This is a genomic window from Paraburkholderia sp. BR13444 (genome assembly GCF_040948755.1).
Classification (GTDB): Bacteria; Pseudomonadota; Gammaproteobacteria; order Burkholderiales; family Burkholderiaceae; genus Paraburkholderia; species Paraburkholderia youngii.
Genome location: NZ_JBFPKM010000002.1, coordinates 794,943 through 850,927, shown reverse-complemented (window position 1 = coordinate 850,927; position 55,985 = coordinate 794,943). Strand labels below are relative to the sequence as shown.

Here is a 55,985-nt window from a genome sequence, read left to right as displayed (position 1 = left end):
CTACTTCGAGCAGGCCGCCCTCGTGCTCGATCGCGACAAGACCGAGATCCGCTACAACAGCGAATGGTCGATGCCGCTCGGCGCCGACGGCATGATCAAGCTCGCGTCGCGCTACACGGTCGCGCGCATTCTCGAGCGCGAGGACTTCACGAAGCGCTTCCAGGGCGGCGTGCCGATCTCGATCCACGAATTCCTGTACCCGCTGATGCAGGGCTACGACTCGGTCGCGCTGAACGCGGACCTCGAACTCGGCGGCACGGACCAGAAGTTCAACCTGCTGGTCGGTCGCGAGCTGCAGAAGCAGTACGGCCAGGAGCAGCAGTGCATCCTGACGATGCCGCTGCTCGAAGGGCTCGACGGCGTCGAGAAGATGTCGAAGTCGAAGAACAACTACATCGGCATCAGCGAAAAGCCGACCGACATGTTCGGCAAGCTGATGAGCATCTCCGACACGCTGATGTGGCGTTACTTCGAGTTGCTGTCGTTCCGTCCGATGGACGAAATCGCCGGCTTCAAGCGCGAAGCCGAGGCGGGCCGTAATCCGCGCGACTTCAAGGTGATGCTCGGCCAGGAAATCGTCGCGCGTTTCCACTCGCAGGCGGATGCCGAGCGCGCGCTAGAGGACTTCAATCATCGCGCGAAGGGCGGCGTGCCCGACGATATTCCGGCCGTGACGCTCGCAGGCGCACCGCTTGCGATCGGCCAACTGCTGAAGCAGGCGAACCTCGTGCCGTCGACGAGCGAGGCACTGCGCAACATCGAGCAGGGCGGCGTGAAGATCGATGGCACCGCGGTGTCCGACAAAGGCCTGAAGGTCGAAGCGGGCGAGTACGTCGTGCAGGTCGGCAAGCGCCGCTTCGCACGCGTGACGCTGACGGCGTGATCGCGCTGATCCAACGTGTGCGGCGCGCCGAAGTGCGCGTCGCCGATCGGGTAACCGGCGCGATCGACGCCGGCCTGCTCGCGCTCGTCTGCGCGGAGCGTGGCGACACCGAGGCCGTGGCCGACAAGCTGCTCGCCAAGGTGCTCGGCTACCGCGTGTTCAGCGACGCGGCCGGCAAGATGAACCTCTCGGTGCAAAATCTCGACGGCGCAGGGCGCGCGGGCGGCCTGCTGCTGGTGTCGCAGTTCACGCTCGCGGCAGATACCAACAGCGGCCTGCGCCCGAGCTTCACGCCGGCCGCGCCACCCGACGAGGGCAAGCGCCTGTTCGACTACTTCGTCACGGCGGCGCGCGCGAAGCATCCGATCGTCGAGACCGGTGAGTTCGGCGCGGAGATGCAGGTGTCGCTCGTCAACGACGGGCCGGTCACGTTCTGGTTGCAGACCAACGCGTAAAAGAGCGCAAACGGTACCAGCGCGCGGCTGCGGCATGCGAGCCGCGCCGCCGCTTTTTGCGACAATAGCCGCTGGACACAACCGCGAACGGCACCTCTCTCTCATGACGACGCAGATCCTGTTTATCCGGCACGGCGAGACCGACTGGAACCGCATCAAGCGGATTCAAGGCCACATCGACATTCCGCTCGCGACGACCGGCATCGCGCAGGCGCAACGTCTCGCGCAGCGCCTCGCCGCCGAGGCGAAGCAGGGCGCCCGGCTCGACGCGATCTATTCGAGCGACCTGCAGCGCGCGCAGCAGACCGCGCAGCCGATCGGCGAGGCGCTCGACCTGCCGCTGCAATCGCGCGAGAACTTGCGCGAGCGCTCGTACGGCGCGTTCCAGGGCCATGACAGCGACGAGATCGCGCTACGTTTCCCCGACGAATACGCGCAGTGGCAAACCCGTGATCCCGGCTTCGCGCCGCCCGGGGGCGAGTCGCACCGCGTGTTCTATCACCGCATCATGCACGCGATCGAGCCGCTCGTCGCCGCGCATCCGGGTGGGCGCATCGTGTGTGTCACGCATGGCGGCGTGCTCGACTGCGTGCACCGCTTTGCAACCAGTATGCCGCTCGACGCACCGCGCAATTACCCGTTGCTGAACACCAGCCTGAACGTCGTGGATTACGGGAACGATCGCGCGACGATCGTGACGTGGGCGGACGTATCGCATCTCGAAGCCGGCAGCGCCGACGATGACGGTTTCAGGAAGGGACCGGAGTCGAAGCGGTAAGCCGAAGCCGACAATGGCCCGGCTCGCGCGGCGCGATCAATCCTGCCGCCGCACCGCCGCCGCGCGCCGCCGGGCCCGCTTCGATACGCCATTGATCAACGCCCAGCGGATTACCGGCGCGACGACCCGCACGCCAGGCCGTGCGAGAGTTCGACGCAGCACCGCGTAGCGATTCAAATCGAGCATCGACTGCGCCCAGTCGGGCAACAGATCGACGCCCGCGTTGAGCATCAGCGTGCCGGCGGGCCGCATCGCGAAGCTCGGTGCCGGCGCGTTCATCAAAATCCTGACGACTTCGCGCGTGCGCTCGCTGGCGACGAGGGCGGGCCGCATCGCGAGCAGGTAGGCCTCGATCTCGGCGCGCGAGCGCGGAATATCGACGGCGCCGAGCATTTCCGCGATGCGCGCGGTTTCCGCGAAGTATTGATCCTGCGCGGTGACGGACAGCACCGGATTCACATAGCGCAGATGAGCGGTCATGAAGCTCGACACCTCCGCGACGTGCACCCACGTCAGCAGCGCGGGCTCACTAGCGCGATACGACTGGCCGTCCGGTGCGACGCCGGTCACGTCGAGATGAATGCGCTTCACACGCTCGATCAACGCGAGCGCATCGCTCTTGCTGCCGTACGTCGTGCCGGCGATGAACGTCGCCGTGCGACGCAGCCGGCCTAGGATGTCGGTGCGAAAACTCGAGTGGTCCCAGACGCCCGCGAGCGCGAGCGGATGCAGCGCTTGCAGCAGCAGCGCGCTGATGCCGCCCGCCATCATCGACGTGAAGTCGGCGTGGACTTTCCAGCAGACGGAGTTCGGCCCGAACAGGCCGGGGTCGCCCGGCGGCGACGAGTAATCGAGCACCGGTCCGCTACCGGTCGTCAGATGGGTGACGCTCGCGGCGAGTTTCGAGCGCAGGCGGTGGGTGAGGCGCGCCGCGAAATTGCCGGACGGGTCGCCGGCGGGATTGACGGGTGAACGGTTGGAAGGGCCGGGTTGCTCGGTCTGATCGGACATCCTGGTCGGCCTCGTCGTGTGACTCAGTTCGTGGAATTCCACAGACCCGGCAGCGCGCTCGACGAATCCGGCGCGGCCAGCCCGAAGTGCCTATACGTGAGCAGCGTGGCGACGCGGCCGCGCGGCGTGCGCTGCAGGAAGCCCTGCTGGATCAGATACGGCTCGAGCACGTCTTCGATCGTGTCGCGTTCCTCGCCGATCGCCGCCGCGAGATTGTCGACACCGACCGGGCCGCCGTCGAACTTGTACAGGATCGCTTCGAGCAGCTTGCGGTCCATCAGGTCGAAGCCGACCGCGTCGACGTCGAGCATGCTGAGCGCGGCGTCGGCCACCTGCGCGGTGATGTTGCCGTCGGCCTTTACTTCTGCGAAGTCGCGCACGCGCCGCAGCAGGCGGTTCGCGATACGCGGCGTGCCGCGCGCGCGACGGGCGATTTCGAAGGCACCGTCCGGATGGATCTGCGCGCCGAGCAGCGCGGCCGAACGCGTGACGATGCGCGCGAGCTCCTCGGCGTTGTAGAACTCGAGTCGCGCGACGATGCCGAAGCGGTCGCGCAGCGGATTGGTCAGCATGCCCGCGCGCGTGGTCGCGCCGACCAGCGTGAACGGCTGCAGATCGAGTTTCACGCTGCGCGCGGCGGGCCCTTCGCCGATCATGATGTCGATCTGATAATCCTCGAGCGCCGGATAGAGGATTTCCTCGACGACCGGTGAGAGCCGGTGAATTTCGTCGATGAACAACACGTCGTTGGCTTCGAGATTGGTGAGCAGCGCGGCGAGGTCGCCGGCGCGTTCGAGCACGGGCCCCGACGTTTGCCGCAGATTGACGCCCATCTCGCGCGCGATGATGTGCGCGAGCGTGGTCTTGCCGAGGCCTGGCGGGCCGAACAGCAGCACGTGGTCGAGCGATTCAGAACGGCGCTTGGCGGCCTCGATGAAGATTTCGAGCTGGCCGCGGACTTTCTCCTGCCCGACATATTCGTCGAGCTGACGCGGGCGCAGCGCGCGTTCGAACGCTTCTTCGTTCGGCGACACGGGCGTGGCCGCGATGATGCGCTCGGCGGCGAGTTTGTCGGTTTCGATCATCTGCTCATTGTACCGCGCACGGATCGCGCATCAGCCCTTCGAGAGCGCCTTCAGCGCGAGCTTGATGCCCTCGGACACGCCCGTGCCGGCCGGCACGTTCTTGATCGCCGCGAGCGCTTCTTTTTCCGAGTAGCCGAGCGCGAGCAGCGCATTGAGGATGTCCGAAGCATGGTCGGATGGTGACGCGGCGCCCGCCATCGCACCGAGGTCCGCGCCGAGCTTGCCCTTCAGTTCGAGCAGCAGCCGCTCGGCGGTCTTCTTGCCGATGCCCGGCACACGCGTGAGGCGCGCGGCGTCCTGCATCGTGACGGTCTGCGCGAGCTCCGCGACGCTCATGCCCGACAGCACCGCGAGCGCCATGCGCGCGCCGATGCCGGAAATCTTCAGAAGCTCGCGGAAGGTCGCGCGTTCCTGCGCGGTGCCGAAGCCGTACAGCAGATGCGCGTCTTCGCGCACGATCATCTGGGTGAGCAGCACGATGCGCTCGCCGGTCGACGGCAGGTTGTAGAACGTGCTCATCGGCACGTCCACTTCATAGCCGACGCCGTTGCAGTCGACGAGCAGATGCGGCGGGTTTTTTTCCAGCAGAACGCCGGCGATGCGACCGATCATGGCGGATTAGTTTTCAGAGTCGGATGGGAATGCGCGAGTGTAGCGCAGCGGATCGGCGGCGCGAACGGCATCGCGTGTCTACGTTGCGCTAGCCGACGAGACGCCCGCGCCGCACCCGCAGACCCTTCTTCGCGAGCGCCGGTGCGATGCCGCCGAGCGTGCTCAGCGTTGAGCCGCCGTGCGCATGGCAGATGGCCATGCCGAGCGCGTCGGCGGCGTCGGTGCCCGGCACGCCCGACAGGCTCAAGAGCCGCACGACCATCTGCTGCATCTGCTCCTTGGTCGCGCGGCCATAGCCGACCACTGACTGCTTCAGCTGCAGCGCGGTGTATTCGGCGACCGGTACGCCACCCGCGACGAGCCCGCAGATCGCGGCGCCGCGCGCCTGGCCGAGCAGCAGCGTCGACTGCGGATTGACGTTGACGAAGACTTTTTCGATCGCCGCCTGATCCGGCGCGTGCTCGCGGATCAGCGTCGAGATGCCTGCGAAGATGGTGCCGAGCCGCGACGGCAGATCGGCGTCGGCGGTGCGGATCACGCCGCTCGCGACGTAGCGCAGTGTGTGGCCGTGTTGTTCGATCACGCCGAAGCCGGTCACGCGCAGGCCGGGGTCGATGCCGAGAATTCTCATGAAGTGCCGCACAAGCGATAAAAACCAGGTGCCTGCGATACTACAACGAACGCGGCGTGCGGCGGACCGCTGACAGCATGCCTGGCGGAATAAAAGCTGCTGAAGGCTTTGCACGAGGAGGGCGATCGGGAATGGAGCGCTACCGCAATCTCAGCCGCGACTCGGGCGTCGACGCCTATGAAATCGGCGACGATTTCATCAAGGTGCGCTTTCGGCCGGGTGTCGTGTATTGGTACACAGAGGCAAGTGTTGGCGCCGAGCATCTCGCGGTACTGAAGCGTCTCGCGCGGCGCGGCCAGGGTTTGGGCACGTACATCAGCCAGCATGCGCAAGTGCGGGACGGTTACGCGCGCAAAGATCCGGACGATTGAACGCGTCGCTGCAAGACAAAAGGCCCGGCGGGACAACCCGCCGGGCCTTTTGTCAGCTACCGAACTTCAGCCGATCAATGACGGAAGTGACGCACGCCCGTCAGCACCATCGCGATGTTGTGCTCGTCGGCGGCCATGACCACTTCGTCATCGCGCACCGAGCCACCCGGCTGGATCACGCAGGTCGCGCCTGCCGCGACCACGACGTCGAGACCGTCGCGGAACGGGAAGAACGCGTCCGATGCGACCGCCGAACCGGTCAGCGTCAGGCCGGCGTTCTGCGCCTTGATGCTCGCGATACGCGCCGAGTCCACGCGGCTCATCTGACCCGCGCCGACGCCGAGCGTCATGCCGTTCGCGCAGAACACGATCGCGTTCGACTTCACGTACTTCGCGACACGCCATGCGAACAGCAGATCGTCCATTTCCTTCGGCGTCGGATGACGCTTCGTGACGACGCGCAACTCGCGCGGCTGCACGTTCCTGGAGTCGAGCGACTGCACCAGCAGGCCGCCACCGACGCGCTTCAGATCGAAAGTGTTATGGCCTTCGCCCAGCGCGATTTCGAGCAGACGCACGTTCTGCTTCGCCGCGAATACCTGACGCGCTTCGGCGCTGAACGACGGCGCGATCAGCACTTCGACGAACTGCTTCGCAACGGCAAGCGCCGCCGCTTCGTCGACTTCACGGTTGAACGCGATGATGCCGCCGAACGCCGAGGTCGGGTCGGTCTGGAACGCCTTCGAGTACGCTTCGTGCGCGTTCGCGCCCACCGCGACGCCGCACGGATTCGCGTGCTTGACGATCACGCAGGCCGGCACGTCGAAGGTCTTCACGCATTCCCACGCCGCGTCGGAGTCGGCGATGTTGTTGTACGACAGTTCCTTGCCCTGCAACTGGTTGTAGTTCGCGAGCGCGCCGTCCGGCACGGTCAGGTCGCGGTAGAACGCCGCGTTCTGGTGCGGGTTTTCGCCGTAGCGCAGGTCCTGCACCTTGTTGAACGCCAGGTTTAAGGTGGCCGGGTACTCGTTGCGCGACGAGTGCTGCAACTCGTCGGTCAGGCTCGTCAGGTAGTTCGTGATCGCGCCGTCGTACTGCGCGGTGTGTGCGTACACCTTGGTCGCGAGACGGAAGTTCGTCTTGTATGACACCGTGTTGCCGTTCGCGCGCATTTCGTCGAGCACGACCGCGTAGTCGGCCGGATCGACCACCACCGTCACGTCACGATGATTCTTCGCGGCCGAGCGCAGCATCGTCGGGCCGCCGATGTCGATGTTCTCGATCGCGTCTTCGAGCGAGCACTCTTCCTTCGACACGGTCTGCACGAACGGGTACAGGTTCACGACCAGCAGGTCGATGGTCGGAATGTCGTGCTTCTCGAGCGCGGCCATGTGTTCGGGCAGATCGCGGCGCGCGAGGATGCCGCCGTGCACCTTCGGATGCAGCGTTTTCACGCGCCCGTCGAGCATTTCCGGGAAGCCCGTGTAGTCGGCGACTTCGGTGACGGACAGGCCCGCGTCCGCGAGCAGTTTCGCGGTGCCGCCGGTCGACAGGATCTTGATGCCGAGGTCCGACAGCGATTTGGCGAAGTCGACGATGCCGGACTTGTCGGAAACGGAGATGAGCGCTTGCTTGATCATGATGAAGACGAAAAGCCGAAGGGGAAACGTGGCAGGGCGCGAGAAACTACAACGCGCTACAGCAAACCGTGTTGTTGCAGCTTCTTGCGCAGCGTATTGCGGTTGATGCCGAGATACTCGGCGGCCAGCGACTGGTTACCGTTGGCCTGCTCGAGCACCACTTCGAGCAAGGGTTTTTCCACGCATGAAATGACCATGTCGTAGACGTCGTGCGGATTGGAGCCGTCGAGATCCTGGAAATACACATCCAGGCTGTCGCGGACAGATTGTTCGATGTTGTTCTTGCTCATGCTGCTAGTCGGTCGGTGTTGTTGTCCTCGCCCTGGCTGTCGAGCCCGGGGTTGCCGGGCGCTTCGTCGACGTAGACGAGGCGGTCTGAGATCGCCTTTTGCGCGTCAAAGAACTCGTTGACGGCGAGGAGTTGTTCGCGCGTGGTGTCCAGCGTATTCATGCGATGCCGGAACAGGTTGGCGCCGGAAAGGCCGCGAGTGTACCAGCCGATGTGCTTGCGCGCAGTGCGGACACCGGTAAATTCCCCGTAAAAAGCGTAGTGATCTTCGAGATGTTCGTTCATCACCTGCTGGATTTCGTCGATGCGCGGCGGCGGCAGCAGCTCGCCCGTTTGCAGGAAATGTTCGATCTCGCGAAACAGCCACGGACGACCCTGCGCGGCCCGCCCGATCATGATCGCGTCCGCGCCGGTCGCGGCCAACACCTCGCGCGCCTTTTCCGGCGACGTGATGTCGCCGTTCGCGACGACCGGAATGTTGACCGCCGCTTTCACGGCAGCGATGGTTTCGTACTCGGCGTCGCCGTGGTACAGGTCGGCGCGCGTGCGGCCGTGCACGGTCAGCATCGAAATGCCCGCGGCTTGTGCGAGACGCGCGACGTTCAGCGCGTTTTTGTTCTCGCGATTCCAGCCGGTGCGGATTTTCAGCGTGACGGGTACCGCGTCGGGCCCGACGCCAACTGCGTTCACGACAGCCTCGACGATTCGCTGCACGAGCGGTTCGTTCTGCAGCAGCGCCGAGCCGGCCGCTACGTTGCAAACCTTCTTGGCCGGGCAGCCCATGTTGATGTCGATGATCTGCGCACCGTTCGCGACGTTGTAGCGGGCGGCCTCGGCCATCATGTGCGGGTCGGCGCCAGCGATCTGCACCGCGATCGGCTCGACCTCGCCTTCGTGATTCGCGCGGCGCATGGTCTTTTCGCTTTTCCACAGCTGCGCGTTCGACGCAACCATTTCCGACACCGCGTAGCCCGCGCCGAGCCGTTTGCACAGCTGGCGAAACGGCCGGTCGGTCACGCCGGCCATCGGGGCGACGAACAGGTTATTGCGCAGAATGTGGGGGCCGAGAGTGGGCATGACGTGAGCGTGCGCCGACGTCGGGTCAGATTTGACAATCGTGACGGCCGGCGCAGCGCGAAATGCGAGGGAAAACCACCATTTTAGCGTTAACGGGTTGCCGGGACTCGCGAACCGGGTCTCGTAACCTGTTAAATCTTCTATGAAAGTCGCGCGGCTCATAGAGCCTCGCGGCGTTTTGCGTCCTTAGCGGCGCTGGCCGAACATCATCTGGCGGGCGAGCGCGGTTTTCACCGGCGGGACGAATTCGAGTGCGGTCAGCGCGAGGCCGCGCAGTACCGCGAGCGGCGCGAAGTCGATGGTAAACAGGCGCGCGAGCGTGTCGGTCGAACCGATCGTCAGGCGCCGGTCGAGCGCGCGGCGCTGCGCGAAAGTGGCGAGCGCGAGCGGCGTCGGGCCCTCGGCCGACAGCGCATCGGCGAGAGCGTGCGCGTCTCGCAGGCCCAGGTTGAGGCCTTGGCCCGCCACCGGATGCAAGGTCTGCGCCGCATTGCCGATCGCGACGATGTGGCCGTTCACGAGCGTGTCGACCGTGTTGAGACCGAGCGGGAACGACGCACGGCCCTTGATGTGCGTAAAGCGGCCCATGCGGTCGCCGAACGCGGCATCGAGCTCGCGCAGGAACGCTTCGTCGGAGAGCTGAGCGCGGCGCGCGGCTTCGTCGGGCGCGCAGCACCAGACGAGCGCGTAGTCGGCGCCGCGTACGCCGCCCATCGGCAACAGCGCGATCGGGCCTTGCGACGTGAAGCGCTCCCATGCAACGTGCGGCTGCGGTGCGGACGCAGTGACCGTGCCGACCAACGCGGTCTGGCCGTAGTCGCGCGAGCCGGCGTGATTTTCACCAATGCTGCGTGCGCCGGCGTCTTCGTCCGTGGCGCGGCTCGGGTTTTTCGCGTGCTTCTGGTCGCCGAACAGGCCGCCCTCGGCGTTCACCAGAATCCGCGTGCGCAACTGGCGCGCGACGCCCGCGGTTTCGATCGGCAGCGTGACGCCGTCGAGCTCCTGAACCGGCGCACCGGCCGACGTCGAGCGGAACCAGTGGACCGGCGTCGCGTGCACGGCGTCGGCGAGGCCATGCACGATCGAGCCGTAACGCAGCACGTAGCCGAGCGCGGGCAGGCCGTGCTCGCGATGATCGATCAGCGTGCGGCCGAAATGACCGCGCTGCGACACGTGGATGCGCTCGATCGCGGTGGCGTCGGCCGGCCAGCGCAGCGGCTCGAGGATCATCCGGCTGCCGTGCGAGACCGCGATCGCGCGCGGATCGGCGATCGAGTCTTCCGGCTCGCGCGCGTCGACGAGCGCGATCTTCAGCTCGCGCGTCACGCTGCGGCGCGCGAGCCAGCCGGCGAGCGCGAGGCCGACCGGACCGGCGCCGACGATCGTCACATCGAAATCGAACCCTTGCTGGTGGGAGGCGGGCCTCAAGATCACCGCCGCTGGAGACGCTTGATTCATCGCCGATCAGCTCCTCTGTTGATGAGCCGCTCGTGCTTCCTGCATCAGCGCCTCGATCTCGTCGGCGGCGACCGGCACGTCGCGCGTGATCAGCTCGCAGCCGGTCGGCGTGACGATCGCGTCGTCCTCGATGCGGATGCCGATGTTCCAGTAGCGCTCGGGCACACCCTCGGCCGGGCGCACGTACAGGCCCGGCTCGATCGTCAGCGTCATCGACGCGCGCAGCGTGCGCCACGGCAGCGCGCCCGCTTCGTCGCGCGGCGCGCCGCGCTCGCGGTAGTCGCCGCAGTCGTGCACGTCCATGCCGAGCCAGTGGCCAGTGCGGTGCATGTAGAACGGCGCGTAGGCGCGCTCGGCGATCACGTCGTCGACCGATGCGAACTTCGCGCGCGGCACGATGCCGGTGTCGAGCAGCCCCTGCGACAGCACGCGCAGCGCGGCCTGATGCGGATCGTCGAAGCTCGCGCCGGCGCGCGTCGCATCGACGGCGGCCTGCTGCGCGGCCAGCACGATGTCGTACAGCTCGCGCTGCGCCGGCGTGAAGCGGCCGCTCGCCGGGAACGTGCGCGTGATGTCGGACGCGTAGCCGTCGAGTTCGCAGGCCGCGTCGATCAGGATCAGGTCGCCGTCGCGCGCGATCGCATTGCCGGCGGGGTAGTGCAGCACGCACGCGTTCGCGCCGGCCGCGACGATCGACGTATAGGCCGGCGCCTGCGCGCCGAACTTGCGGAACGTATAGAGCAGTTCGGCCTCGAGCTCGTACTCGCGGATACCGGGCCGGCACACCGCCATCGCGCGACCATGCGCGGCCGCCGAAATCTGCCCGGCGCGGCGCATGATCGCGAGCTCGTGGTCGTCCTTGACGAGCCGCATCTCGTCGAGCAATGGCAGCAGATCGCGCGCGGCCGTGGGTGTGACGGTGCCGCTGCGGCTTTGCGCACGCACCGCGTCGAGCCAGCCGCGCACCTGCCCGTCCAGATGCGCCGAGGTGCCGAGCGCATAGTGCAGCGCCGGCTTGTCGGCGATGATGCGCGGCAACTGCGTGTCGAGTTCGCCGATCGGGAACGCGGCATCGAGCCCGAATGCTTCGCGCGCGCCGTCGGGGCCGAAGCGGAAGCCTTCCCACGTTTCACGCTCGACGCTCTTTTCGCGGCAGAACAGCACCGACGCGGGCGCGCCGGGCGCAGCGCTGGCATCGAGCACCAGCAGCGCTTCGGGCTCGGTGAAGCCGGTCAGATAATAGAAGTAGCTGTCGTGGCGGTACGGATAGTCGGTATCGCGGTTGCGCAGCGCTTCCGGCGCGGTCGGGACGATGGCGACGCCGCCGCCCGCGGCGCGCAGCGCGGCGAGAACGCGCTCGCGGCGCGTGCGGTAGACGTCGATGGCGATGGTAGGTTCGGTCGGCTGGTTCATCGTGAGATTGTAGCGCCGCGTGTCTCCTGGCCCCATTCTCCGCGCACGACATCGACTCCCTTTGTGCGGATTCCGACGGCGCGGCGGCCGCCGTCATGTTGCAATCCGTCCACAGCGGCTCGGCGGGCAGTTCGCGAAGACGCCGCCAGCACGTTCGCGAAAGCCTTAGACCACTTATACTTTCGCCGGATTCAGAAAAAGGCAGAAGGTCATGATGAAACTCATCGGTTCGTTCGGCAGCCCGTATGTGCGTAAAGCGCGCATCGTGCTCGCCGACAAGAAGATTGACTACGAACTGGTGCCCGAGAACGTCTGGGCGCCGGATACCCGGATTCACACCTTCAACCCCCTCGGCAAGGTGCCGTGCCTCGTGATGGAAGACGGCGAAGCCGTGTTCGATTCACGCGTGATCTGCGAATACGTCGATACACTGTCGCCGGTGGGCAAGCTGATTCCGCCGTCCGGGCGCGAGCGCATCGAAGTGCGCTGCTGGGAGGCGCTAGCCGACGGCGTGCTCGACGCGGCCGTGCTGATCCGGCTCGAAAGCACGCAGCGGGCGCCCGAGCAGCGCGTGGACGCATGGGTCGCGCGGCAGCAGCGCAAGATCGACGAAGCGCTGATCGCGATGTCGCAGGGGCTTGGCAGCAAGCCGTGGTGCGCGAGCAATCACTACACGCTGGCCGACATCGCGATGGGCTGTGCGCTCGGCTATCTGGACTTCCGTATGCCGGAACTGAACTGGCGCGAAGCGCATCCGAACCTCGACAAGCACTTCCAGAAGCTGTCGCAGCGGCAGTCGTTCATCGATACGGCGCCGAAGGATTGACGAAGCTCGAATGAGCATAAAAAAATGCGCCTGCATGTCAGGCGCATTTTTTTTGCGGGCGGTGTTCGTTTGACGCGGGCGCCGGCGTTACCGCTTGCCGTTGCGCCGCCGCGCGATCCCCGGTCCGAACGCGAAACCGATCGCGAGCAGCAGCACCGACACCGCGAGCACCGTATTGTTGCCGCTCGTCACGTAAGGCGTGTTGCCGGCGGTGCCTTGCACGTTGACGTCGAGCGAGCCGACCGTGTATGGCGTCAGGCGCCCGATCACGCGGCCGTTCGCGTCGATCGCGGCGGTCATGCCGGTGTTGGTTGCGCGCAGCATCGGCCTGCCGGTTTCGAGCGAGCGCATGCGCGCGATCTGCAGATGCTGGTCGAGCGCGATCGTGTCGCCGAACCACGCGAGATTGGTCGAGTTGATCAGCACGCCGGCGGGCGTCGCGTTCTCGCGCAGCGTGCGCGCGATTTCCTCGCCGAAGATGTCCTCGTAGCAGATGTTCACAGCGACCGGCTGGTTATGCACCATGAACGGCTTTTGCACCGGCGGGCCGCGGAAGAAGTCGCCGAGCGGTATGTTCATCAGGTTCACGAACCAGCGGAAGCCCCACGGCACGAATTCGCCGAACGGCACCAGATGGTGCTTGTCGTAGCGATAGATTTCGTGCGAGCCGGGCGTGACGCCGAACAGGCTGTTGGTGTAGTCGACCACCCGGCCGTCCGGCGTGATCGTGCCGCCGATCGCGCCGAACAGCAGCGAACTGCCGGTCGAATCGGTGAATTGGCGGATCGCGGCCGCGAAGTTCGGCGGCAGCTGCTGCGCGAGCACGGGGATCGCGGTTTCCGGCGTGACGATCAGATCGGCCGGCTTCGACGTGATCATTTTCTGATACTCGTCGACCGCCACGCGCAAGCCGGCTTCCTCGAATTTCATCTCCTGCTTCACGTTGCCTTGCAGCAGGCGCACCGTCAGCGGCGCATTGGCGGGTGTCGTCCACTGCACGAGCGGCAGCAGCAGGCCGATCACGAGCAGCGCGAGCGCGACGCAGGCTGGCACGGCGATGGCGGCAACGCGCGTGCCGCGGCCGCGCGCGGCGCGGCTGTCGACGTCACCAGCGGCGCCGGCGTTCGGCTCGCGCGATTCATTGGCACGCCCGGGGCGCCACGACGGCAGCAGTGCCAGCAATGCCTGCACGATCAACGCGGCCGTCAGCGCGACCATCCAGCCGACGCCATATACGCCGACCACGGGCGCAAACCCCGCCAACGGGCCGTCGACTTGCGCGTAACCGGTGGCGAGCCAGGGAAAGCCGGTGAACACCGTGCCGCGCAGCCATTCGCCGATCGCCCACGCGCTGGCAAAAGCCAGCGCGCCGTGCCAGGTCGGCGAGAATGGCGCGCGGTCGTCGGCCGCGCCGTTGCGCGCATGGCCCGCGCAGAACGACCATATCCCCGCGGCGAGCGCCGGGTAGAGCGCGAGATACAGCGAGAACAGCACGAGCGCCGTGCCGGCGAGTGGCGCCGGCATGCCGCCGTAGTAGTGCATGCTCACATACAGCCACCAGACCCCGCTCACGAAGTTGCCGAAGCCGAACGCGCCGCCCGTCAACGCGGCGCTTTTCCAGCCGGTGCTGCGCGTGAGCCACGCGAAGAAGAACACGAAGATCGCGAGTTGCAGCCAGCCGCCATGCGGCGTCGGCGCGAACGACAGCGTATTGGCCGCGCCCGCGGCCAATGCGACGAGGTAGTGCCAGCGCGGCAGCGCGCGGCTGCGCGTGACGTCGTCGGTGGCAGCGGGGGCGGGAGCGCTCACGCCGCGGTGCGAACGGGAAGTGATCGGGTCGGCCATTGTTGCGCGGTCGGCGTCGGAAGTTGAAAGGGTAAATCAGCGGGCCAACGAGTCGGCCACATGCGCCCGCAATAACAACGCGCGGGCGCTCGGGCCGTGCATCGGCCCGAGCCGCCGGTTCAGGTCTGCACGTGCTGCGACTCGCGTTCGCGCTGGCCCGCGAGCGGGTCGCGGCGCACCAGCAGCATGTGGATCTGACGCGCGTCGCCGCGCAGGATCTCGAAGATCAGATCGTCGAGGCGCACTTTCTCGCCCCGATGCGGCACCCGGCCGAAGTGATGCGTGACCAGCCCGCCGATCGTGTCGACTTCTTCGTCTGAATAATGCGTGCCGAAGGTGTCGTTGAACTGCTCGATCTCGGTTAGCGCGCGCACCCGGAAGCGTCCGTCCGGCGACGCGATGATGTTGCCGCTTTCCTCGTCGAAATCGTATTCGTCCTCGATGTCGCCGACGATCTGCTCCAGCACGTCTTCGATCGTGATCAGGCCCGCGACGCCGCCGTATTCGTCGACGACCACCGCGAGGTGGTTGCGGTTCACGCGAAAGTCGTGCAGCAGCACGTTCAGCCGCTTCGACTCGGGGATGAACACGGCCGGGCGCAGCATGCCGCGCACGTCGAATTCTTCTTCGGCGTAGTAGCGCAGCAGATCTTTCGCGAGCAGCACGCCGATGATGTTGTCGCGATTGCCCTCGTAGACTGGATAGCGCGAATGCGCTTTCTCCAGCACGTAGGGGATGAATTCGGCGGGATTGTCGGCGATGTTGATCGCGTCCATTTGCGCGCGCGGCACCATGATGTCGCGCGCGCTCAGTTCCGACACCTGGAACACGCCTTCGATCATCGACAGCGAGTCGGCGTCGATCAGGTTGCGCTCATGCGCGTCCTGCAGAATTTCCAGAAGTTCGGCCCGCGAGTCGGGTTCGGGCGAGATGAAGTCGGTCAGGCGTTCGAGCAGCGAGCGCTTTTCCTGCGGTTTGTCGAGATGGCGTCCGGTATGGCGTCGACTGGGATACGTGTCGTTCATGGTAGTGCGCCCGGCGAGACTGGGCGCGCTGTTACAGAGCGTTAAGGATACACCAGGCACATGGCGGAACCGTGTCCGGCCGGGCCTGGCGATGAGTGAAGCCAAGGTGAAACGGCCGCGCCGCGAAGGCGGAGCGTGGAATCATCCTAACCGATTACGCGGGCAAAAGCGCTCGCCGGCAAAAAAGTCGCGGGTGGGGTTTTCGCCGAGATGACGAAATTACACGGCCGGCTTGCAGCGCGCGAGCAGCGCTTCGAGCGCGCGGTCCGGCATGCCGCTTTCGCGCAGCGCATGCACGGTGCGGCTTACGTAATCGAAAGTCGTGCCGTAGCGGCCGCTCGCGCAGCCCAGCACGGTCTGAATGATGTCGTCGCGCAGCTTGCCGGTGTAGCTCGGCACGTCGCGGCGCATCACGAAGGCGAGCGCGTCGACGCGCCGGCCGTCCGCGAGTACGCACGGCAGCCACGCGGGACGGTACGAGCCCATCGGCATTTCGCGGCGCCACAGTGCTTCGAGATGCGGCATCGAGCCATCGGCCGCGAGCCGGAACGCCATGCCGGTGCACGAGCCGCCGCGATCGAGCGCGAGCACGAGGCCGGGCTGCTCGGGCGTGCCGCGATTCACACGCGACCACAGATAGAGGCCGCGGTGATAGCCATGCACCTTCGAGCGCATCGCTTCGACGGTGGGCAGTCCCGGGTTCCAGATCAGCGAGCCATAGCCGAACAGCCACAGATCGCTCTGGCGGTCCCAGCCGCGCAACGTGCATTCAAGCGACGCGCGCAGTTCGTCGTCAGTCAGAAGCCGCGAGTCGCCGAGCACCGGCGGGTAGTCCGGACAGGGCACAGGAATCTCGGTTTCGGGGGACGGAGTGCTCACGGTGGGTTCGGTTGGACGAGGGGCCGGGACGTCTATTGATAAGGGTCCGGAAAGCCGAGCCTGGCGAGGATTTCGGTTTCGATCGCCTCCATTTCCTCGGCTTCTTCTTCAACCTCGTGGTCGTAGCCTTGTGCATGCAGCGTGCCGTGCACGAGCAGGTGCGCGTAATGCGCGGCAAGCGGTTTGCCCTGCTCGGCGGCTTCCTTCTCGATCACCGGGCAGCACAGAATCAGATCGCCCGTCACCGGGTCGTCTTCCGATTCGGCATAGGCGAAGGTCAGCACGTTGGTCGCGTAATCCTTGCCGCGATAGGTGCGGTTCAGCGTGCGGCCTTCTTCGGCGTCGACGAAGCGAACCGTCAGTTCGCCGTCTGCGAACAGCGCCGCCTTGATCCAGCCGGCCACCGTCGCGCGCGGCAGTAGCGCCTTGTGTTCCGGCCAGGCTTTGGCAGCGGGGAATTGCAGGCTCAGCGTTAGTTTTGGGGTGCGGCTCATGCGGTTTCTGTGCGTGGCGTTCGTGGCTCAGTCGTTTTTTGCGGCATGGTGGCGAGGCCACGTGGGCCTCGCGCTGCGAAGCGCATCGCTTTAGCGCGAATCGGCCGCGGCGGTCGACTTCTGCGCATGCGCATCGTACGCCTCCACAATTCGCGCGACCAGCGGATGGCGCACCACGTCCGCGCTCGTGAAGCGCGTGAGCGCGATGCCGCGCACGTTCGCGAGCACCTGCTGCGCTTCGATCAGCCCGCTCTTCTGGCCGCGCGGCAGGTCGACCTGGGTCGTGTCGCCGGTGACGACCGCCTTCGAGCCGAAACCGATCCGCGTGAGGAACATCTTCATCTGCTCGGGCGTGGTGTTCTGCGCCTCGTCGAGGATGATGAACGCGTGATTCAGCGTGCGGCCGCGCATGTACGCGAGCGGCGCGATTTCGATCATCTGCCGCTCGAACATCTTCGCGGTTTTGTCAAAGCCGAGCAGGTCATACAGCGCGTCGTACAGCGGACGCAGATACGGATCGACCTTCTGCGCCAGATCGCCCGGCAAAAAGCCGAGCCGCTCGCCTGCTTCGACGGCCGGGCGCGTCAGCACGATGCGTTTGACCTGGTCGCGCTCGAGCGCGTCGACCGCGCAGGCCACCGCGAGGTAGGTCTTGCCGGTGCCGGCCGGGCCGACGCCGAAGGTGACGTCGTGCGACACGATCTGCTTCAGGTACTCGCGCTGCGCCGGCGTGCGGCCGCGCAGATCCGCGCGCCGCGTGTACAGTTTCGGGCCGTATTCCTCGAAGTCGTCTTCGCTCGCATTGTCATCGGCGGGCTGGTCGAACGGATGATCGGGGTTGCCGGTGAAGCGCGTGTCGACGGCGTCGCCGCCATTGCCATTGCCGTTGCCGTTCGAACGATGGCGCGCCGGATGGCGCACTTCGACGAGCGCGAGCTGGATGTCGTCGACCGACAAGGGCTCGCGTGCGCTGTTGTAGAAGTTTTCGAGCGCGGTGAGCGCGAGTTTCGCGCCGCGCCCGCGGATCGTGATGCGGTGGCCACGGCGCTGCAGGGTCACGTCAAGCGCCTGCTCGATCTGCCGCAGATTTTCGTCGAGCGGTCCGCAGAGGTTGGCGAGCCGCGCGTTGTCATCGCGCGGTGCGGTGAATTCCAGATGCTGCTGAGTGGTCTTCAAGGCGGTGAGTCGATCCTGTCGGTTGCGATACTCAGAATGTCGGTCAGTGCGCTTAGCGTGCTCAGTGCGTCACGGCGGCGCTGTCGTCGTGAACCATCACCAGTTCGCCGCGCAGCGAGTGCGGGTACGCGTGCACGATCTTCACGTCGACCATCTGACCGATCAGCCGTGCATGCGACGCCACCGGCGCCGGGAAATTGACGACGCGGTTGTTCTCGGTGCGGCCCGCGAGCTCGTTCGGGTCCTTGCGCGCCGGGCGCTCGACCAGAATGCGCTCGACCTTGCCGACCATCGCGTCGCTGATGCGCTGCACGTTCTCTTCGATCGTGGCCTGCAGATGCTGCAGACGTTTCAGCTTCACCTCGCGCGGCGTGTCGTCGTGCAGGTTCGCGGCCGGCGTGCCGGGGCGCGGGCTGTAGATGAACGAGAAGCTCGTGTCATACTTCATCTCTTCGACGAGCGCCATCATCTTCGCGAAGTCTTCCTCGGTCTCGCCGGGGAAGCCGACGATCATGTCCGTCGACAGCGACAGATCCGGGCGGATCGCGCGCAGCTTGCGGATCACGGACTTGTACTCGAGCACGGTGTAGCCGCGCTTCATTGCCATCAGGATGCGATCGGAGCCGTGCTGCACGGGCAGATGCAGGTGACTGACGAGCTTCGGCACCTTCGCATAAGTGTCGATCAGGCGCTGCGTGAATTCCTTCGGATGCGACGTCGTGTAGCGAATCCGTTCGATGCCGGGGATGTCCGCGACGTATTCGATCAGCGTCGCGAAGTCGGCGATCTCGGTCGAGCCCAAGGTGAGTGCGCCACCGAATTTTCCACGATAAGCGTTCACGTTCTGGCCAAGCAGCGTGACTTCGCGCACGCCCTGGTCGGCGAGGCCGGCGATTTCGGTCAGCACGTCGTCGAGCGGACGCGACACTTCCTCGCCGCGCGTGTACGGCACGACGCAGTAGCTGCAGTACTTGCTGCAGCCTTCCATGATCGACACGAACGCGCTCGGACCTTCGACGCGCGCCGGCGGCAGGTGATCGAACTTCTCGATTTCAGGAAACGAAATATCGACCTGCGCGCGGCCGCTCGCGCGACGCTCGTCGATCATCTGCGGCAGGCGGTGCAGCGTTTGCGGACCGAACACGATATCGACGTACGGCGCGCGCGCGACGATCGATGCGCCTTCCTGGCTAGCGACGCAGCCACCCACGCCAATGATCAGATTCGGATTCGCGTCCTTCAGCTCGCGCACGCGGCCGAGGTCGGAGAAGACTTTTTCCTGCGCTTTTTCGCGCACCGAGCAGGTATTGAACAGGATCACGTCGGCGTCTTCCGGCGTGTCGGTCTTGACGAGGCCTTCAGCGGCACCGAGCACGTCGACCATCTTGTCGGAGTCGTACTCGTTCATCTGGCAGCCAAAGGTTTTTACATAAACTTTCTTGGTCATCGAATTTCGCCGGTCGCAGTGGTTAACCTGGGGGCGTCGTAAAAAGGTGAAGGAGGCCGCGGCGCGGGGCAGCGCGGCGCTTGATGGCCGGCTTGCGCGTGTCTTTGCAGCGTAACTGCATATTATAGCCCTTCACGCTGCGGGGGTTTTAGCGCTCATCAGGCGCTCATTGGCTGCTCCAGCGGCAGTCCCAGCGGGCTTGCCGGTTGATCCGACACCTGCGCGAAGCGCTCGGCGAGGAAATCGAGCAGCGCGCGCACGCTCGCCCAAGGCGCGTGAGTCGTCAGTTGCTTGCCTCCGCCATGCTGATAACAGTGTGACGATAACTTCGTTGGGCGCGGCGAGAGCCGATGCTATCTTGCCTCCACTTACTGCTCTTGCGCCGCTGGGCGGCGCTCTGGAGGCCAATATGCATTCCCCGCTCGCGCTGGTCCGCGATCCTTCGACCGATGGCGATACCAACGCCGCGCCGCGCTCTGCCGAACCGTTCGATGCGCTCGAACAGCTGGTCGGCGTGAATCTGGCGCGCCTGCGCGCCGAACGCCAGCTTTCGCTCGATGCGCTGGCGCGCGCGTCCGGCGTGTCGCGCGCGATGCTCGCGCAAATCGAGTCGGCGCGCAGCGTGCCGTCGATCAAAGTGCTGTGCAAGGTGGCGGCGGCGCTGAAGGTGTCGGTGGCGGCGTTCCTGCGGCGTCACGCGACCAACGGCTTCGAGCATCTGCCGGCCGAGCGTTCGGCCCGCGTGGTCAGCGCGAACGGGCGCTACTCGGTGCGCCCGCTGTATCCCGACGACGAGTCGATTGCCGCCGAGTTTCACGAGCTGCGGATCGCGCCGCTGCATACGGAGGCGGGCATTCGCCGCGCGCCGGGCACGACGGTGAATCTGGTGGTCAGCGACGGCACGCTCGAAGTCAGCGTGCACGACCAGCGCCAGCTGCTCGCGACCGGCGACGCGATCGTGTTCGACGCCGACCAGCCGCACAGCCTGCGCAATCCCGGCGACACCGAGGCGCGCGCGTTTCGCGTGACGCTGCGAGCTGAGACGCCGCCGCGCTGGGAAGTGCAGGCTGCGAGCGCCGCGCGCGATGAAGCTGCGCGCGAAGGCGTGCCGGGTTGAGAATCGACGGCATTCGAGGTTCTGGCGCAGCTCGGGGCGTCGATGCAGGGCCAACGCCGACAGTAGGGTCTTTGTTCGTCGCGCTGCAGCGCTTGCGCGACTGTTGTATGCTTCGCCGGCCGGTCAAACCGGCAATCAGTGCGTCTTCAGGGCGGGGTGCAATTCCCCACCGGCGGTAGGCCGACAGCGCGACAGCGTGAGCCGGCAAGCCCGCGAGCGCCCGCATCGAGTGGTCTTCGCAGTAGCGGAGATTGCGGCGGGGTCAGCAGATCTGGTCAGAAGCCAGAGCCGACGGTGATAGTCCGGATGGAAGAAGATGTGCAGATAGTCATGTGCGTTCCGCGATGCCGCCCGTAGCTTGGGCGGCTGATGATCGTCCGCTTTCGTGCGGCGTGCCAGGCGGCAGCGCGTCAGTCTGTTTGCAATGCCCTGAAACGTTTTTCGCCCAACTTTTGCGATGAGCGTTTCAATATGTCCTTTGCTACTTTTCCCGCTCCGTCGACGATTGCAGACGATGCCTTCGCCGATCTCCCTCTGCTTGCCACCGAAGCCGTTCCGCCGCGTATCGCCGCCGCCTTGCAGGCACTGCGCGAGGGTCGCGCCGTGGTGCTGCAGGACGACCACGACCGCGAGAACGAAGCCGATCTGATCGTCGCGGCCGAGCGCTTGTCGGTCGAAACGATGGCGCTTCTGATCCGCGAATGCAGCGGCATCGTGTGTCTGTGCCTGCCCGACGACAAGATCCGCGCGCTCGAACTGCCGCCGATGGCCGTCAACAACGAAAGCCGTCACGGCACCGCGTTCACGGTGTCGATCGAAGCGCGCGAAGGCGTCAGCACCGGCGTGTCCGCGCAGGATCGCGTGACCACGATCCGCGCTGCGATCGCCGATACGGCCACGCCCGCCGACATCGTGCGCCCTGGCCACGTGTTCCCGCTGCGCGCGATGCCCGGCGGCGTGCTGGCACGGCGCGGCCACACCGAAGGCACCGTCGATCTCGCGATCCTCGCGGGCCTGAAGCCGGCCGGCGTGCTGTGCGAACTGATGAACGCCGATGGCACGATGACGCGCGGTGCGGACGTCGAACGCTTTGCCGCGCAACATGATCTGCCGATGCTGACGATCGCCGAGCTGGTCGAGTTTCGCGAGACGCTCGCGCGGGTGCGCGAGGGCGCGATGGCCGAGGCTTGACGGGCCATCATGCTTCGAGCGGCACGCAGTGCCATGACGCAAAAAGCCGGTTCTTCGCAAGAAGAACCGGCTTTTTTTATCGGCGTTGCGCGAAACCGCTACGACTGCACGTCGCCGAACTCGCCGCGCACGCCCGCGTCGATCAGCGCCGGCAGTTCATCCATATGCTTGATGATTCGCGTGATGCCCATTGCGCGCAGCGCATCCGCATAGCCGTCCGGAATATGGCTCGCGCCGACGAAGGCGATCGTCTTCATGCCGGCCGCGCGCGCCGCGTTCAGGCCCGAGACGCTGTCTTCGACGACGAGGCAGCGCGCGGGCTCGACGCCGAGCGACGTGGCCGCGAACAGATAGACATCGGGATAGGGCTTTGGCCGCGCGACCTGCTCGGCGCTGAACACCCGCTCGCCGAAAATCTGCTGCAGACCGGCCCGCCGCACCGATGCGCTCACACGCGTCATGCGGCTGTTCGACACGACTGCGGCCGGCAGCGTCACGCGCTGCAGCGCGTCGCGCACACCGTGGATCGGACCGAGCGACGCGGCGAGCGCGAGCTCGACGTTGTGCTCGATCGCATCGAGGAAGTTCGCGGGCAGTGTGATGTCGAACAGCTTTTCGAGGCCGGCGAGAAAGCGCGAGGTTTGCTGGCCGAACGCGGTTTTGATGACGGGGGCGAAATCGATGCCGGGGAAGGTGGCCGTCAGCGTGTCGAACATCACGCGATCGGCGATGACTTCACTGTCGACGAGCACGCCGTCGCAGTCACAGATGAGGTGGTCGATCATGCCTGAAAAACGATAAGCGCAATGCGCGCGGGCGGCGAGTTGCGGGGCCCGCTCGCCGGGGTGAAAAGCGACATCATACGTGCTTTCGGACCACGTCCTTTCGATGTTCTGCGTGCCCGCGGCCTTACGACCTTACGGTGTATCGGCCCAGGCCTTCGCCGCGCGGATCGCGCGCTGCCAGCCATCGAGGCAGGTCCTGATCTCCGCGTGCGGCCGCGCCGGTGTGAAGCGATGTTCGAGCTTCCACTGGCTCTTCAACTCGTCGATATCCTTCCAGTAGCCGACCGCGAGACCGGCCAGATAGGCGGCGCCTAGCGCGGTCGTCTCCGACACCTGGGGGCGCACCGTGTCGACGCCGAGGATGTCGGCCTGGAACTGCATCAGCAGATTGTTCGCGCAGGCGCCGCCATCCACGCGCAGCTCGCCGATACGAATGCCCGAGTCGGCTTCCATCGCCTTCAGCACATCGAGCGATTGATACGCGATCGAATCGAGCGCCGCACGCGCGATATGCGCGGAGGTCGTGCCGCGCGTGAGCCCGAACAGCGTGCCACGCGCATGCGCGTTCCAGTGCGGAGCGCCGAGGCCGGCGAACGCAGGCACGAGATACACGCCGTCGCAATGCGGCACGCTGCGCGCGAGCGTTTCGATTTCGGCCGCGCTCCTGATGATGCCGAGGCCGTCGCGCAGCCACTGCACCACCGCGCCGGCGATGAAGATGCTGCCTTCGAGCGCGTAGTCGATACGCTCGCCGATCTGCCAGGCGATCGTCGTGACGAGATTGTTCTTCGATTCGATCGGTTTGGCGCCCGTGTTCATCACGAGGAAGCAGCCGGTGCCGTAGGTATTCTTGACCATGCCGGACTCGGTGCACATCTGGCCGAACAATGCGGCGTGCTGATCGCCGGCGATGCCCGCGAGCGGAATCTTCGATGCGAACACGGTGGTCACCGTCGGTCCGTACACCTCCGACGACGGCCGCACTTCCGGCAGCATGTTGCGCGGAATGTCGAGTGCGGAGAGCAGTTCGTCGTCCCACTTCAGCGTGTGGATGTTGAACAGCATCGTGCGCGACGCGTTGGTTACGTCGGTGATGTGCAGCGCGCCCTTCGTAAAATTCCACATGAGCCAGCTGTCGACGGTGCCGAACGCGAGCCGGCCCTGACGCGCTTTTTCGCGCGCGCCTTCGACGTTGTCGAGAATCCAGCGGATTTTGGTCGCCGAGAAGTACGAGTCGATCGGCAGACCGGTCTTCGCGCGCACGCTCGCTTCCAGACCTTGCGCTTTCAGTTCGTCGCAGAAGTCGGCGGTGCGGCGGTCCTGCCAGACGATCGCGTTGTAGATCGGCTGGCCGGTTTCGCGATCCCACACGATCGTGGTTTCGCGCTGGTTCGTGATGCCGATCGCCGCGATCGACGTGCCGTTCATGCCGGCTCGCGTGACCGCCTCGGCGGCGACGCCGGCCTGGGTCGACCAGATTTCCCGCGGATCGTGCTCGACCCAGCCAGGCTGCGGGTAGATCTGCTGGAATTCCTTTTGCGCGCTCGACACGACGTTGCCGCGCCGGTCGAACAGCATTGCGCGTGAGCTGGTGGTGCCTTGGTCAAGCGCGAGGACGTACTGATCCTGCATTGTCTCTTCTCCATGCATGTTATGGATCGCCGGATCGTTTGGCCGGCGATGCGAGCGGCGTGTTGTTGTGAGCGAGCCGCCATAGTTTGAGGGTGCGTGCCGGCGTCGTCCAGCCGAAGCTGCGGTGGGTGGCCGGCTCCGCTCGCCGGGTGTCGTCTGCCGCGTCGCCTAGGCGCTCTGCCGGACCGGTTCGCGCGCGAACCACGCGTCGATGTCGCGCGTGATTTGCTCGAGCGTGCCCGGCTCGACATGCAGGCCGAGCTTCGAGCGCCGCCACAGCACGTCCTGCGCGGTACGCGCCCATTCGGTATCGCGCAGATAAATCAGCTCGGCTTCGTGCAGACCCGGCGCGAACTCGCGACCGAGTTCGGCGCGCGAGTGCGCCGAGCCGATCACGCGATTCGCGCGCGTGCCATACGCGCGCGCGAGCCGATGCGCGAGCGATGCCGGCAGCCACGCATGTTCGCGCGAGAACTCGCCGAGGAAGCGATTGAAGTTCGCCTGCGCGATGTCGCCGCCCGGCAGCGGCGCGTCGGCGGTCCACGCGGGCGCGCCGTGGTGCAGCGCGTCGGTGAGCGTATCGACGGCCTGCTCGGCGAGCTTGCGAAACGTCGTGATCTTGCCGCCAAACACCGACAGCAGCGGCGCCTCGTTCGCGGGCGCATCGAGTTCGAGCGAGTAGTCGCGCGTGACCGCCGACGGATTGTCCGCGTTCTCGTCCTCCAGCAGCGGGCGTACGCCCGAATAGCTCCAGCGCACGTCGGCGGGCGAGATCTTCTGCCTGAAGTAGCGGTTGATCGAATCGCATAGGTACTGCGTTTCGTTGGCGTCGATCGCGACTTGCGACGGGTCGCCGCGATATTCGAGGTCGGTCGTGCCGATCAGCGTGTAGTCGTGCTCATAGGGAATCGCGAAGATGATCCGCTTGTCCGGGTTCTGGACGATGTATGCGTGGTCGTGCTCGAACAGGCGCCGCGTGACGATGTGGCTGCCCTTGACGAGCCGCACGCTATGCGACGACGGCCGGCCGAGCGCGCCTTGCAGCAGCTCGCCGACCCACGGGCCCGCCGCGTTCGCGATCGCGGCGGCGCGCACGTCGCGAGTCGTGCCGTCCGCGCGTTGCAGTTGCGCGCGCCACTCACCGCCGGCGCGCACGGCGTTGAGCAGCTTCGTGCGCGTGAGGATGGTCGCGCCGCGCTCGTGCGCGTCGAGCGCGTTCAGCACGACGAGGCGCGCGTCGTTGACCCAGCCGTCCGAATAAACGAAGCCGCGCTTGATCGTGTCGACGAGCGGCGCGCCGGCCGGATGCCGGCTCATCACGATGCCGCGCGAGCCCGGCAGCAGTTCACGTTTAGCCAGATGGTCGTACAGGAACAGACCCGCGCGGATCAGCCAGGCGGGGCGCAGCTCGGGCATGTGCGGCATCACGAAGCGCAGCGGCCAGATGATGTGCGGCGCCGCGCGCAGCAGCGTTTCGCGCTCCTGCAACGCCTTGCGCACGAGCCCGAACTCGCGGTACTCGAGGTAGCGCAGCCCGCCGTGGATCAGCTTGGTGCTCGCCGACGACGTGTGCGCGGCCAGATCGTCCTGCTCGCACAGCAGCACCGACAGGCCGCGGCCGGCCGCGTCGCGGGCGATGCCGGCGCCGTTGATCCCGCCACCGACGACGAGCAAATCGTATTTCGTGCCTTGCGTCACCTGCTGAGCCCTCTGGATCGAATCTGGAAGTCAGTTGGAAAGCAAATTGAACGAATCATGTTCGTTTTCGAACTTTAATGAACATATTCGAAAAAGTAAAGTTCGCTTGATTTGCACGAACGTGGATCGAATCGCGACCGAGTGGCGTAACGCGCGAGCGCGGACGATACTCTTGGCAGCAGCCATTTCGAGGTGATGAATGCGAGGATTTTTGATGATCGGCGCTGCCGCGCTTCTGGCAGGATGCGTGAGTACGCCGAGTCTGGAAGGGACGAGGGGCGCGACGTCGTTCGAGGCGTTGCAGAAGATGTGCTCGCCGCAGACCGTCGACTACGGCCACGACGCGCAGATCGTCTACGAGACGTTCTTCGATGCCTATGTGGCGAACCGGCGCGGCCGGTTGTCGAACGACGACTTCTGCGCGTTCCAGGCGTCGATCGCGCAGCGCCATGCGAGCGAGGGGACGAGCAGCGATCCGAAGGTGCGCAACCAGTGGGTCGCGTTCTTCAACGAGCAGCGCGCAAGGGCGCTCAGCTGGCGGGCGACTGTCGACCCGACCTTGCGTAGCGGCTAAGTGGCAGCGGGTTGACTGGTGGGCCCGACTCTCGCGCCGCCTGTCAGGCGCACCAGTTCACTTTTGCGGCGCCAACGCTCCGCGCCACAGCATGCGCAGGATCTGCGCGAACACCGCTTCGCGCGACGGCTCATGTGCGCCGTCGTCGGCGGAATCGGCCTGTCGGGCCGCCGGCGGCGGCAACTGGTTCGCGAGCGCGAGCATCGTGAAGCCGTGCAGGCTCGTCCAGTACGCGTAGCCGATCAGACGCGGATCGCCTTCGAGAACACCCGCCTCGACGAGCCGCTCGAAGTGCGCTTCCAGCAGGCGCCACGCGCGTTGCGACGCCGCGGCCAGCTCGGGGTAAGCGCCTTGCTGTTGCGGCGTCTGATCGAACATCAAACGATAGGCGTGCGGCTCATCGAGCGCGAAGTCGACATAGGCCCGGCTGACGGCGCTGTGATCGATGGCGGGGGCGCCCGCCGGGATCGCTTTCGCGGCCGCTTCGAGGCGCGCGGCGAAGCGGTTGAAAGCGGCGGCGCGGACCATCGCCAGAATTTCTTCCTTGTCGCGGAAATAGCGATACGGTGTCATCGCGCTGCAGCCGAGCTCCTTCGCCAGCTCGCGCATCGTCACGCCTTGTGCGCCGCGGGTCGCAAACGCGTTTTCCGCGACGCGTCGCATCGCTTCGCGAAACTGCTGGATGTCGTCGGCGGAGAGCGTCTTGGGCATACGCGAGGGCGGGAAGTCCGTCGCGTGAATTTACTGTGTAAATGAGATGCGCACAACAAAGGGCCGCAAAGGCGGCCCGCTGTCAACTGCAGGGAAAACTCACGAATAACGTTTGATGGCCCGCAATGCGGTGTCGCCGGTTTCCGTCACGCGCCATTCTTCGTTGCCCGATGCGAGGCGTTCGAGTTGCACCAGTTGGCGTTCGAGCAACGCATCGAGTTCTTCTCGGTCCATTTCGACCTGGTTGGGGGCGTCCTTGACGAGCAACAACGTGGCGAATTCATGCGGACTCAGCATCGTTCTCTCCATGTCAGCAAATTGCGGACAGCCTTGCAGTCGACCGGTAGGCCGGGGCGGGGGTCCGCTAAAGATCAGGGCGGGAGGTACGGCTTACACGACAGATTCAGACAACCGACGCCGTGCGAAACTCGCAACGTACGCTGGGGAACTGGAGTGTAGGCGAGCACCGATGAAACGCCAACCTGGTCCCCGTAAATTTTCCATTTGACAATTGGCCGCGCGATAGGCGGTCCGGCCCTGCAGCCAAATTCTTGATTTCACGCGAGGTTTTGCGTGCACCGCAGCATGGCGGAGAACGCCTGGAATTATCCGGCGATGTAGATTTGACAATTCGCGGCGTTCAGAGCCTCGGCCATGTCGGCGGGTGGGGCGGCGTCGGTGAACAGCGCGTCGATCTGCTCGAGATGTCCTTGGCGAACTAGCGCGGGACGGCCAAACTTGGAGTGATCGGCGGCGAGGAAAACGGTGCGCGCGTGCTCGATGATCGCCTCGGCGACACGCACTTCGCGCGTATCGAAATCGCGCAGCGTACCGTCCGTTTCGATGCTCGACGTGCCGATGATCGCGAAATCGACCTTGAACTGGCGGATGAAGTCGATCGCCAGTTCCCCGACGATGCCCTTGTCCCACGGTCGCACGATGCCGCCCGTCACCAGCACTTCGCAGTCCGGGTAGCCGCTCATCATGCTCGCGACGTTCAGATTGTTCGTGATCACGCGCAAGCCGCGGTGGCGGTTCAGCGCGCGTGCCACTTCCTCGGTGGTCGTGCCGAGGTTGATGAACAGCGATGCCTGGTCCGGAATGTGAGTGGCTACCAGCGCCGCGATGCGTCGCTTCTCTTCATGGAACATGCGCTGGCGCGCGGTGTACGAGACGTTCTCGGAACTGGTCGGCAGACTGGCGCCGCCGTGATAGCGGCGCAGCAGATTCATATCGGCGAGCCAGTTGACGTCGCGGCGGATCGTCTGCGGGGTGACGTCGAAGTGGCTCGCGAGGTCGTCCACGGTCACGAAGCCGTCGCGTTGCACCCACTCCAGCAATTCCTGTTGCCGGGCGTTGAGAGTCAGGCGGGGGTCTCGTGTCATGTGTGGTGTGTCGTGGCTGTTGTGTCGGCGCGGTCCGTCGTCGTCATCAGGCGGCTGGCCGAAAGCCGGCTGCCGACGAACGCGGTTGCGGCTATTGTAAGACCATCGTGCCCCCTGTCCGCCAACCCGCGCGATCCGCTGGAATTTGCCGAGAGCACTCCGAATCTGCTCGAACCCCGATTCAGGCGCATTTCGCATTTATTCATTTGATAAATGAATTTGTTTTTTGACGCGCTTCGCGATGCAATCCTGGGTTTCGCGATTTACCTGCTATACAACCTTTCCCCTGATGTCCGGCGACTTTTTCGTGCCGGCCGCGCTTTCGAGAGTGTTCGACATGACTGGCTTCAGCAACTGGCAAAACCCTTATCCGACGCAACGTCTGCCCGTATTCGCACGCAATATCGTTTCGACCTCGCACCCTCTCGCCGCGCAGGCCGGGCTGCGCATGCTGTGGAAAGGCGGCAATGCCGTCGATGCGGCCATCGCGGCCGCCGCCGCGATCACGGTGGTCGAGCCGGTGTCGTGCGGCCTCGGCGGCGACGCGTTCGCGCTCGTGTGGGACGGCAAGAAGCTGCATGGTCTGAACGCGTCGGGCGTAGCGCCGGCCGCGTGGAACGTCGATTACTTCAAGCGCAAATACGGCGAGGAAAACGGCCTCGCGCAGCAGCCGAAGCGCGGCTGGGATGCGGTCACCGTGCCGGGTGTGATCGCCGGCTGGGAAGCGCTGCACCAGAAGTTCGGCAAGCTGCCGTTCGCCGACCTGATGGAGCCGGCCATCGAAATCGCCGAGCGCGGTCACGCGGTGGCGAGCATCGTCGCTTACAAGTGGGCAGCCGCGGTGCCTGAGCTGAAGGACCAGCCGGGCTTCGCGCAAACCTTCATGCCGCGCGGCCGTGCGCCCGAGGTCAGCGAGCTGGTGCGCTTCCCCGGTCATGCGAAGACGCTGCGCCTCATCGCCGAGCAAGGCCCGCGCGCGTTCTACGAAGGCGAGATCGCCGAGCGGATCGCCGTGTTCGCGCGCGCAGGCGGCGGCGCGCTGAGCGCCGACGATCTGCGCAACTACCGCGCTGACTGGGTCGAGCCGATCGGCAAGGACTATCGCGGCTACACCGTGCACGAGATTCCGCCGAACGGCCAAGGCATCGCGGCGCTGGTTGCGCTCGGCATCCTGGAAAAGTTCGACGTGAAGTCGCTGAAGGTCGACAGCGTCGAGTCGCAGCATCTGCAGATCGAAGCGATGAAGCTCGCGTTTGCCGATGTGTATCGCTACGTCGCCGATCCGCGCTCGATGGAAGTCACGCCCGAGCAGATGCTCGACGACGCGTATCTGAGTTCACGCGCGAAGCTGATCGATCCGAAGCGCTCGACGCACTTCGACTTCGGCATGCCGAAGGCGGGCGGCACGATCTACCTGTCGGCCGCGGACGAGAGCGGCATGATGGTGAGCTTCATCCAGTCCAACTACATGGGCTTCGGCTCGGGTGTCGTGGTGCCCGACAGCGGCATCGCGCTGCAGAACCGCGGCTGCGGCTTCTCGATGGACCCGAAGTCGCCGAACGTCGTCGAGGGCGGCAAGCGGCCGTTCCACACGATCATTCCGGCATTCCTCACGCAGCAGGTGAACGGCCAGCAGGAAGCGGTGATGAGCTTCGGCGTGATGGGCGGCGACATGCAGCCGCAAGGCCATCTGCAGACCGTGGTGCGCATGCTCGACTACGGACAGCAGCCGCAGGCCGCGTGCGATGCGCCGCGCTGGAAGGTCAACCGCGACTTCACGGTCGATATCGAGTCGACGCTCGATCCGAAGACCACCGAGGGCCTGCAGAAGCTCGGCCACACGATCAAGTCGGTCGACGATCCGTACATGGACTTCGGCTCCGGCCAGTTCATCTGGAAGCTCGATCGCAACGAGCCGGAGCGCGGCTACGTGGCGGCCAGCGACAGCCGCCGCGACGGTCTGGCGGCCGGCTTCTAGGCCACGACGAGGCAACGCGCGGAGCTGAGCTCCACACCGGAGCTCAGCTCAGACACCCGGGCAACAGGCGACGAACGCGCGGCATTCCGTATGCCGCGCCAATGCGCGCCCACCAGCCGCCTCGCCGATGCAGGCGAAGCCGCGCCCGACACAGCTTTCACGCAGCAGACACGCAGGAGACCATCATGAACACCCCCGCGTCGCATTCGACAAGTGCTTCGCCTCACGCCGCGCCGCTTTCGAAAGCGATGGTGCGGCGGATCGTTTTCTCGTCGTCGATTGGCAACGCGCTCGAGTGGTTCGACTTCCTGGTTTATGGCTACTTTGCGACGATCATCGCGAAACAGTTCTTCCCGATGCAGGACGAGTGGCTGTCGACGCTGCTCGCGATCGCCACCTTCGGCATCTCGTTCCTGATGCGCCCGCTCGGCGCGATCGTGCTCGGCGTGTACGGCGACCGCAAGGGCCGCAAAGCGGCGCTGACGCTCGCGATCGCGCTGATGATGCTCGGTACTTTCACGATGGCCGTGATGCCACCGTTTTCGACGATCGGTCTCGCGGCGCCGCTGCTGGTGCTGTTCGCGCGGCTCGTGCAGGGCTTCGCGGTCGGCGGCGAGTTCGGCAGCGCGACCGCGTTCATGGTCGAACACAGCGCGACGCGGCGCGGCTACTACGCGAGCTGGCAGTTCGCGAGCCAGGGTCTCGCGGCGATCACCGCGGCCGCCTTCGGTTCGCTGCTGACCGCGTGGCTGCCGGCCGAGCACCTGAACAGCTGGGGCTGGCGTGTGCCGTTCGTGTTCGGTCTGCTGGTCGGGCCGGTCGGCTACTACATCCGCTCGCATCTCGACGAGACACCCGAATTCCTCGCATTGCGTGAAGAGCGCGCGGCGAGCGAAGCGGCCGGTGAGCGCAAGGCCGTGAACGGATCGAAGGACCCGTCGTTCTCGAATCAGTGGGTCAACCTGCTGCTCGCGATCGGCATCGTTGCGCAGTCGACGGTCGGGGTGTACGTGCTGCAGCTCTATATGCCGCTCTACGCGGTCAAGCAGCTGCATATGGCGGCGGCCGCCTCGTTCGGCGTGGTCGTGCTGAACGGCGGCATGCAGTTCATCTTCTCGCCGATCATGGGCGCGCTGTCCGATCGCATCGGCCGAATTCGCATCATGCTGAGCACGTCGATCCTGATGGGCCTGCTGATCTATCCGATGTTCGCATGGTTGCAGGCACATCCGACGATTGGCTGGCTGCTCGTGCTGCAAGGCGTCGCCGGTATTTTCAAGGCCTCGTACTCCGGGCCGATGCCCGCGCTTATGTCGGAGATCTTCCCGACCCAGGTACGCTCGACTGGCCTTTCAATTGGTTACAGCCTCGGCGTGACGATCTTCGGCGGCTTCGCGCCGACCATCGTCGAAACCTTCATTCATCTGACCGGCGACAAACTCGCGCCGAGTTATTACGTGCTGCTTGCGGCGGTGCTTTCGGGCGCATCGCTGATCATCGTCGCGCTGCGCATGCGTCGTGTGCGTCCCGTCTCGGGCGAGGTACAACCTGCCTGAGGAAGAGGGGCCACCTGGGGCGCCCGTGTCCACAATCCGCCGGACGTGGTGTGTGTCCGAAAAGCCAGCCTTTTGGGCTGGTTTTTTTTTGGCTTGCGGACGTCGTTTTTAATCCGCTGCAAGATTTCGGAACTGCGTCGTTGCGGCATGGTCTGTGCTGTGTGAACTGCATGGTCGGATATCTCCGGCTAACATGCAGAGTACAAGGGCCCAACTCTAATTCACGGCGTTGTATCCGGCACGGAGAACATCACGGCGAGCGCGGGGGCGGTTGCGAAGAACTCCACGGGTCGGTACAGCATGGGAGCAAGACACAATGCACACGGAGCTGAACCATGTCATGCCCTGGCGGATCGAGGACATCGATCTGACGCGCATCGACCGGCAGAAGGCCGCTGCCAACGAAGACCTGCTGCTGTTGCTGTGCGCGGCATCGTTCATCGAAAGCGGCACTGATCTCTACACCAGCAATCTGAGTACATTTTTCAACGACGACCCTGAGGTCTCGGCCTGGCTCAACCACGAGTGGGAGCCCGAGGAAATGCAGCACGGCCGGGCGCTGCAGACCTATATCGCGTATGTATGGCCCGAGTTCGACTGGCATACCGCGTTCCGCAATTTCATGGGCGAGTATTCGCTGACTTGCTCGGTCGACGATTTCGAAAAGACCCGGGCGCTCGAGATGGTCGCGCGTTGCGTAGTCGAAACGGGTACCGCGACACTGTATCGAGCGATCAACGAATGCTCGGATGAGGCGGTGCTCAAGCAGATCACCGACAACATCCGCACCGACGAAGTCCGTCATTACAAGCATTTTTTCAAGTACTTCAAGAAGTACAACCGGATCGAGGGCAACGGCCGGCTCGCGGTGCTCGGCGCGTTGATGCGTCGCGTGATGGAAATCAAGAACGAAGATTCGGAGATCGCATTGCGCCACGTGTTCGCGATTCGCTATCCGGAGCGCGTGCACGACTCCGCATATAACCGCGAGCGCGCGGCGCGCATCAATAAGCTGGTGCGGCGCAATCTGTCCGCCGACATGTGCGTGAAGATGCTGCTCAAGCCGCTCGATCTGCCGGCGCGCATTCAGCCGGGTGTGCATTATCCGCTCGCGAAGATCACGCAGCATGTGTTCTTTCGCTGAGCCTTGAAAGCGAATCACAGAGCAAAGCCCGCATCAGCCCGCATCAGCGGGCTTTGCTTTTTTCGAGGCATGATTGAGCTTTACCCACTACTTCGACTGGATCGATGGCATGAACGATTCCTCCTCCGCATCACCGTCCGCGCGTCCGCTCGAACAGAATGTGTTCGACGAATGGCCGGCCAACGTGCGCGCGTTGTTCGACGGTTCGTCGCTTGCGGACAAGGTGGGCTTCACCGCGTCGCTGCTGAGCGTCGATGCGAACGGGCACGTGCGCACGTCGCTGTTGAGCGTCGGCGAACTCTATGCACCCGACTCGCGCACGCTGTGCATTGCGCTATGGCCGCAGGCGCGCGCGACGGGCGCGATTGCGCAAAGCGGGCGCGCGGCGCTGAGCTTTGTATGCGATGCGGCGTTCTATCAGGTGCAATTGCGTATCGCGCCGCTGCCCGGTGTTGCGGGCGATGACAGCGGCCTCGTCTATCTGCTCGGCTCGATCGACACAGCGGAAGCGCAAAGCGTCCGTTATGCGCGCCTGACGGGCGGCATCACGTTCGAATTGCAGGGAGAGGGGAGTGCAGTGCTCGAGCGATGGGAACAGCAGATCGAGCATTTGAAGCGGGCTGCCGCCGCGAGCAGCCGTTAGTCTTCGAGCAGGGAAGTGCTAACGGCTGGTACGGACGCTGGCAGCCCTTAGGCCGAGCGACGCTTAACGGCCGCCGTCGCCGTTGCGCGACGGTTGCCCGCCACGCGGCGCATCGTTGCGCTTCACGCCGCCGCCGAGCAACGCGCCCGGATTGCCGTTGGGCGAACGATTGCCTTGCGGCTTGCGCGGCGCGTGGTGCGCGGGAGCGCCATCATGCGCGGCGGCACGCGGCCGATCGTCGTGCCGCTGAGTATCGCGACGCGGCTGACCGCCATTGCCGGCCGGCTTCGCACCTTGCGGCCGCGGCGCGGGCTGAGCATTCGACGCACGCTGTCCCGAACGCTGACCGGAGCCTTGAGCCGGCTTGGCCGATGCGCCACCACCAGCAGCGCCGTCACGACGCCCCGCGCCTTGTCCCTGGCGCTGCGAACGCCCGCCGCCACCTTGGCCGCGTCGCTGGATCGGCTCCGGCTTCGCGGTCGGGTCCGGCTCGAAACCGGCGATCACTTCCTGCGGGACCGGACGCTTGATCAGCTTCTCGATGTCCTTCAGCAACTGCAGTTCATCGACGCATACGAGCGACACCGCCTCGCCCGTCGCGCCTGCGCGACCCGTGCGGCCGATGCGGTGCACGTAGTCTTCCGGCACGTTCGGCAGATCGAAGTTGACCACGTGCGGCAGCTGATCGATATCGATGCCGCGTGCCGCGATGTCGGTTGCCACCAGCACCTGCAGCGTGCCGTCCTTGAACTCGGCGAGCGCGCGCGTGCGGGCCGACTGGCTCTTGTTGCCGTGGATCGCGAGCGCGCTGATGCCGTCCTTCGTCAGCTGCTCGGCGAGGCGGTTCGCGCCGTGCTTGGTGCGCGTGAACACGAGCACCTGGAACCAGTTGTGCTGCCGGATCAGATGCGTGAGCAGCTCGCGCTTGCGGTCGCGATCGACCGGGTGAATCTTTTGCGCGACCGTTTCGGCCGTCGTGTTGCGGCGCGCGACTTCGATCAGCGCCGGTGAATCGAGCAGGCTGTCGGCGAGCGCCTTGATCTCGTCGGAGAAGGTCGCCGAGAACAGCAGGTTCTGGCGCTTCGGCGGCAGCTTCGCGAGCACGCGCTTGATGTCGTGGATGAAGCCCATGTCGAGCATGCGGTCCGCTTCGTCGAGTACGAGAATCTCGAGATGCGACAGGTCGATGGTCTTCTGCTGCATGTGATCGAGCAGACGGCCCGGCGTCGCGACGACGATATCGACGCCGCGCTTCAACGCATCGATCTGCGGATTGATGCCGACACCGCCGAACATCACGGTCGACTTCAGCTTCAGATACTTGCCGTACGCACGCACGCTTTCTTCGACCTGCGCGGCGAGTTCGCGCGTCGGCGTGAGGATCAGCGCGCGCACCACGCGCTTGCCGCCGGCGGCCGGCGACATCGAATTCAGGCGCTGCAGGATCGGCAGCGTGAAGCCGGCGGTCTTGCCGGTGCCGGTTTGCGCGCCGGCGAGCAGATCGCCGCCGTTGAGCACGGCCGGGATCGCCTGAGTCTGGATCGGAGTCGGGCTGGTATAGCCGAGTTCATTGACAGCGCGGACCAGCGGTTCGGACAAGCCGAGGGAATCAAAAGACATAAAAGCTCTTTGCAATGCAGTTTCGCGAACGGCCCCGCTGAGCCCATAGGACCCCAACGCGGAACAACCAGCGCGGCATCGACACGCCCGCATGGCGTGTGCGAGGCCGCAGCCCGGTTCCGTTCACGGAGAAATCGGCGGCACGTTCACAGATGTGCCGAATGGTTTCAACGCGCTATGCAGACACGTCGACTGGCCTTAAGTTGCAATTCGTCGCCGTGGAACGTCACGCGACATAGCGCGCGACACTGACGAATTGACACAGACTGCCCGCCAGTACGAACAGGTGCCAGATACCATGTCCGTGGCGGATGCGCTCGTCGTTGATGAAGAAATAGATGCCGGCGCTGTAGATGACGCCGCCGGCCACGAGCCACGCGGTACCCGCGGCCGGCAATGCCTGCACCAGCGGGCGGACAGCTACGAGCGCGAGCCATCCCATCAACACATACAGCACCATCGACACGCTGCGGGTGCGTCGCCCGAGCGTGAGTTCCTGCACGATGCCGAGGGCAGCGAGCCCCCAGCTCACGCCGAATAGCGACCAGCCCCACGGTCCACGCAACGTGACAAGCGTGAACGGCGTGTAACTGCCGGCGATCAGCAGGTAGATCGCCGAATGATCGCATTTCTGCAGAATCGCCTTCAGTCGCGCATGGCTGACGCTGTGATACAGCGTCGAGATCGCATACAGCACGAACAGCATCGCACCATACACGCTGAAGCTGACGACCTTGTACGCGTCGCCAGCGAGCGCGCCCATCGTGACGAGCGCCGCCAGCCCCACCACCGACAGCACGGCGCCGACGAGATGGGTAATGCTGTTCAAACGCTCACCAAAGGGCACGACTCTTTCCTCCCGCACGGTCCCACGAAGGCGACCACCAACACAAACAGGCCCACATGATACCGGTCCTGAAAAAACGAAGGGCGCGGCCGCGAAACTCGCAGGCCGCGCCCAGGGTACGTCGAACCCTGCTTAGTCGAGCGGCGCCGAACGCAACTCGGCCACTTGCTGTGGCGACACGGCCGTACCGTGGTTGCCCCAGGACATACGGATGTACGTCACGACCGCTGCGACTTCCTGATTCGACAGAGACTGTGCGAACGGCGGCATGCCGTACGGATGCGGGTTCGCGTCCGTGCTCGGCGGATAACCGCCGTTCAGCACCATGCGGATCGGGTTGACCGCCGACGGCATCTGGATCGACTGGTTGTTCGCGAGCGGCGGGAATGCCGGCGGGCGGCCGAGACCATTGTCTTCGTGGCACTTCGCGCAGTTGTCAGCGTAGATCTTCTGGCCTTGCTTCAGCAGTTCGCCGCCGAACTTTTCCGAGGTTTCGAGCTGCAGCGGTTCCGGTGCTTCGCTCTTCTGCGGAATCGTCTTCAGGTACGTCGCCATCGCGTTGATGTCTTCGGTCGACAAATACTGCAGGCTGTTGTGAACCACTTCGGCCATCGGACCGAACACCGCGCCGCGGGTCGACACGCCGGTCTTCAGCAGGTCGGCGATGTCCCTCAGGTCCCAGTCGCCGAGGCCGGCTTCCTTGTTCGACGTCAGCGACGGCGCATACCAGTTCTGCAGCGGAATCAGACCGCCCGCGAAAGCCGCCGAGCTGACCGGGCCGCCCATCGCGTTGATCGACGTATGGCACATGCCGCAGTGGCCGAGGCCTTCGACCAGATACGCACCGCGGTTCCATTCGACCGACTTGGTCGGGTCCGGCTTGAACTCGCCTTCACGGAAGAACAGCGTGCGCCAGCCGATCAGCATGTTGCGCTGGTTGAACGGGAATTTCAGTTCGTGCGGACGGCTCGGTACGTTGACCGGCGTGACCGAGCGCAGGTACGCGTAGATCGCGTCGGAGTCGGCGCGCGTGACCTTCGTGTAGCTCGTGAACGGGAAGCCCGGATAGAGCAGACTGCCATCTTTCGAGCGGCCGGTGTGCATCGCGCGATAGAAGTCGTCCTGGGTCCACTTGCCGATGCCGTACTGGTCGTCAGGCGTGATGTTCGGCGTGAACATCGTGCCGAACGGCGTGGCCATCGGCAGGCCGCCGGCGAACGGCTGTCCGCCGCGCACGGTGTGGCAGGCGATACAGTCGCCCGCGCGGGCGAGGTACTCGCCCTTCTTGATCAGGTCGGCCTGGTCCGCGGGCGTTGCCGCGACGGCTGCGCCGCTGCTATGCAGATGGTCGCCGCCCGACCACAGGACGGGAACGAGTGCGGCGGCCGCGACCACGACGACTGCCGACAGGGCGAACAAAGACTTGCGTTTCATTTGAATGTCTCTCCCGGCGCCTTATTGCGGTTCGCTGCCGCAGGCAAGCGGAGTCTTCAAGGAGCGGGCCGGAGCCGGCACGGGGTTTTGCGGAGCCTGCTGCGTGGCAAGCCAGGCCGCGACGGCGTTCACGTCTTCGTCGCTAAGGCGCGTGGCGATGGTGTGCATGCAGTCCGGTGCGATCGCACGACGCGTGCCCGAACGCCATGAGCCGAGCTGCGCGCTGATGTAGTCGGCGTGCAGGCCGACGAGACCCGGGATCGCCGGTTCCATACCGGTCAGCGCCTTGCCGTGGCAGGCCGCGCAAGCGGGCACCTGCTTGTTCGCATCACCATGCAGCACGATCTGCTCACCGCGCGCGAGCGTGGAGGCGGAGGCCGTCGGCTTGGCCGGCGTCGGATACGGTGGGCGCTGCTGCGAGAAGAAGTTGGCGATCTGATGCAGGTAGTCGTCGGAGAGATACGTGACGAGGTAGTTCATCGGCGGGTACTTGCGGCGCCCTTCACGGAAGTTCTGCAACTGATTGAACAGATATCCCGCCGGCTTGCCCGCAAGACGCGGGAAGTAATCGTTGTCGGTGCCTTGCCCATGCGAGCCGTGGCAAGCCGTGCAGCCTTGCACGCGCGCTTCCATCGTGTCGGGGGCCTTCGGTTGAGTCTGCGCTTTCGCAGCGCTATAGACACCCGCGGAGCCGATCAGCAGAAGGGCAAGCAACGGGCGGAAGAGGCGTCTTGAAGACACGCGTAACTCCATCAGAATCGGGGACCTGACCGAACTTCGGGCGGCTCGGTGTGAAGGACAGCCGTCGCTGCGGCGACGCAGCATTCTATCATCGAAGGGTGATGGTGCCTATTTGCCGCATTAGATGCGGTTCCAGGTGTGACCACCATGCGACAGTGTGTCGCGTCTGCCAGTTTCGGACTTCAGTTGCGTCGTGCGTCGTGGTCAATATCGTTGTCTCATCAAGCAAGGTTGAACCGATCCCCGTGCGCGCCATCGAAGCGTACACTTCCGGGCTCGCCGGCCGTCGTGCAGACGATGCGCGTCGTCGGCCCGGCTCTGTTTCGTTCGTTCTCATCCGCTATCGGCCCCACATGAAGCTATTCGATTTCTCCTCATCGACGCTGCGAGCGTTGATGTCCGGCGCGGTGGCGCTGGCCATGTCATCCACCGCGTTCGCGCATGCGCACCTGATCTCGAGCGTGCCGGCCGCGAACGCCGAGGCCGTCGCGCCCGCCGACTTGACCATCCATTTCACCGAGCCGCTCGAGCCTGCGTTCAGCAAGATCACACTCGCCGATACAAGCGGCAAGCCTGCGACTTCGACCGCGTCGACGGTCGATAGCGCGGACGCCCGCGAGATGCACCTTGCGCTGCCTCAGCTGACGAGCGGCCGCTATTCGGTGCACTGGGTCGCGGTGGTCACCGATGGCCATCGTACGCAAGGCGACTTCGCGTTCAACGTCAAATGAACTTCGACGCACTGTGGATCGGGCAGGTCGCAATGGCCGCGCTCATGAACGTCGCGTTCGGCTTCGCCGTTGGCTCGGCGCTACTCGGCGCATGGCTCGCGAAGGACGGGCTGCAAGGCATTTCACCGGCGCGCCCCGGCTGGATGCGCGCACATCGCTCGATGCTCGCGGCCACCATCGTGCTGGTGCTCGCGGATCTCGGCTGGCTGTTGTATCAGGCGGCGTCGATGAGCGGCGTCGCGTTGCCCGTGGCATTCGGCGCGGTGCCGACGGTGCTGACGCAAACGCATGTCGGCTATGGCTGGAGCGTCGCGTTCGGCGGCGCGCTGGTGCTGCTCGGCACCGCGCTGAGCCATGGCACGGGCATGCTGCGTAACACGCTGCTGTGGCTCGCGGTGCTCGCGATCTCGGCGGGCAAGGCGTCGCTCGGTCATGCTGCCGATGCCGGCGTCGTATCGGCCGCGATCGGCATGCAGACGCTGCACGTGCTCGCGACGAGCGTCTGGGGCGGTGTCGTGATGGCCGCGGGCTTCGCGGTGCTGCCGGCGCTCGGCGCATCGACCGCGCGCGGCATGCTGATTCGCACGGCGACCCAGGTGTCGAACGTGTCGCTCGTCGCAGTCGCGTTGGTATTGCTGTCGGGCGTCTTCAATGCGGTGCGCGGCTCGGGTGGGTCGTTCGAAGCGATTCAGGGGAGCACGTGGGGCCATGTGCTGACATTGAAGCTCGTGCTGGTCGCGCTCGCGCTGGTGCTCGGCGCGCTGAACCGCACGTCGGCGCTGCCGCGCCTGCGTCGCACCGCGTCGACGATGGATGCGCATACCTTCGTCAACGTGATCTATCTGGAAGCGCTCGTGATGATCGGCGTGTTCGTCGTCGCGGCCGCGTTGTCGCACACCGTGCCGGCGTTCGCTGCGCTCGGCTGAAAGCGCGGCGCGCCGCATAAAAAAGCGCCGCACTGCAAAGCACGTGCGGCGCAATACACACGGTCGCCTGGCTGTGGCCAGCGCACCCGCTACTACTCTTCAGGCAAGCAGCGCGTCGTCGCGCGCGCGTTCCAGCAATGCAGGCGTCAGTCGCATCACGCGGTCCGGCTCGCTGCGCGCTTACTCGAGGCCGAGGCGATGACCGAGAATCGGCGCGCAGAACAACGCGATCGCGCAGCCCGCGGCCTTCCCTTCGAGTTCGGCGCCGGCCGCGTGCGTGCCGACCATCTGCGTGAGCAGATCGAAAACCTGCGGCAGGCAGTACAGCACTGCCGCGGCGATAAAGAATTTCCCGACCACCGCGATGCTCCATCCGCGCTCGTAGGCGACCATCGCGCCGATGATGCGCAGCACGCCGAAGACAACCAGCGCACCGACCGCCGCCTGTTCGCGGATCAAATAGTCAGGAAGGAATTCGCCCATGGTGTTCCCCGCGGCATGCGTTGTCGGCATGCATTTCAGCAAGGAGCAGACCATGCGTCTGTCCGATACCGAACAAACGTCGCGAGAGCTGGGCGGGAGAAGGCTGTGCGGGGATCGAGGCAGGGAGGGGCGACCCGCGCGTCACATAGCCGGAACGCGCGGGCGCAATGGCCCACGAGTCACCATTCGGCGACGCTGCCGTCCGTGTGACGCCACACCGGATTGCGCCAGCGATGGCCGACCTTCGCCATCTCGCGCACCTTCTCCTCGTTGACCTCGATGCCGAGGCCCGGGCCTTGCGGGATCGACACGAAGCCGTCTTCATACTTGAAGACTTCCGGGTTCTTGATGTAATCGAGCAGGTCGTTGCCCTGGTTGTAATGGATGCCGAGGCTCTGTTCCTGGATGAACGCGTTGTAGCTGACCGCGTCGATCTGCAGGCAGGTCGCGAGCGCTATCGGGCCGAGCGGACAATGCAGCGCGAGCGCGACGTCGTAGGCTTCGGCCATCGCGGCGATCTTGCGGCACTCGGTGATGCCGCCCGCGTGCGAAGCGTCCGGCTGGATGATGTCGACGTAGCCGCCCGACAGGATGTGCTTGAAGTCCCAGCGCGAATACAGACGCTCGCCGAGCGCGATCGGGGTATTGGTCTGATTGACGATGTCGCGCAGCGCCTCGGCGTTCTCCGACAGCACCGGCTCCTCGATGAACAGCAGCTTGTACGGATCGAGTTCCTTGGCGAGCACCTTCGCCATCGGCTTGTGCACGCGGCCGTGGAAGTCCACGCCGATGCCGATGTTCGGCCCGACCGCCTCGCGCACCGCCGCGACGTTGTTGATCACGCCTTGCACCTTGTCGAAGGTGTCGATGATCTGCAGTTCTTCCGAGCCGTTCATCTTGACGGCCTTGAAGCCGCGCTCGACCACCGCGCGCGCGTTGTTCGCGACATCGCTGGGGCGGTCGCCGCCGATCCACGAGTACACCTTGATCTTGTCGCGCACCTGGCCGCCGAGCAGCGCATGCACCGGCACGCCATGATGCTTGCCCTTGATGTCCCACAGCGCCTGATCGACGCCGGCGATCGCGCTCATCGTGATCGGGCCGCCGCGATAGAAGCCCGCGCGGTACATTACCTGCCAGTGATCCTCGATCAGCAGCGGGTCCTTGCCGATCAGATAATCGGAGAGTTCCTCGACGGCCGCGGCGACCGTGTGCGCGCGGCCTTCCACCACCGGCTCGCCCCAACCGACGATGCCCTCATCGGTCTCGATCTTGAGGAAGCACCAGCGCGGCGGGACGATGAAGGTTTCGAGCTTGGTGATTTTCATGGTGTGTGTCTCCTGACGATCTGCCGGCACGCAAAGAATTTTGGGAATTCCATGCTACAACAAAAGTGCATTTAAATACTATTAATAGTACTATTTGCCGCATAGTGGTGAGATTTGGAATACTTGTTGCCGCGTTGCGCGACGAGACCACCACCCGCTAGGAGAAAACCATTCCGCACGATCTGCATGGGCGAGTCACCCAACTGCTCGCGACCGCGATTCTGCGCGGCGACTATGCGCCGGAGTCGATCCTGCCTCGCGAAGCCGAGTTAATGGAGACGTTCGGCGTGAGCCGCACGGTGTTGCGCGAGGCGCTGCGCACGCTGACGTCGAAAGGGCTGATCGAATCGCGGCCGCGCGTGGGTACGCGGGTGCGGGTCAAGTCCGCGTGGAACCTGCTCGATGCCGATCTGCTCGACTGGTATTCGCGCGTCGCCGAGCCGATGGCGTTTGCGCTCAAACTGCAGGAAATGCGCGAGATGATCGAGCCTTACGCGGCCGGCCTTGCGGCCACCGCGTGCACCGATGACACGTTGGGCGCGCTTGCGGCCGCCCATGCCGCGATGGTGGCGGCGCGTAACGTCGACGAGTGGGTGCGTGCGGATCTGCAGTTCCATCTGTGCGTGCTGACCGCGTGTAGCAACGAATTGCTGATTCCGCTTGGCGCGCTGATCGAGCGCACGCTCGAGGCACAGTTGCGGCTCAATGCGAAACGCGCCGATGTGTTCAACGCGTCGCTCGCCGAGCACACGGCGGTGTACGACGCCATCCGCGCGCGCGATGCCGCTGCGGCGTACGCGGCGATGTCGTCATTGCTTGGCGTGACGCGCGGGCGAATCGAAGGCTGAGACGGACGGCGCCGCGCTCGATCTCAATCCATCGCCGCATGCGCGGCCGACGCATCCAGTGCCTTATGCGACGGCCGGATCAGCAGCAATAGCGGGATGACCAGCAGCGTCGCCACAAACATCAGCTTGAAGTCGTTCAGATACGCGACCATCGCCGCCTGCTGCGTGATCGACGCGTTCAGTGCCGCGATGTCGTAGCGCGAGCCGCCGTCGAGCATCGACTGAAGCGCCGGATTGAACGCGGTAACGTTCGCGGCGAGGTCCGCGTGCGAGATTTGCGTGTTGCGCGTCATCAGCGTCTGCACGATCGAAATGCCGATACTGCTGCCGATATTGCGCATCAAGCTATAAGTCGCGGTGCCGTCCGCGCGCAGCTCCGGCGACAGCGTCGAGAACGTCAGTGCAGACAGCGGCACGAACACGAGACCGAGCCCGAAGCCCTGGATTACGCCGGGCCACACGATGTTCGACTCCGACAGCACGATCGTGTAATGCATCATCTGCCACAGCGCGAACGCCGAGATCAGGAAGCCGCAGAGCAATAGCAGCCGCGCATCGACGCGCTTGAGCAGCCGGCCGGCGATCAGCATTGCGACCATCGTGCCGGCGCCGCTCGGCGCGGTGACGAGGCCGGTGGTCGCGACCGGATAACCCATCAGGTTTTGCAGCATCGGCGGCAGCAGCGCGCGGGTCGCGTACATCACCGCGCCGATCACGAAGATGAAGAACGTGCCGGTCGCAAAGTTCGGGTCCTTCAGCAACTTGTATTTGAAAAACGAGCGCTCGCCGACGGTCGCCGTGTGGACGAGGAAAAACGCGAAGCTGATCGCCGCGACCAGCGCCTCGATCACGATCTCGGTCGATGAAAACCAGTCGAGCTGCTCGCCGCGATCGAGCATCGCCTGCAATGCGCCGATCGCGAGGCCGAGCGTGATGAAGCCGAACGCGTCGAACTTCACGTCGTGCTTGGGCTCGCGCTTCGGCAGGAAGGTCGCGACGCCGAACAGCGCGAACGCGCCGATCGGCACGTTGATGAAGAACACCCAGCGCCAGTTGTAGCTATCGGTGAGCCAGCCGCCGAGCGTCGGCCCGAGAATCGGTCCAACCATCACGCCCATGCCCCATACGGCCATCGCCTGGCCCTGCTTTTCACGCGGGTTGATGTCGAGCAGGATCGATTGCGAAAGCGGCACCAGCGACGCGCCGAAGATCCCTTGCAGCAAACGCGACACGACGATCTGCGGCAGCGTCTCGGAGAGTCCACACAACGCGGACGCCACCGTGAAGCCGCCGATCGCGATCAGCAGCAGCCGCCTGACGCTGAGGCGGTCCGCCAGCCAGCCGGTGAGCGGCGTGGCGATCGCGGCAGCGACGATATAGGAAGTCAGCACCCATGTGATCTCGTCCTGCGACGCGGACAGCGTGCCTTGCATATGCGGCAGCGCCACGTTTGCGATCGTGCTGTCGAGCGTCTGGATCAGCGTCGCGAGCATGATCGAGATCGTGATCATCGGCCGGTTGAGCAGCTCAGTGGCGCTCGCCGGCGTGGAGGCGGAAGACATGAAAGGTGGGGAGGGTCGATATCGTAAGCATGCTTAGTATATCGTCAATGCGTGTTTGCGCGATTGGGAGTTGTGCGGAAGCTGGAACGCATACGCAGGCGCAGGCGCGCTGTAAGCCGAAGTGCTTCCGTATAATCCGCGCATGAAAACCCAATTCGAAGAGCGCTTCGGCTTTCTGATCTACGACGTCGGCCGGCTGGCGGGCAAGCGTTTCGACGATCATGCGAAGTCGTCGGTCGACCTGACTCGCGCGCAGTGCCGCGTGCTCGCCTATCTCGGCCATTACGGCGAGATCAATCAGGCCCGGCTCGCGGATCTGCTGGAGGTCGCGCCGATCTCGGCGGGCCGGCTGCTCGACCGGATGGAGGAGGGCGGCTGGATCGAGCGAACCGCGAATCCGCAGGATCGCCGCGAGCGCCAGGTGCGCATGACGCCGAAGGCCGAGCGCACGCTCGGCAAGGCGCGCAAGGTCGGCGACGAGGTCGCGCTCGAAGCGCTCAATGGTTTCAGCGATGAAGAAGCGGCGCAGTTGATCGCGCTGCTGCAGCGGGTGCGCGGCAACCTGAGCCGGCTGGTGGATCGCTGAAGCGTCGCGGTGTCGGCGAGACGCCGAAGTCTTTGGCGCGAGCCCGAGCGACGTTGGGCACGCGCTTCAAATCACGTTATTTGGATTCCGACGCTGGCGCGCCGCCGCTCGGCGGTACCAGCTCGTAACAGCCCGCCGCCGCCGCTTTCGCTTTTGCTTCCGGTTGCTGCGCATCGATGCATTTGAACGCGCTCTGATCGCGCTGCACGAAGATCGTGTCGGCCGGCCCGTTGTTGACCACGGCGACGATCTTGTAGCCGTCCTGCAGCAGCGTCGCGAGCATGATCGAGCTGGCGCGCCATTGACTGTCGGACGTGCTCGGCGTTTGGGCCTGTGCGGAGAGGGCGGCGGTCGTGCCGGCGAGCGTGAGCGCAGCGGTGGTTGCGGCAAGCGCGACGGTGCGGAACGTCATTAAGGAACCTCCTCGAAGTTGCGACGGAATTGCGGAAGGAAGCCTGCCAGGTTCTGCATTGTGGGCGCGCGTTGAACCTCCGGAGAGAACTTGCCAGACTTTCTCGGGGCGCTATTCTCTCAAGAGACGGAGCTGCCAACGAAACCGGCGGCGCTTCACTACCCATACTCTGCGACGCTGCTGCTCGTCGTTCGTTCCATCGGTCGCGATGAACGAGCCGAACCCAGCGCTGGGAATTTCCCACACTTCGTCAGCAATTCTTGCGCCGCCATCGGTGACGCGCCACAGGGGTATTAGATTTAGCGATGCCAGATAAGATGGAGCGGTCGTAGCAAGTTGCGCTAGCGCTCGCATGCGACCGTGCCGTTTCGACCGCGTTATTTGATGCCATCCCTATCGAATGCGAAACGAATCGCAAGTCAATGCCGTGCGGCAGATTCCACGCAGCGTGTGGGTCCTAGGATGTGTGAGTCTTTTCATGGACATCTCATCCGAAATCATCCACAGCCTGCTGCCGATGTTTTTGATGGCAGGCCTAGGCGCAGGCGCCGGCGCGATTGGGGTCATCGAGGGCATCGCGGAGGCCACGGCCCAAATCGTCAAGGTGTTTTCGGGGACGCTAAGCGACTACCTCGGCAACCGAAAGTGGCTTGCCGTAACCGGGTATGCGCTTGGCGCGATGAGCAAGCCGCTTTTTGCCATTGCGTCGTCGGTGGGAGTCGTGGTGACGGCGCGCGTCATCGATCGCGTTGGTAAAGGCATTCGTGGTGCGCCTCGCGATGCGCTCATTGCCGATGTCACGCCGCAGCACCTGCGTGGTGCGGCCTTCGGTCTGCGCCAATCCCTCGATACGGTCGGTGCGTTTCTCGGACCGCTGGTGGCGGTTCTCATCATGCTGATCTGGGCAGACAATTTTCGGCTTGCGTTCTGGCTTGCCGTCATTCCCGGGGTGCTCGCGGTCGCGCTGTTGGCGTTCGGTATCACGGAGCCTGAGCACGAGCCTCTTGCCAAAAGAAGCAACCCAGTGCGGTGGCAGAGTCTCAAGGACCTTGGTTTGGACTACTGGTGGGTCGTAGGGATAGGGGCGGTGTTCGCGTTGGCGCGATTCAGCGAGGCTTTCCTGGTTCTTCGTGCGATGGGCAGCGGTGTACCGATTGCGCTCGTTCCGCTGGTCATGGTGGCAATGAATGTCGTCTACGCGTTGTCCGCTTATCCGTTCGGGAAGCTCGCGGACACGATGCGTCATACGCGGCTGCTTATAGGTGGTCTGATCGTGTTGATCGGCGCCGACCTCGTGCTGGCACACGGCACCCACTGGAGCATGGTCGTCGTCGGGGTAGCGCTTTGGGGGCTGCATATGGGGATGACGCAAGGCCTGCTCGCCACGATGGTCGCGCACACGGCGCCAGCGCATCTGCGTGGGACTGCGTTTGGTTTCTTCAATCTGCTGAGCGGCATCGTGACGCTGGTTTCGAGCGTTATCGCAGGTCAGTTGTGGGAACGTGTGGGCGCAGCCATGACGTTTTATGCGGGGGCGGCCTTCGGGCTGATGACCGTCGTGGCGCTTCTCTTTCACCCGACACCGGCCGGATCGGGCAACGACCTGAGTTGACGCGGCAGCGGTGAAAAACAAAAAAGCCGCTGTCCTTGTGGGACAGCGGCTTTTTCTTGAAGCTGGTGGCGAATCAGGGACTCGAACCCCGGACCTGCGGATTATGATTCCGTCGCTCTAACCGACTGAGCTAATTCGCCGAAAGAAGCGAGATTATGCTGGGGCAACCGGAGGCTGTCAACCCCCGGCGCACAACTTTTTCAGATAGCCCAGACTGGCGGTCCGCTCAATCTTTTGCGTAGATATCCGAGTCCTTGGTTTCGCGCACGAACAGCATGCCGATCACGAAGGTGATCACCGCGATGATGATCGGATACCAGAGCCCCGAGTAGATGTTGCCCCGCGCCGCGACGATCGCGAACGCGGTCGCCGGCAGGAAGCCGCCGAACCAGCCATTGCCGATGTGATACGGCAGCGACATCGACGTATAACGGATGCGCGTCGGGAACATCTCGACCAGCATCGCCGCGATCGGACCGTAGACCATCGTTACGTAGATCACGAGGATCGTCAGGATCACGATGCTCATCGGCCAGTTGATCTGAGCCGGATCGGCCTTCGGCGGGTAGCCGGCAGCCTTCAGCGTTGCGGCGAGCGTCTTCTCGAAGGCCTTGGCTTGCTCCTTCGCATCCGGGGCGCGGCCGTCGAACGTGTTGACGACCGTATCACCCACGCGGATCTGCGCGATCGTGCCGGCCGGCGCCGCGACGTTGTCGTAGTTCAGGCCGGCTCGCGACAGCGCGCCCTTCGCGATATCGCAAGAGGTCACGAACTTAGCCGTGCCCACCGGGTTGAACTGGAACGAGCACTCGCCCGGATCGGCGATCACGACGATCGGCGACTTCGCGGTCGCGGCTTCGAGCGCCGGGTTCGTGTAGTGCGTGAGCGCCTTGAACAGCGGGAAGTAGGTCAGCGCGGCGATTAGCAGACCGGCCATAATGATCGGCTTGCGGCCAATCCGATCCGACAGCGAGCCGAAGAACAGGAAGAACGGTGTGCCGATCAGCAGCGCGAGCGCGATCATGATGTTGGCGCTCGAACCGTCGACCTTCAGGGTCTGCGTGAGGAAGAACAACGTGTAGAACTGGCCCGTGTACCACACGACAGCCTGGCCGGCCGTCAAGCCGAGCAGCGCGAGAATCACGACCTTCAGGTTCTTCCACTGGCCGAACGCTTCGGAGAGCGGCGCCTTCGAGGTCTTGCCTTCGGCCTTGATGCGCTCGAACACCGGCGACTCGTGCAGTTGCAGACGAATCCACACCGACACCGCAAGCAGCAGGATCGACACGACGAACGGAATGCGCCAGCCCCAGGCGCCGAACGAGTCTTCGCCCATGAACGTGCGCACGCCGAGGATCACGAGCAGCGACAGGAACAGGCCTAGCGTTGCGGTGGTCTGGATCCACGCGGTGTAGAAGCCGCGGCGGTTCGCCGGCGCGTGTTCTGCCACGTAGGTCGCGGCGCCGCCGTACTCGCCGCCGAGCGCGAGACCCTGCAGCAGACGCATCGCGATGAAGATCACCGGCGAAGCGATGCCGATCGCCGCATAGCCCGGCAGGAAGCCGACGAGGAACGTCGACAGGCCCATGATGATGATCGTGATCAGGAACGTGTACTTGCGCCCGACCATGTCGCCGAGCCGCCCGAATACGATCGCGCCGAACGGCCGCACCGCGAAGCCCGCGGCGAAGCTGAGCAGCGTGAAAATGAACGCCGCGGTCGGATTGACGCCGGAAAAGAAGCTCTTGCTGATGAAGGCCGCAAGCGAGCCGGCCAGATAAAAGTCGTACCACTCGAAAACCGTACCCAGCGACGATGCGAAGATCACCCGCTTCTCATCGCGCGTCATCGGCGCGTGCGAGAGTTGCCCGCCAACGGTAGCCATATGTCGTCTCCAATATTGATATACACACGGATCGCCAGCGCAGGCGTCCCCGTGCAACCGATTATTGGAGTGGAAACTTACGGCGTTCTGACTCGACGCCAAAACCTGGGGTAGTCCGGTAAACCGGCGAACAGGCGATCAATTTCGGTCAATGTGCGGCGAAATTTGCGCGATCCGCGCTGAAATATCTCAAAAACACGCTGACGGTCAAGCTGACGATCCGGCCGTGTTAGGGTAAGTCCCGTCCCCGTTCGAGCACCTGCAAGCTGACACGCACCAGGGTGCCGGCGAGCCGCGGCGACTCCTGGTAGACGTTGTCGTCGATGGCGAGCTCGCCGCCGTGCATCGCCGCGATCTCGCGCACGATCGCGAGACCGAGGCCGCTGCCGTCGCCCTCGCGGCCCAGAATCCGGTAGAAGCGCTCGACCACGCGCGAGCGCTCGCTGGCCGGAATGCCGAGCCCGGTGTCCTCGACTTCCAGATGCACGAGCCGCGCCGGGGCGTCGTGGCGCACGCGCACGGTGATGCGGCCGCCCGCCGGCGTATACCGGATCGCGTTGTCGATCAGATTCGACAGCATTTCGCGCAGCATCACCGGATTGCCAGCGACTTCGACCGGCTCGTCGGGTGCTTCGTAGCCGAGGTCCATCTGCTTCGCGAGCGCGGCCTGCACCCATTCGCGCACCGCGCTGCGGGCGAGCTCGCCGAGTTCGACCGGCGTGAAGATCTGCCCCGACCGACGGTTCTCCGCGCGCGCGAGCGCGAGCAGCTGCGTGACGAGCCGCGCGGCGTGCTCGGAGCTCGTCGCGATCTGTTCGAGCGAGCGATGCACCTCGGCCGACGCGTTCTGGCGCAGCGCAAGCTCGGCCTGCGTGCGCAGGCCGGCGAGCGGCGTTTTCATTTGATGCGCGGCGTCGGCGATGAAGCGCTTTTGCAGCTCCATGTTCTGTTCGAGGCGCGTGAGCAGATCGTTGAACGACGTGACGAGCGGCTCGATTTCCGGCGGCGCGCGGCGCGCTTCGAGCGGCGACAGATCGTCCGGCCGGCGCGCGCGGATATGCGCCTGCAGCGCATGCAGCGGTTCCAGCCCGCGCGACAGCCCGAACCACACGAGCAGGATCGCGAGCGGCAGGATCACGAACTGCGGCAGGATCACGCCCTTGATGATGTCGTTGGCGAGCTGGCTGCGCTTGTCGAGCGTTTCGGCGACCTGCACCAGCACGGGCTGCGCGCCCGGCGTCTGCGGAAACTCGACGGTCGTATACGCGACGCGGATGTCATTGCCCCGCAGCACGTCGTCGCGGAATTCGACGAGGCCCGGTGGCGGGCGGTCCTCCTCGTGCGGCAGCGGCATGTCGCGCTCGCCGGCCACCAGCTCGCCGCGCGTGCCGAGCACCTGAAAGAACACGCTGTCGACGTTGTCGGCGCGCAGGAAATCGCGCGTCGACTCGGGCAGCGACAGCTCCGCGACGCCGTTGACCGGATGGATCTGGCGCGCGAGCACATAGGCGTCGGTTTCGAGCGCGCGGTCGAACGGGCCGTTCGCGATCGACTTCGCGACCAGATAGGTGACCGCGAGGCTCATCGGCCACAGCAGCAGCAGCGGCGCGAGCATCCAGTCGAGAATCTCGCCGAACAGGGAGCGCGGACGCGCTTCGGCGGCGGCTTCGGTTTCGTCGGGCGGGGCGAACGGGTTGGCGTAGCGCGCGTCGCGCGCCTCGTCGAGGTCCGCCGCGTGCGCCGTGGCGCGATCAGCGCGTGCGGACATCGCTGGCCTCTATTTGTAGTGATGGCTCGCCGGCATCGCGGCAGACGACGGCGGGGTGGATGGTGGTGCCGCTTGTGCCCCTTGTGCCGCTTGTGCCGTTTGCGGCTCGGAGCCGGCAGCGGCGGCGGGCGTGTTCGCATTCGCCGGCGGCGCCGCTTTTTCGAGGCAGTAGCCGAGCCCGCGCACGGTGATGATGCGCACGCCGCTCGGCTCGATCTTCTTGCGCAGCCGGTGCACGTAGACTTCGATCGCGTTGTTGCTGACTTCCTCGCCCCATTCGCACAGATGGTCGACCAGTTGCTCTTTCGAGACCAGCCGGCCGATCCGTTGCAGCAGCACTTCGAGCAGACCGAGCTCGCGCGCGGACAGGTCGATCACCTGGTCGTTGACATAGGCGATGCGGCCCACCTGATCGAACGACAGCGAGCCATGCCGCACGACGGTCGGGCCGCCGCCGGCGCCGCGCCGCGTCAGCGCGCGCACGCGGGCTTCGAGTTCGTTCAGCGCGAAGGGCTTGGCCATGTAATCGTCGGCGCCGAGGTCGAGGCCTTTGACGCGTTCGTCGACACTGTCTGCGGCGGTCAGGATCAGCACGGGCAGGTTCGAATTGCGCGCGCGCAGGCGGCGCAGCACCTCGAGCCCGGACATGCGCGGCAGGCCCAGATCGAGGATCAATAGGTCGAACGTCTGCATTGACAACGCGGTATCGGCTTCTACGCCGCTTTTGACGTGATCGACCGCATAGGCCGATTGGCGGAGTGATCGAACCAGACCGTCCGCGAGTATGCTGTCGTCTTCGGCAATCAGAATTCGCATGGTGCGCCAGCCTGGCTTTGCCGGCACCGTGGGGCTTGCCCCGGTGCGCAGCGGTCTCCGAACATTATTGTGGGTAGTGGGGGTGACGCGACAGTAAAAATGCGCGTTCGCATCATAATCGCGCTTGCCAAAACCACTGTTTTTTTATACAGTGTCTGCGTTTCGTGTGATGTCCTGCAGGCTCCGCTCAATTCGAGTGAAACCACGGGTGCACACCTGCCTCAGACGCCGTTCATCATAGCAAAGGACGATTCATGGAAGAAAGCAAGAAAGGCTCGGCTGGACTGACTGCTGAAAAGAGCAAGGCTCTCGCCGCCGCGCTCGCGCAGATCGAAAAGCAGTTCGGCAAAGGGTCGGTCATGCGGCTCGGCGCAGGTGAGGCAGTCGAAGACATCCAGGTGGTCTCCACCGGATCGCTCGGCCTCGATATCGCACTGGGCGTCGGCGGTTTGCCGCGCGGCCGCGTGGTCGAAATCTACGGTCCGGAATCGTCCGGTAAAACCACGCTGACGCTGCAGGTCATCGCCGAAATGCAGAAGCTCGGCGGCACCGCGGCGTTCATCGACGCGGAACACGCGCTGGACATTCAATACGCGGGCAAGCTCGGCGTCAACGTCGCCGACCTGCTGGTCTCGCAGCCGGACACCGGCGAGCAGGCGCTCGAAATCGCCGACGCGCTGGTGCGCTCGGGCTCGATCGACATGATCGTGATCGACTCGGTGGCGGCGCTGGTGCCGAAGGCGGAAATCGAAGGCGAAATGGGCGACTCGCTGCCGGGTCTGCAGGCGCGTTTGATGTCGCAGGCACTGCGCAAGCTGACCGGCACGATCAAGCGCACGAACTGCCTCGTGATCTTCATCAACCAGATCCGCATGAAGATCGGCGTGATGTTCGGCAACCCGGAAACCACCACGGGCGGTAATGCGCTGAAGTTCTACGCGTCGGTGCGTCTGGACATTCGCCGCATCGGTTCGATCAAGAAGAACGACGAAGTGATCGGCAACGAAACGCGCGTGAAGGTCGTCAAGAACAAGGTGTCGCCGCCGTTCCGCGAAGCGATCTTCGACATCCTGTACGGCGAGGGCATCTCGCGTCAGGGCGAAATCATCGACCTCGGCGTGCAGGCGAAGATCGTCGACAAGGCTGGCGCATGGTACAGCTACAACGGCGAGCGGATCGGTCAGGGCAAGGACAACGCGCGTGAATTCCTGCGCGAAAATCCGGACATCGCTCGCGAAATCGAAAACCGTATCCGCGAATCGCTGGGCGTCACCGCGATGGCGGACGCCGTGACTGGCGCGGACGCTGAAGTCGCGGACGAAGAAGAGTAAGCATCACGTGATACGCAAAGGCCGGCCGCTGTCCGGTTCCGACTCTGGACGCTACCCGGACGGCCCGCGCGACACGGCGGATGGATCGCCAGATTCCGGCGATCCGTTCGAATCGTTCGACGCACACGACCGCGCCGCAGGCCGCGGTCCGCAGCGTACACGGTCTGCATCCCCTGCAGCATCGTCCAGCCCGGATTTCTCCGGGCGCGATTCCCGCCCCCCCTCCGAAGTCACCTACAGCCGTTCGCGTCGCCAGGCCGACGAAGCGACGCCGGGGCAGGCCGACCAGGACGACAGCAGAAAATCCCAACGCCCAGGCCGTTCGCTGAAAGCACGGGCGCTCGGCTATCTGTCGCGTCGCGAATATAGCCGCGCCGAACTCGCGCGCAAGCTGAAGCCCTACGTCGAGGAAACCGATTCGCTCGACACGGTGCTTGACTCGCTGGAAGCCGAAAACTGGCTGTCGGACTCGCGCTTCGCGGAAAGTCTGGTTCACCGGCGCGCATCGCGGCTTGGCACGAGCCGCATTCTCGGTGAACTGAAGCAGCACGCGCTGAACCCGGCGCTCGTCGAAGAGGCGAGTGCGCAATTGCGTGAAACCGAACTCGCGCGCGCCCAGGCGGTCTGGCTCAAGAAGTTCGGCCAGCTGCCACAAACGCCGGCGGAGCGCGCGAAGCAGGCGCGCTTCCTCGCGTCGCGCGGCTTCTCCGGCGCGACGATCGGCAAGATCCTGAAGGGTATCGACGACATCTGGGACGGCGACTAGCACGTCAGCCCTGACGGCCGTCGATTGCCACGCCGTAACCCGGCTCGAGGCCATGCGCAATCGGGGCTGTCCCAAATACCCGTTATGCTAAAATCCTGAGGTTTTCCAATCCGGCCTTTCCTTCCCGCATGTCGCTCTCCCCGCCAGTGTCCCGTCAGTTGCGCCATCGTCGCGCAATCAGAGCGGAAGCTTACGAGCGAGCCGATGGCCTGTGGGATGTGGAAGCGTGCCTGACCGACGAAAAGCCTCGCGATGTGGCGCTTCCGTCGGGAATCCGGCCCAATGGTCAGCCGATCCATGAACTCTGGCTTCGCATCACCATCGATCGCAAGCTCAACGTCGTCGACGCCGAGGCGTCGTCCGACTGGGTGCCCTATCCAGGGTTATGCCAGGCCAGCAATCCCGCCTACCGTGCCCTCATCGGGCTCAATCTGTTCCACAACTTCCGTCGCGATGCTGCCCGTTTGCTGGCCGGCACGGCCGGTTGCACGCATCTCACCGAGCTGTGCGCGATGCTGCCGACCGCCGCGATCCAGGCGTTCGCCGGCGAAGTGTGGAACACCGATGAAGGCACGCCGGGCGCGAACGCGGGTTCGGGAGACGAATCGTCTAACGGCACAGGCGAGCATTCCAACGACAAACCGCCATTCCAGCTGGGACGCTGCCACGCGCTGCGTTTCGACGGCGAGGCGGTGAAACAGTTTTATCCGCGCTGGTATGGCCACGCACCGCGTCCGGCGGAACGCGCGGCCTCGTTGGACGACGCGGCGACCCGCGCACGAAGCGACGACGCGTCGGCCTGAACGGCGGCAAAACGGAATCGAAGTTCTATCCAACTCTCAGACTGAAGGGAATCACGCATGAAGATTCACGAGTACCAGGGTAAGGAAATCCTGCGGAAATTCGGCGTCGCGGTACCGCGCGGCAAGCCGGTCTTCTCGGTGGACGATGCGGTCAAGGCCGCTGAAGAGCTCGGCGGCCCGGTGTGGGTCGTCAAGGCTCAGATCCACGCAGGTGGCCGTGGCAAGGGTGGCGGCGTCAAGGTCGCCAAGTCGCTGGAACAGGTTCGCGAGTACTCGAACCAGATCCTCGGCATGCAGCTCGTCACGCACCAGACCGGTCCGGAAGGCCAGAAGGTCAACCGTCTGCTGATCGAAGAAGGCGCTGACATCAAGAAGGAACTGTATGTCGGTCTCGTGATCGATCGCGTTTCGCAGAAGATCGTCGTGATGGCGTCGAGCGAAGGCGGCATGGACGTCGAAGAAGTCGCGGAAAAGACGCCTGAGCTGATCCACAAGGTTGCGGTCGATCCGTCGACCGGCCTGAAGGACTCGGAAGCAGACGACCTCGCGAAGAAGATCGGCGTGCCCGACGCTTCGATCCCGCAAGCCCGCGCAATCCTGCAAGGCCTGTACAAGGCATTCTGGGAAACCGACGCATCGCTCGCCGAGATCAACCCGCTGATCCTGACCGGCGACGGCAAGGTCATCGCACTCGACGCGAAGTTCAACTTCGACTCGAACGCGCTGTTCCGTCACCCGGAAATCGTCGCTTACCGCGATCTGGACGAAGAAGATCCGGCTGAAATCGAAGCGTCGAAGTTCGACCTCGCGTACATCTCGCTCGACGGCAACATCGGCTGCCTCGTGAACGGCGCTGGCCTCGCCATGGCGACGATGGACACCATCAAGCTGTTCGGCGGCGAACCGGCGAACTTCCTCGACGTCGGCGGTGGTGCGACGACCGAGAAGGTCACCGAAGCGTTCAAGATCATGCTGAAGAACCCGAACCTGACCGCGATTCTGGTCAACATCTTCGGTGGCATCATGCGCTGCGACGTGATCGCGGAAGGCGTGATCGCGGCGTCGAAGGCCGTGTCGCTGAAGGTGCCGCTCGTGGTCCGCATGAAGGGCACGAACGAAGACCTGGGCAAGAAGATGCTCGCTGAATCCGGCCTGCCGATCATCTCGGCGGACAGCATGGAAGAAGCGGCTCAGAAGGTCGTCGCGGCTGCTTCGGGCAAGGCGTAAGCCACCTGTCTACGGCGCATTTACCAGCTCATTTGCCAAAATGACGAGTGGCGGCGCGCGAGCGACACAGGCGTGAAGCAACGCGCCGCGTGGCGCTACCGCGCGACGCCAAACGAACAGAGGTCAATACATGTCGATTCTGATCAACAAAGACACCAAGGTCATCACGCAGGGCATCACCGGCAAGACCGGTCAGTTCCACACGCGTGCTTGCCGTGAATACGCAAACGGCCGCGAAGCGTACGTCGCGGGCGTGAACCCGAAGCGCGCCGGCGAAGATTTCGAAGGCATCCCCATCTACGCGAGCGTCGCTGAAGCCAAGGCTGAAACGGGCGCGACCGTGTCGGTGATTTACGTTCCGCCGGCAGGCGCTGCCGCGGCAATCTGGGAAGCCGTCGAAGCCGACCTGGATCTCGCAATCTGCATCACGGAAGGCATCCCCGTCCGCGA

General features: G+C 64.9%; 54 protein-coding genes, 1 tRNA gene and 1 riboswitch (2 of these 56 cut by a window edge). Of the genes, 22 read left to right on the top strand and 33 right to left on the bottom strand.

The window, feature by feature from the left end; all coding sequences use genetic code 11:
- The 3 genes from tyrS to AB3X95_RS08305 form a co-directional block, all read left to right on the top strand.
- Positions 1–883 carry the 3' portion of a tyrosine--tRNA ligase gene (tyrS, locus tag AB3X95_RS08315; protein ID WP_176121817.1) on the top strand. Its footprint begins 368 nt before the window's first position, so only the last 883 of its 1,251 coding nucleotides appear in the window; its start codon lies beyond the left edge, outside the window; the stop codon is at positions 881–883.
- Positions 880–1,338, top strand: a complete 459-nt coding sequence (dtd, locus tag AB3X95_RS08310; protein ID WP_176121816.1) for a D-aminoacyl-tRNA deacylase — start codon at positions 880–882, stop codon at positions 1,336–1,338. The genes tyrS and dtd overlap by 4 nt, the downstream gene beginning before the upstream one ends.
- 103 nt (positions 1,339–1,441) lie before the next feature.
- Entirely contained in the window at positions 1,442–2,116 is a 675-nt protein-coding gene (locus AB3X95_RS08305) for a histidine phosphatase family protein (RefSeq protein WP_176121815.1), read from the top strand.
- A gap of 36 nt (positions 2,117–2,152) precedes the next feature.
- Here the strand turns inward: AB3X95_RS08305 and AB3X95_RS08300 are convergent, their stop codons facing one another.
- From AB3X95_RS08300 to ruvC, 4 genes are all read right to left on the bottom strand, one after another.
- Positions 2,153–3,127 (bottom strand): oxygenase MpaB family protein, encoded by a 975-nt coding sequence (locus AB3X95_RS08300; RefSeq protein ID WP_368621059.1) that lies wholly within the window; start codon positions 3,125–3,127, stop codon positions 2,153–2,155.
- Positions 3,128–3,150: 23 nt separating this feature from the next.
- Positions 3,151–4,212: a Holliday junction branch migration DNA helicase RuvB gene (gene ruvB, locus AB3X95_RS08295; protein ID WP_013090500.1), complete on the bottom strand. Its 1,062-nt coding sequence runs from the start codon at positions 4,210–4,212 to the stop codon at positions 3,151–3,153.
- A gap of 30 nt (positions 4,213–4,242) precedes the next feature.
- The gene (ruvA, locus tag AB3X95_RS08290) at positions 4,243–4,824 is read right to left on the bottom strand and encodes a Holliday junction branch migration protein RuvA (protein ID WP_018421776.1); all 582 of its coding nucleotides are present in this window, start codon (positions 4,822–4,824) and stop codon (positions 4,243–4,245) included.
- 88 nt (positions 4,825–4,912) lie between these two features.
- A complete protein-coding gene (gene ruvC / locus AB3X95_RS08285) occupies positions 4,913–5,455 on the bottom strand; it encodes a crossover junction endodeoxyribonuclease RuvC (RefSeq protein WP_008919621.1) in 543 nt (180 codons plus the stop codon).
- Between the two features lie 131 nt (positions 5,456–5,586).
- On the opposite strand from ruvC, the gene AB3X95_RS08280 reads away from it, so the two are divergent.
- On the top strand, positions 5,587–5,826 hold the full coding sequence (locus AB3X95_RS08280; protein WP_176121812.1) for a hypothetical protein: 240 nt from the start codon (positions 5,587–5,589) through the stop codon (positions 5,824–5,826).
- Positions 5,827–5,900: 74 nt separating this feature from the next.
- Here AB3X95_RS08280 and purH read toward each other — a convergent pair whose 3' ends face one another.
- The 5 genes from purH to AB3X95_RS08255 all read right to left on the bottom strand — a co-directional run bounded on the left by purH (position 5,901) and on the right by AB3X95_RS08255 (position 11,703).
- Positions 5,901–7,466 carry a bifunctional phosphoribosylaminoimidazolecarboxamide formyltransferase/IMP cyclohydrolase gene (purH, locus tag AB3X95_RS08275; protein ID WP_368621058.1) on the bottom strand — a complete coding sequence of 522 codons (1,566 nt, stop codon included), beginning with the start codon at positions 7,464–7,466 and terminating at the stop codon, positions 5,901–5,903.
- A 56-nt stretch (positions 7,467–7,522) separates the two neighbouring features.
- Entirely contained in the window at positions 7,523–7,756 is a 234-nt protein-coding gene (locus AB3X95_RS08270; protein ID WP_013090496.1) for a Fis family transcriptional regulator, read from the bottom strand.
- Complete coding sequence (dusB, locus tag AB3X95_RS08265) at positions 7,753–8,832, bottom strand: tRNA dihydrouridine synthase DusB (RefSeq protein WP_368621057.1); 1,080 nt, start codon at positions 8,830–8,832, stop codon at positions 7,753–7,755. Before dusB ends, AB3X95_RS08270 begins: the two co-directional genes overlap by 4 nt.
- 186 nt (positions 8,833–9,018) lie before the next feature.
- Positions 9,019–10,290, bottom strand: a complete 1,272-nt coding sequence (locus AB3X95_RS08260; RefSeq protein WP_368621056.1) for a UbiH/UbiF/VisC/COQ6 family ubiquinone biosynthesis hydroxylase — start codon at positions 10,288–10,290, stop codon at positions 9,019–9,021.
- Between the two features lie 6 nt (positions 10,291–10,296).
- Positions 10,297–11,703, bottom strand: coding sequence for an aminopeptidase P N-terminal domain-containing protein (locus AB3X95_RS08255; RefSeq protein ID WP_368621055.1), 1,407 nt, complete (start codon positions 11,701–11,703; stop codon positions 10,297–10,299).
- Positions 11,704–11,914: 211 nt separating this feature from the next.
- On the opposite strand from AB3X95_RS08255, the gene AB3X95_RS08250 reads away from it, so the two are divergent.
- The gene (locus tag AB3X95_RS08250; protein ID WP_176105091.1) at positions 11,915–12,529 is read left to right on the top strand and encodes a glutathione S-transferase C-terminal domain-containing protein; all 615 of its coding nucleotides are present in this window, start codon (positions 11,915–11,917) and stop codon (positions 12,527–12,529) included.
- An 87-nt stretch (positions 12,530–12,616) separates the two neighbouring features.
- Here AB3X95_RS08250 and lnt read toward each other — a convergent pair whose 3' ends face one another.
- From lnt to miaB, 6 genes are all read right to left on the bottom strand, one after another.
- Positions 12,617–14,374 carry an apolipoprotein N-acyltransferase gene (lnt, locus tag AB3X95_RS08245; protein WP_368621054.1) on the bottom strand — a complete coding sequence of 586 codons (1,758 nt, stop codon included), beginning with the start codon at positions 14,372–14,374 and terminating at the stop codon, positions 12,617–12,619.
- 119 nt (positions 14,375–14,493) lie between these two features.
- On the bottom strand, positions 14,494–15,399 hold the full coding sequence (locus AB3X95_RS08240) for an HlyC/CorC family transporter (RefSeq protein WP_176105093.1): 906 nt from the start codon (positions 15,397–15,399) through the stop codon (positions 14,494–14,496).
- Between the two features lie 219 nt (positions 15,400–15,618).
- Positions 15,619–16,278, bottom strand: a complete 660-nt coding sequence (locus tag AB3X95_RS08235; protein ID WP_176121805.1) for a gamma-glutamylcyclotransferase — start codon at positions 16,276–16,278, stop codon at positions 15,619–15,621.
- Between the two features lie 32 nt (positions 16,279–16,310).
- Positions 16,311–16,772, bottom strand: a complete 462-nt coding sequence (ybeY, locus tag AB3X95_RS08230; RefSeq protein WP_176105095.1) for an rRNA maturation RNase YbeY — start codon at positions 16,770–16,772, stop codon at positions 16,311–16,313.
- A gap of 90 nt (positions 16,773–16,862) precedes the next feature.
- A complete protein-coding gene (locus AB3X95_RS08225) occupies positions 16,863–17,948 on the bottom strand; it encodes a PhoH family protein (protein WP_184226454.1) in 1,086 nt (361 codons plus the stop codon).
- 61 nt (positions 17,949–18,009) lie between these two features.
- Entirely contained in the window at positions 18,010–19,395 is a 1,386-nt protein-coding gene (gene miaB, locus AB3X95_RS08220; RefSeq protein WP_176121803.1) for a tRNA (N6-isopentenyl adenosine(37)-C2)-methylthiotransferase MiaB, read from the bottom strand.
- Positions 19,396–19,804: 409 nt separating this feature from the next.
- On the opposite strand from miaB, the gene AB3X95_RS08215 reads away from it, so the two are divergent.
- Entirely contained in the window at positions 19,805–20,512 is a 708-nt protein-coding gene (locus AB3X95_RS08215; RefSeq protein WP_368621053.1) for a helix-turn-helix domain-containing protein, read from the top strand.
- A 138-nt stretch (positions 20,513–20,650) separates the two neighbouring features.
- A riboswitch (FMN riboswitch) is annotated at positions 20,651–20,834 on the top strand.
- A 149-nt stretch (positions 20,835–20,983) separates the two neighbouring features.
- On the top strand, positions 20,984–21,703 hold the full coding sequence (gene ribB, locus AB3X95_RS08210) for a 3,4-dihydroxy-2-butanone-4-phosphate synthase (RefSeq protein ID WP_176365615.1): 720 nt from the start codon (positions 20,984–20,986) through the stop codon (positions 21,701–21,703).
- A 98-nt stretch (positions 21,704–21,801) separates the two neighbouring features.
- On the opposite strand, the gene AB3X95_RS08205 is transcribed toward ribB, so the two are convergent.
- From AB3X95_RS08205 to glpD, 3 genes are all read right to left on the bottom strand, one after another.
- A complete protein-coding gene (locus AB3X95_RS08205; RefSeq protein ID WP_176121800.1) occupies positions 21,802–22,488 on the bottom strand; it encodes an HAD family hydrolase in 687 nt (228 codons plus the stop codon).
- Between the two features lie 132 nt (positions 22,489–22,620).
- Positions 22,621–24,120, bottom strand: coding sequence for a glycerol kinase GlpK (gene glpK, locus AB3X95_RS08200; RefSeq protein ID WP_368596416.1), 1,500 nt, complete (start codon positions 24,118–24,120; stop codon positions 22,621–22,623).
- A gap of 168 nt (positions 24,121–24,288) precedes the next feature.
- On the bottom strand, positions 24,289–25,818 hold the full coding sequence (gene glpD / locus AB3X95_RS08195) for a glycerol-3-phosphate dehydrogenase (RefSeq protein ID WP_368621052.1): 1,530 nt from the start codon (positions 25,816–25,818) through the stop codon (positions 24,289–24,291).
- 199 nt (positions 25,819–26,017) lie between these two features.
- On the opposite strand from glpD, the gene AB3X95_RS08190 reads away from it, so the two are divergent.
- Positions 26,018–26,392, top strand: coding sequence for a hypothetical protein (locus AB3X95_RS08190; RefSeq protein WP_176121797.1), 375 nt, complete (start codon positions 26,018–26,020; stop codon positions 26,390–26,392).
- A 57-nt stretch (positions 26,393–26,449) separates the two neighbouring features.
- Here AB3X95_RS08190 and AB3X95_RS08185 read toward each other — a convergent pair whose 3' ends face one another.
- From AB3X95_RS08185 to AB3X95_RS08175, 3 genes are all read right to left on the bottom strand, one after another.
- Positions 26,450–27,103 (bottom strand): TetR/AcrR family transcriptional regulator, encoded by a 654-nt coding sequence (locus AB3X95_RS08185; protein ID WP_176121796.1) that lies wholly within the window; start codon positions 27,101–27,103, stop codon positions 26,450–26,452.
- A gap of 99 nt (positions 27,104–27,202) precedes the next feature.
- The gene (locus tag AB3X95_RS08180; protein WP_013090475.1) at positions 27,203–27,400 is read right to left on the bottom strand and encodes a hypothetical protein; all 198 of its coding nucleotides are present in this window, start codon (positions 27,398–27,400) and stop codon (positions 27,203–27,205) included.
- Positions 27,401–27,708: 308 nt separating this feature from the next.
- Positions 27,709–28,488: a DeoR/GlpR family DNA-binding transcription regulator gene (locus AB3X95_RS08175; RefSeq protein ID WP_176121795.1), complete on the bottom strand. Its 780-nt coding sequence runs from the start codon at positions 28,486–28,488 to the stop codon at positions 27,709–27,711.
- A 337-nt stretch (positions 28,489–28,825) separates the two neighbouring features.
- On the opposite strand from AB3X95_RS08175, the gene ggt reads away from it, so the two are divergent.
- The 4 genes from ggt to AB3X95_RS08155 all read left to right on the top strand — a co-directional run bounded on the left by ggt (position 28,826) and on the right by AB3X95_RS08155 (position 33,809).
- A complete protein-coding gene (ggt, locus tag AB3X95_RS08170; protein WP_184226518.1) occupies positions 28,826–30,466 on the top strand; it encodes a gamma-glutamyltransferase in 1,641 nt (546 codons plus the stop codon).
- Positions 30,467–30,651: 185 nt separating this feature from the next.
- On the top strand, positions 30,652–32,022 hold the full coding sequence (locus AB3X95_RS08165) for an MFS transporter (protein ID WP_176121793.1): 1,371 nt from the start codon (positions 30,652–30,654) through the stop codon (positions 32,020–32,022).
- 316 nt (positions 32,023–32,338) lie between these two features.
- On the top strand, positions 32,339–33,166 hold the full coding sequence (locus AB3X95_RS08160; RefSeq protein WP_176121792.1) for a ferritin-like domain-containing protein: 828 nt from the start codon (positions 32,339–32,341) through the stop codon (positions 33,164–33,166).
- A 109-nt stretch (positions 33,167–33,275) separates the two neighbouring features.
- The gene (locus AB3X95_RS08155; RefSeq protein ID WP_368621105.1) at positions 33,276–33,809 is read left to right on the top strand and encodes a hypothetical protein; all 534 of its coding nucleotides are present in this window, start codon (positions 33,276–33,278) and stop codon (positions 33,807–33,809) included.
- Positions 33,810–33,872: 63 nt separating this feature from the next.
- On the opposite strand, the gene AB3X95_RS08150 is transcribed toward AB3X95_RS08155, so the two are convergent.
- The 4 genes from AB3X95_RS08150 to AB3X95_RS08135 all read right to left on the bottom strand — a co-directional run bounded on the left by AB3X95_RS08150 (position 33,873) and on the right by AB3X95_RS08135 (position 38,463).
- Positions 33,873–35,429, bottom strand: coding sequence for a DEAD/DEAH box helicase (locus AB3X95_RS08150; protein WP_176365622.1), 1,557 nt, complete (start codon positions 35,427–35,429; stop codon positions 33,873–33,875).
- 226 nt (positions 35,430–35,655) lie between these two features.
- Positions 35,656–36,276: a hemolysin III family protein gene (locus AB3X95_RS08145; protein ID WP_176105111.1), complete on the bottom strand. Its 621-nt coding sequence runs from the start codon at positions 36,274–36,276 to the stop codon at positions 35,656–35,658.
- Between the two features lie 132 nt (positions 36,277–36,408).
- Positions 36,409–37,710: a cytochrome c gene (locus AB3X95_RS08140; RefSeq protein WP_184226446.1), complete on the bottom strand. Its 1,302-nt coding sequence runs from the start codon at positions 37,708–37,710 to the stop codon at positions 36,409–36,411.
- 21 nt (positions 37,711–37,731) lie between these two features.
- Complete coding sequence (locus AB3X95_RS08135) at positions 37,732–38,463, bottom strand: c-type cytochrome (RefSeq protein ID WP_176365623.1); 732 nt, start codon at positions 38,461–38,463, stop codon at positions 37,732–37,734.
- Positions 38,464–38,804: 341 nt separating this feature from the next.
- On the opposite strand from AB3X95_RS08135, the gene copC reads away from it, so the two are divergent.
- Together copC and AB3X95_RS08125 are read left to right on the top strand one after the other, a co-directional pair.
- Positions 38,805–39,182 (top strand): copper homeostasis periplasmic binding protein CopC, encoded by a 378-nt coding sequence (copC, locus tag AB3X95_RS08130; protein WP_368621051.1) that lies wholly within the window; start codon positions 38,805–38,807, stop codon positions 39,180–39,182.
- Complete coding sequence (locus AB3X95_RS08125; RefSeq protein ID WP_368621050.1) at positions 39,179–40,108, top strand: CopD family protein; 930 nt, start codon at positions 39,179–39,181, stop codon at positions 40,106–40,108. Before copC ends, AB3X95_RS08125 begins: the two co-directional genes overlap by 4 nt.
- A gap of 180 nt (positions 40,109–40,288) precedes the next feature.
- On the opposite strand, the gene AB3X95_RS08120 is transcribed toward AB3X95_RS08125, so the two are convergent.
- Complete coding sequence (locus tag AB3X95_RS08120) at positions 40,289–40,591, bottom strand: hypothetical protein (RefSeq protein ID WP_176105116.1); 303 nt, start codon at positions 40,589–40,591, stop codon at positions 40,289–40,291.
- Between the two features lie 179 nt (positions 40,592–40,770).
- On the bottom strand, positions 40,771–41,919 hold the full coding sequence (gene dgoD / locus AB3X95_RS08115) for a galactonate dehydratase (protein WP_176121784.1): 1,149 nt from the start codon (positions 41,917–41,919) through the stop codon (positions 40,771–40,773).
- A gap of 170 nt (positions 41,920–42,089) precedes the next feature.
- Here dgoD and AB3X95_RS08110 point away from each other — a divergent pair, with 170 nt between their 5' ends.
- Positions 42,090–42,767, top strand: a complete 678-nt coding sequence (locus tag AB3X95_RS08110) for a FadR/GntR family transcriptional regulator (RefSeq protein WP_176121936.1) — start codon at positions 42,090–42,092, stop codon at positions 42,765–42,767.
- Positions 42,768–42,790: 23 nt separating this feature from the next.
- Here the strand turns inward: AB3X95_RS08110 and AB3X95_RS08105 are convergent, their stop codons facing one another.
- The gene (locus tag AB3X95_RS08105) at positions 42,791–44,329 is read right to left on the bottom strand and encodes a DHA2 family efflux MFS transporter permease subunit (RefSeq protein ID WP_176105118.1); all 1,539 of its coding nucleotides are present in this window, start codon (positions 44,327–44,329) and stop codon (positions 42,791–42,793) included.
- A 142-nt stretch (positions 44,330–44,471) separates the two neighbouring features.
- Here AB3X95_RS08105 and AB3X95_RS08100 point away from each other — a divergent pair, with 142 nt between their 5' ends.
- Positions 44,472–44,915, top strand: coding sequence for a MarR family winged helix-turn-helix transcriptional regulator (locus tag AB3X95_RS08100; protein ID WP_026229127.1), 444 nt, complete (start codon positions 44,472–44,474; stop codon positions 44,913–44,915).
- 76 nt (positions 44,916–44,991) lie between these two features.
- Here the strand turns inward: AB3X95_RS08100 and AB3X95_RS08095 are convergent, their stop codons facing one another.
- Positions 44,992–45,327, bottom strand: coding sequence for a hypothetical protein (locus AB3X95_RS08095; RefSeq protein WP_368621049.1), 336 nt, complete (start codon positions 45,325–45,327; stop codon positions 44,992–44,994).
- 400 nt (positions 45,328–45,727) lie between these two features.
- On the opposite strand from AB3X95_RS08095, the gene AB3X95_RS08090 reads away from it, so the two are divergent.
- A complete protein-coding gene (locus AB3X95_RS08090; RefSeq protein WP_176365626.1) occupies positions 45,728–46,939 on the top strand; it encodes an MFS transporter in 1,212 nt (403 codons plus the stop codon).
- 63 nt (positions 46,940–47,002) lie between these two features.
- Here the strand turns inward: AB3X95_RS08090 and AB3X95_RS08085 are convergent.
- The 4 genes from AB3X95_RS08085 to AB3X95_RS08070 form a co-directional block, all read right to left on the bottom strand.
- A tRNA-Met gene (locus AB3X95_RS08085) sits at positions 47,003–47,079 on the bottom strand.
- An 86-nt stretch (positions 47,080–47,165) separates the two neighbouring features.
- Positions 47,166–48,824: an MFS transporter gene (locus AB3X95_RS08080; RefSeq protein WP_176121780.1), complete on the bottom strand. Its 1,659-nt coding sequence runs from the start codon at positions 48,822–48,824 to the stop codon at positions 47,166–47,168.
- Positions 48,825–49,053: 229 nt separating this feature from the next.
- Entirely contained in the window at positions 49,054–50,592 is a 1,539-nt protein-coding gene (locus AB3X95_RS08075; protein ID WP_176105123.1) for a sensor histidine kinase, read from the bottom strand.
- Between the two features lie 9 nt (positions 50,593–50,601).
- A complete protein-coding gene (locus tag AB3X95_RS08070; protein WP_176380861.1) occupies positions 50,602–51,408 on the bottom strand; it encodes a response regulator transcription factor in 807 nt (268 codons plus the stop codon).
- Positions 51,409–51,662: 254 nt separating this feature from the next.
- Between AB3X95_RS08070 and recA the strand changes: the two genes are divergently transcribed.
- The 5 genes from recA to sucD all read left to right on the top strand — a co-directional run.
- Complete coding sequence (gene recA, locus AB3X95_RS08065; protein WP_013090445.1) at positions 51,663–52,739, top strand: recombinase RecA; 1,077 nt, start codon at positions 51,663–51,665, stop codon at positions 52,737–52,739.
- Between the two features lie 7 nt (positions 52,740–52,746).
- Positions 52,747–53,505, top strand: a complete 759-nt coding sequence (gene recX, locus AB3X95_RS08060; RefSeq protein ID WP_368621048.1) for a recombination regulator RecX — start codon at positions 52,747–52,749, stop codon at positions 53,503–53,505.
- 128 nt (positions 53,506–53,633) lie between these two features.
- Positions 53,634–54,308 (top strand): DUF2889 domain-containing protein, encoded by a 675-nt coding sequence (locus AB3X95_RS08055; protein ID WP_368621047.1) that lies wholly within the window; start codon positions 53,634–53,636, stop codon positions 54,306–54,308.
- Between the two features lie 57 nt (positions 54,309–54,365).
- On the top strand, positions 54,366–55,535 hold the full coding sequence (sucC, locus tag AB3X95_RS08050) for an ADP-forming succinate--CoA ligase subunit beta (RefSeq protein ID WP_013090442.1): 1,170 nt from the start codon (positions 54,366–54,368) through the stop codon (positions 55,533–55,535).
- 130 nt (positions 55,536–55,665) lie between these two features.
- A protein-coding gene (sucD, locus tag AB3X95_RS08045) for a succinate--CoA ligase subunit alpha (RefSeq protein ID WP_008920420.1) crosses the window boundary here: on the top strand, positions 55,666–55,985 show its beginning. Its footprint extends 562 nt past the window's final position; only the first 320 of its 882 coding nucleotides appear in the window; it begins with the start codon at positions 55,666–55,668; its stop codon lies off the right edge, out of view.

Excerpts from the sequence above, each read along its gene's own strand:
- AB3X95_RS08305 (WP_176121815.1), top strand. The coding sequence starts at position 1,442 with ATGACGACGCAGATCCTGTTTATCCGGCACGGCGAGACCGACTGGAAC.
- AB3X95_RS08300 (WP_368621059.1), bottom strand. The coding sequence starts at position 3,127 with ATGTCCGATCAGACCGAGCAACCCGGCCCTTCCAACCGTTCACCCGTC.
- ruvB (WP_013090500.1), bottom strand. The coding sequence starts at position 4,212 with ATGATCGAAACCGACAAACTCGCCGCCGAGCGCATCATCGCGGCCACG.
- ruvA (WP_018421776.1), bottom strand. The coding sequence starts at position 4,824 with ATGATCGGTCGCATCGCCGGCGTTCTGCTGGAAAAAAACCCGCCGCAT.
- ruvC (WP_008919621.1), bottom strand. The coding sequence starts at position 5,455 with ATGAGAATTCTCGGCATCGACCCCGGCCTGCGCGTGACCGGCTTCGGC.
- AB3X95_RS08280 (WP_176121812.1), top strand. The coding sequence starts at position 5,587 with ATGGAGCGCTACCGCAATCTCAGCCGCGACTCGGGCGTCGACGCCTAT.
- purH (WP_368621058.1), bottom strand. The coding sequence starts at position 7,466 with ATGATCAAGCAAGCGCTCATCTCCGTTTCCGACAAGTCCGGCATCGTC.
- AB3X95_RS08270 (WP_013090496.1), bottom strand. The coding sequence starts at position 7,756 with ATGAGCAAGAACAACATCGAACAATCTGTCCGCGACAGCCTGGATGTG.
- dusB (WP_368621057.1), bottom strand. The coding sequence starts at position 8,832 with ATGCCCACTCTCGGCCCCCACATTCTGCGCAATAACCTGTTCGTCGCC.
- AB3X95_RS08260 (WP_368621056.1), bottom strand. The coding sequence starts at position 10,290 with ATGAATCAAGCGTCTCCAGCGGCGGTGATCTTGAGGCCCGCCTCCCAC.
- AB3X95_RS08255 (WP_368621055.1), bottom strand. The coding sequence starts at position 11,703 with ATGAACCAGCCGACCGAACCTACCATCGCCATCGACGTCTACCGCACG.
- AB3X95_RS08250 (WP_176105091.1), top strand. The coding sequence starts at position 11,915 with ATGATGAAACTCATCGGTTCGTTCGGCAGCCCGTATGTGCGTAAAGCG.
- lnt (WP_368621054.1), bottom strand. The coding sequence starts at position 14,374 with ATGGCCGACCCGATCACTTCCCGTTCGCACCGCGGCGTGAGCGCTCCC.
- AB3X95_RS08240 (WP_176105093.1), bottom strand. The coding sequence starts at position 15,399 with ATGAACGACACGTATCCCAGTCGACGCCATACCGGACGCCATCTCGAC.
- ybeY (WP_176105095.1), bottom strand. The coding sequence starts at position 16,772 with ATGAGCCGCACCCCAAAACTAACGCTGAGCCTGCAATTCCCCGCTGCC.
- miaB (WP_176121803.1), bottom strand. The coding sequence starts at position 19,395 with ATGACCAAGAAAGTTTATGTAAAAACCTTTGGCTGCCAGATGAACGAG.
- AB3X95_RS08215 (WP_368621053.1), top strand. The coding sequence starts at position 19,805 with ATGCATTCCCCGCTCGCGCTGGTCCGCGATCCTTCGACCGATGGCGAT.
- ribB (WP_176365615.1), top strand. The coding sequence starts at position 20,984 with ATGTCCTTTGCTACTTTTCCCGCTCCGTCGACGATTGCAGACGATGCC.
- AB3X95_RS08205 (WP_176121800.1), bottom strand. The coding sequence starts at position 22,488 with ATGATCGACCACCTCATCTGTGACTGCGACGGCGTGCTCGTCGACAGT.
- glpK (WP_368596416.1), bottom strand. The coding sequence starts at position 24,120 with ATGCAGGATCAGTACGTCCTCGCGCTTGACCAAGGCACCACCAGCTCA.
- AB3X95_RS08190 (WP_176121797.1), top strand. The coding sequence starts at position 26,018 with ATGCGAGGATTTTTGATGATCGGCGCTGCCGCGCTTCTGGCAGGATGC.
- AB3X95_RS08185 (WP_176121796.1), bottom strand. The coding sequence starts at position 27,103 with ATGCCCAAGACGCTCTCCGCCGACGACATCCAGCAGTTTCGCGAAGCG.
- AB3X95_RS08180 (WP_013090475.1), bottom strand. The coding sequence starts at position 27,400 with ATGCTGAGTCCGCATGAATTCGCCACGTTGTTGCTCGTCAAGGACGCC.
- AB3X95_RS08175 (WP_176121795.1), bottom strand. The coding sequence starts at position 28,488 with ATGACACGAGACCCCCGCCTGACTCTCAACGCCCGGCAACAGGAATTG.
- ggt (WP_184226518.1), top strand. The coding sequence starts at position 28,826 with ATGACTGGCTTCAGCAACTGGCAAAACCCTTATCCGACGCAACGTCTG.
- AB3X95_RS08165 (WP_176121793.1), top strand. The coding sequence starts at position 30,652 with ATGAACACCCCCGCGTCGCATTCGACAAGTGCTTCGCCTCACGCCGCG.
- AB3X95_RS08160 (WP_176121792.1), top strand. The coding sequence starts at position 32,339 with ATGCACACGGAGCTGAACCATGTCATGCCCTGGCGGATCGAGGACATC.
- AB3X95_RS08155 (WP_368621105.1), top strand. The coding sequence starts at position 33,276 with ATGAACGATTCCTCCTCCGCATCACCGTCCGCGCGTCCGCTCGAACAG.
- AB3X95_RS08150 (WP_176365622.1), bottom strand. The coding sequence starts at position 35,429 with ATGTCTTTTGATTCCCTCGGCTTGTCCGAACCGCTGGTCCGCGCTGTC.
- AB3X95_RS08140 (WP_184226446.1), bottom strand. The coding sequence starts at position 37,710 with ATGAAACGCAAGTCTTTGTTCGCCCTGTCGGCAGTCGTCGTGGTCGCG.
- AB3X95_RS08135 (WP_176365623.1), bottom strand. The coding sequence starts at position 38,463 with ATGGAGTTACGCGTGTCTTCAAGACGCCTCTTCCGCCCGTTGCTTGCC.
- copC (WP_368621051.1), top strand. The coding sequence starts at position 38,805 with ATGAAGCTATTCGATTTCTCCTCATCGACGCTGCGAGCGTTGATGTCC.
- AB3X95_RS08125 (WP_368621050.1), top strand. The coding sequence starts at position 39,179 with ATGAACTTCGACGCACTGTGGATCGGGCAGGTCGCAATGGCCGCGCTC.
- AB3X95_RS08120 (WP_176105116.1), bottom strand. The coding sequence starts at position 40,591 with ATGGGCGAATTCCTTCCTGACTATTTGATCCGCGAACAGGCGGCGGTC.
- dgoD (WP_176121784.1), bottom strand. The coding sequence starts at position 41,919 with ATGAAAATCACCAAGCTCGAAACCTTCATCGTCCCGCCGCGCTGGTGC.
- AB3X95_RS08105 (WP_176105118.1), bottom strand. The coding sequence starts at position 44,329 with ATGTCTTCCGCCTCCACGCCGGCGAGCGCCACTGAGCTGCTCAACCGG.
- AB3X95_RS08100 (WP_026229127.1), top strand. The coding sequence starts at position 44,472 with ATGAAAACCCAATTCGAAGAGCGCTTCGGCTTTCTGATCTACGACGTC.
- AB3X95_RS08095 (WP_368621049.1), bottom strand. The coding sequence starts at position 45,327 with ATGACGTTCCGCACCGTCGCGCTTGCCGCAACCACCGCTGCGCTCACG.
- AB3X95_RS08090 (WP_176365626.1), top strand. The coding sequence starts at position 45,728 with ATGCGAAACGAATCGCAAGTCAATGCCGTGCGGCAGATTCCACGCAGC.
- AB3X95_RS08080 (WP_176121780.1), bottom strand. The coding sequence starts at position 48,824 with ATGGCTACCGTTGGCGGGCAACTCTCGCACGCGCCGATGACGCGCGAT.
- AB3X95_RS08075 (WP_176105123.1), bottom strand. The coding sequence starts at position 50,592 with ATGTCCGCACGCGCTGATCGCGCCACGGCGCACGCGGCGGACCTCGAC.
- AB3X95_RS08070 (WP_176380861.1), bottom strand. The coding sequence starts at position 51,408 with ATGCGAATTCTGATTGCCGAAGACGACAGCATACTCGCGGACGGTCTG.
- recA (WP_013090445.1), top strand. The coding sequence starts at position 51,663 with ATGGAAGAAAGCAAGAAAGGCTCGGCTGGACTGACTGCTGAAAAGAGC.
- AB3X95_RS08055 (WP_368621047.1), top strand. The coding sequence starts at position 53,634 with ATGTCGCTCTCCCCGCCAGTGTCCCGTCAGTTGCGCCATCGTCGCGCA.
- sucC (WP_013090442.1), top strand. The coding sequence starts at position 54,366 with ATGAAGATTCACGAGTACCAGGGTAAGGAAATCCTGCGGAAATTCGGC.